Genomic DNA, 57,330 nt, shown 5'->3' on the forward strand with positions numbered 1-57,330 from the left:
GGAGGCGGCAGTTTCTTCCGCCGGTGCCGAGGCGCGTCAGGGGAGTGCCGGAGTGCGCATCACCCCAGTCCGCCGGAGGACATCGCCACCAGTGCCTGCACGCAGTCCTCTTCGGACCACTCCTGGTGGGTGGTGTGCTGTTCGATGCTCAACGTCACCGCCGCCGAGAGCAGGGAGGTCGCCATGATCTCCAGCCGGGCCGACGACGACGGCGCCTCCGCGAACTCTTCGGCCACCTTCGCCGCGTCGAGGCGGGCCAGCCGGTCGGTCAGCAGACCCACGATGGCCTCCTTCTCGGCGCGCAGCTGCTGGGACTCGTCATCGCGGCGTCGGGCCAACGCATAGGCCACCAGTCCGGTGAAGGACGGGTACTCGCGGAGGAACGCGAAGGCCGCACGGATCTGCGCGGTGAGGCTGGCCCGGACGGCAACCAACCCCTCGCCGTCGTCGAGCTCATCCATGATGCGTTGCAGCTCTTCGGCCCCGTGCACCAGCATCTGGCGCACTAGGTTCTCCTTGGAGCCGAACTGGTAGTACACCGAGCCCTTGGCCACACCGGCGATCGCGGCCAACTCGTCCACCGAATGCTCCTGCACGCTGCGGTGATCGTCCAGGGACATCAGCGCCTGCAACAGACGCACCCGGGCCGAACCGCGGCGCACCCTCCCGGTGGGGTGCTCCATCGTGTTCGCGCTCATGCCGCCTCCTCAATGGCCGGCTGGAGCCGCTTCAGGCTCCACATCTTCTTCTTCCGGATCGCCAGCACCAGCAGCGTCAGCCCCACCCCGGTGGTGGCCAGCAGCGCAGCCAGCGAGGTGGACAGCGTGGCCAGGTCGGCACCGTAGATCACATGCCGCAGCCCGTCGACCACGTAGCTCATCGGCAGCACCGGGTGCAGCGCCTGCAGCGGCTCCGGCAGAGTCTGCGGCGGGAACGTGCCCCCGGAGGCCACCAGCTGCAGCACCAGCAGCAGGATCATCAGCATCTTGCCCGGATTCCCCAGCAGCGCCACCACGCCCTGGACCAGGGCGGAGAACGCCATGGAGGCGGCGAACAGCAGCGCCAGGGCCAGCCACGGATGCGCGGGGGTCAGGCCCAGCCCCAGCACCACCGCGGTGTAGAGCAGCAGGCTCTGCGTCAGCGAGAGCAGCAGGAATGGAATCCAGGACCCCAGGGCGATCGAGGCCGAGGGCGCATTGGAGGCCAGCACCCGCGGCGAGGTGGGCCGCAGCACCTGCAGCATCACCAGCGCACCGATCCACAGCGAGAGCGCCAGGAAGAACGGCGCCATCCCGGCCCCGTAGTTGCCGGCCTCCGCCTGCGCGGTCTGGTTGACCTTCAACGGATTGCCGATCACCTCGCTGATCTCCTGGCGCTCGTCCTCGTCCGGGTTCGGCACCTCGTCGGCCCCGTCGTCGAGCCCCTCGGCCAGCTCCTGGGCGCCGTCGGTCAGCTCCACGGAGCCGTCGGAGGCCTCCGCGAGGCCGTCCCGCAGGGCGATCGCGCCGTCGGAGAGCGCCGTGGCGCCTTCATTGAGCTCACCGGTGCCGGTGATCAGCTGGCCCACACCCTGGTGAGCCTCATCAGCGCCGTCGGAGAGGTCCGAGGCCCCGGAGCTCAGCTGCAGGGCACCATCCCGGGCGGTCCCGACGCCGGCAGAGAGGTCCGGGGTGGAGGCCGACAGCTCGGCGGCGCCGTCAGCCAGCGCCGAGCTGCCGGTCAGCAGCTCCGAGGCCCCGTCGGCGACCTCCCGGGAGCCGGTGGCCAGGGCGTCGATATTCTCCTGCGCCTCACCCAGCTCGCTGCGGGCCTCCTGGGCTCGGGTCAGCAGCTCCGAATCCTCGGCCACTGAGCCCAGCGCCTCGTGCGCCTCCTCCACCTGCTCCTGTTCGATCACGCCTGCGTCCAGCAGATCCTGGACCGCCTGATCCACCCGCCCCTCGGCCGAGGCCTCGAACTCGGAGATGATGTCACTGGCCTCGTGGGAGGCCGCGGACAGCGCCTCGTTGCCGTCGGCCACCTGTTCGGCGCCGTCGTGGAGCGTGCTGATCCCGGTGTTCAGTTCGGAGGCGCCGTCGGAGAGCTGCCCGGCGGCAGTGTCCACCGCGTCCGCGCCCTCCTGCAACTCGGACATGCCGGAATACAGCTCCGAGGCGCCCGTGGACAGCTGCCCGGCGCCGTCGGAGAGCTGCTCGGTGCCCTCGGAGAGCTCGCCCAGGCCCAGGGCGAGTTCGTCCACGCCGTCGTCCAGGTCCCCGGCGCCGTCAGCCAGATCCACCGAGCCGTCATGCAGCTCGCTGATGCCGTCGCGCAGCTCCCCGGCGCCGTCGTGGAGCTGGGTGGCGCCGTCGGCGGCGTCCACCAGCTGGCGGTGGATCTGCCCGAAGCCGGTCAGCATCGCATCAGCGGTCTCCTGTCCGACCTCGCTGGAGACCGACTCATGGATCTCCGAGGCCAGCACCGAGACGATGTTGCTCAGCAGATAGTTGTTCGCCTCATTGGTCGTGATGTCCAGGATCGCCTGATCCGCAGATTCGAAGCTCGACGGCGAGGCCAGCGCCTCCGAGAAGTCCTCCGGAATGATCAGCGCGAACTGGTGCTTCCCCGAGGCGACGCCGGCCTCCGCGGCCTCCCGCGAGTCGACCTCCTCCCAGCCGAAGGAGGCGTCGTCGATCAGCTCCTCGGCGACGTCGTCACCGACCGTGCGATGCTCGCCGTCGAAGTCCGCACCCTCGTCCAGATTCACCAGGGCCGCATCCACGCCTTCGAGGTTGTCGTAGGGGTCCCAGTTGGCGTAGAGGTAGATGCCCGCATAGAGCACCGGCACCAGGGCCAGCCCGAAGATGGTGATCAGCGGGGTGAAGCTGCTGGTCATCCGGGCGAACTCGGAGCGCACCAGGCGCAGGAACGTCATCGCTTGTCCTCCAGCAGGTCGTCCAGGTCGGTGTCGTCGGGTTCTGTGTCGTCGGGTTCTGTGTCGTCGGGTTCTGTGTCGTCGGGTGATGTCTCGTCCGGGGCTGTGTCGTCCAGGGCGATCTCCTCCGCAGCAGTCGCCTCGACGTCATCGTCGGTCGTCTGGGCTGCGGCTGCAGTCTCACCTGCAGCATCTGTGACGCCCGCAGCTTCTGCCTCGGGGTCCTCGGAGTGTTCCGCGCTGAGCATGAACGGCCCCTCGTGGTGCCCGGCGAACCCGCAGGGAATGTCCTCCCGGGCCGGCGCTTCCTCGAGCACCGCCAGCACGGCACGCTCGTGCTCCACGCTGCACCGGTCCTCCAGGAAGTCCAGCAGCTGGTCGCGGTCCACCTCGTGACGGTCGGGGGAGTCCACGACGGCGAAGCGCACCTGCGGGTCGGAGAACGCCAGTTCCAGCAGCAGCCCGACGCGCTCCAGGGGCTCCAGCGTGTCGATCCGAGCCCCGGCGAGATCATCGGCGTCGTGCTCGGCCAGCCAGGCGCGGACCCCGATGCGGCGGGCCTGCTTGCCCACGCGGCTGCGCAGCGGGCGCAGTGCGAGGAACTCGGAGACCACGTTCTTCACCGTCATGTGGTGCTCGGGGGCCGTGATGGTGGGCGCGTCCACCAGGGCCGTGCGCAGCCGCAGCGGACGCAGCTCGGCGACCCCGTCGATGCGGACCTCGCCCGCATCCGGCGCCATGCGGCCCGAGGCGATCAGTGCCAGGGCGGTGCGCATCATGGCGGTGGGCGCCTGCAGGACGGCGAGCCCGCCGTCGGGAACGGAGAAGGAGGTCGGCTCGACCAGGCGGCCATGATGACCGTCGAAGGCGACGTCGTGGAGTTCCAGCATGTACCCCAGCATACTCTTAAACTGACTGGTCAGTATAAAAATGTGAGGAACGGGTCATCGCCCCAGGGCCCGCGGAGAGGGCGGCCCCGGTCCACGGCAGCGTGGCCGCCGGGCGAACGTCAGACGCCCGCCCCTCGCGTGACGGCGTTCATAGCCATCAGCGGTGCACAGTCCTAGACTCGGCCCGAGGCGGCCCCCGCCGAGGATCCGGCGAGCCGAGGCCGCGATCCGTCACGGAAAGGGGAACTTCCCATGCCGACAGCCGCACGCCACATCGTCGACACTCTGCACGCCAGCGGGGTCCAGAGGGTCTACGGGATCCCGGGAGACTCGCTCAACGGCTTCACCGACGCGCTGCGCGCCTCTGGAACCATCGACTGGGTCCAGGTCCGGCATGAGGAGGCCGCCGCCTTCGCAGCCAGCGCGGAGTCGCAGCTCACGGGGGAGCTGGCGGTGTGCGCCGGCAGCTGCGGCCCGGGCAACCTGCACCTGATCAACGGGCTCTACGACGCCCAGCGCTCGCGCACCCCGGTGCTGGCCATCGCCGCCCACATCCCCAGCGAGGAGATCGGCTCCGGCTACTTCCAGGAGACCCACCCGCAGGAGCTGTTCCGGGAGTGCAGCGTCTACGTCGAACACGTCACCCACGCCGAGCAGATGCCGCGGCTGCTGCGCATCGCCATGCGTGAGGCCCTGGAGAAGCGCGGCGTGGCCGTGCTGGTGATCCCTGGCGACGTCGCCCTGCAGGACATCAAAGCCGAACCCCAGGCCATCCGCGCCGCCAGCTCCCGGACCATCCCCGCCGAGGGCGACCTCGCCGCCGCGGCCGAGGCGCTCAACGGCTGCGAGCGGGTCACCATCCTCGCTGGCGCGGGCACCTCCGGCGCCCACGAGGAGCTGCTGCAGATCGCCGAGCGGCTGCAGGCCCCCATCGTCCACGCGCTGCGCGGCAAGGAGCACGTGGAGTATGACAACCCCTACGACGTCGGCATGACCGGCCTGCTCGGCTTCTCCTCCGGATATCACGCCATGGAGGCCGCCGAGACCCTGCTGGTGCTCGGCTCGGACCTGCCGTATCAGCAGTTCTACCCGCAGGACGCCACCGTGGTGCAGGTGGACGTGCGCGGCGAGCAGATCGGCCGACGCACCCCGGTCGACGTCGGCCTGGTCGGCGGGGTCAAGGAGACCGTGCAGGCGCTGCTGCCCCGCCTGGACACCCACCGGGGTTCCAAGCATCTGGACTCCGCCACCAAGCACTACCGGCGCACCCGCAAGGATCTGGACTCGCTGGCCACGCCGTCCAAACGGACCATCCATCCCCAGTACCTGGCTCGGCTGGTGGACCAGGCCGCCGCGGACGATGCCGTGTTCCTGCCTGATGTCGGCTCCCCGGTGGTGTGGGCCTCCCGCTACCTGACCATGAACGGACGACGCCGGCTGATCGGCTCGTTCAGCCACGGCTCCATGGCCAACGCGCTGAGCCAGGGCATCGGGGCCTCTGCGGTCGACCCGGACCGTCAGGTGGTGGCGCTGGCCGGCGACGGTGGGCTCACCATGCTGATGGGGGAGCTGCTCACATTGACCCAGGCTCAGCTGCCGGTGAAGACCGTGGTGTTCAACAACTCCTCCCTGAACTTCGTGGAGGTGGAGATGAAGGCCGCCGGTTTCGTGAACTACGGCACCGGGCTGACCAACCCGAACTTCGCCGACGTCGCCGAGGCCATGGGCATCCGCGGCATCCGGGTGGAGTCCTCGGAGCAGCTGCCCGCCGCGGTGGAGGAGTTCTTCGCCCACGACGGCCCCGCCCTGCTGGACGTGGTCACCGAGCGGCAGGAGCTGTCCATGCCCCCGGCGATCACCGCGGAGCAGGCCAAGGGTTTCACGCTCTACGCCATCCGCACGGTGCTCTCCGGGCGCGGGGACGAGCTGGTGGACCTCGGCCGGGCCAACTGGAGGCAGCTGTTCTGACTCTGACGGCAGGCAGGCGGCGGACAGGCGGCGGGCGACGGTCCTTCGGGCGGGTCCGGCCTCTTCGGTAGTGTCGTGACATGGGACAACTGCTCGATGACCTCGCCGCCGCCCGGGCCGCCTGGACCGGCCCGCAGCTCACAGACTGGTACGCCGAGGAGGTGCTGATCGACCAGCTGCGCACCGCCTTGGAGCCCGATGCCGAGCGTCTGGAGAACTCTGAGTTCGGCGCGGAGGTCCGCGACCTCGTGCAGGCAGACGAGTCCGCCTCCGCCGAGGACGTCCACGTCGACGTCGAGGATCCGCTGCTCTGGGCGGATCGGCGGATCACCCACGACGACGGCGGCTGGTCCGTGATCGGCATCAGGTTCCGTGGCCGAGACCTCACCTGCCCGTTCGTGGATGTGATCGCCTCCACTCTGAGCCCCACCCCGCAGAACGTCCTGACCATCGCCGCCGACGCGGTGGAGGATCTGGCCGCCTTCCGCCCGCTGACGGCACGGGTGACGGTGGGGGAGCTCGAATGGCTGCGCACCGGGATCGACGAGCTGCCGGATTCGGGTCCGGTCTCAGTGGACCACCATGTGGTGGCCGGGCTCGTCCGGGACATCAACCACCGCACCCGGGTAGCCTCGCACCGGCGCATCTCTTTGGAGCAGATGGACGTGACCTTGGCAGCGGCCAGGGTCGAGGAGATCTACGCGGCCCATCCCGACAGCGGCCGGTGGGCCACCGCGGCCAGCGCAGAGGAACTGGCCGAGGCGGCCGAAGACGGCGCCCTGTTCGAGATCTTCGCCAACAGCGAGCCCGCCGGAGTCGTCTCCGCGCCCCGCGACGATGACTTCGGACTCACCGGGCACATGGTCCAAGAGATCTGCCTGGACGAGCAGCACCGTGGCCGCGGCTACGGCCCGGCGGTGCTGCAACGCCTCTGTGAGGTCCTTCCGACGCCAGGTCCGGGCACGGTGCTGTGGGGCACGATCCACCCGGAGAACCAGCCCTCCCTGCGCAACGCCTACGCGGTCGGCCGGGTCACGGTGGGTGGGCAGCTGTGGGTCGCGCCCAAGGGTCACCCGGGAATGCCAGCGCCGCTGACCCGGCCATGGTAGGCATGTGCCCGTGAGTCGCGCCCCCGGAGAGCCAGATCCCTGCCTGCCTGGAGCCGCCCCGATGGCGGTTGACATACCGACGACATCCTTCCGATCGACAGGAGCCCTGCATGCCCCGAACCTCCACTGCCGCGGCCGAACGTCAGGCCCTGGTCCGCGCCCTGCGGGAGAAGGGGCCGACCGCCGACACCCTCTGCGAGGGCTGGACCACCCACGACCTCGCCGTGCATGTGGCGGCCCGTGACGCGCGGCCCCACCTGGTGTTCGGCCAGGAGCTGCCGGTGGTCGGGGCCAAAGCCCTGGAGCAGTACCACCAGTTCGAGCAGATGAGCTTCGAGCAGCTGCTGGACCGCATCGCGGACGGCGTGCCCTCCTGGCATCCGGCACGGACGCGGGCGGTGGACGACGCGGTCAACACGGTGGAGTTCTTCGTCCACACCGAGGACGTGCTGCGCGCCGACGTCCGGGTGGCCTCCGAGATCACGCCGGGTGAGACCGGGGACGGCGGCACCGCTGACGTCGAACCTGGTGAGAGCGACGCCGCCTCCGACGACGCCGGTTCAGCCGGTGCGGGCACCGCGCTGCAGCCACGCCGTCGCCGGGTCCCTGAGGAGGTCCAGCGGCGCCTGTGGCGGCAGGCCTCCCGGACCCTGTTCCTGGCCGCCGCGCGGAAGCACCGACGGCGGATCACATTCATCAGCCCCGGTCACGGATCGGTCACCCACGGTTCCTCCAAAGACCCGATGATCTCCTTGGAAGGCGCCCCGGGCGAGCTGATCCTCTGGGCCTTCGGCCGGGAGGATGCCGCTGACGTCGCGCTGCGTCGGCACTGAAACCCGGCGCGAGAGCTGACCCCCGGCGTTGCCCCGGCGACCCCGTCAGCCGCGCATGCCCAGGGCGAAGGGGAGGACCAGCTCGGCCCCGGCTCCGCGCAGCTCCCGGGCCGCCACGGTGAGCGTCCACCGGGAGACCACCTCATCGTCCACCAGGAGCACCGCGGAGCCCTGCACCTGAGAAGACATCTCTTCCGGCACCCGGAACCGGCCCAGCAGTCCTGAGAGCCGGAACGCACTGTTGGCCTCCGGGGAGCTGGACGGGCCGCCGTCGACCGGTTCCAAGGACCCCGCGTAGGGGAGCCGTCCCACCTGGGCCACGCCCCGGGCCAGCGAGTCCACCAGACGCGGATGCCGCCGGGACGGCACGGACACCACCACGTCTGGCCGGCGCGCCCAGTCCCATTCGGAGAGCACCCTCACCACCGCACCGGCCAGCCGGTCCGGGACCTCGGCGTCCTCGCCCTGGACGGCCTCCCGGACCGCCGGGCCCCAGCCCAGATCGGACAGCCGGGCCAGCGCCCGGCCCTCCTCGGCCACCTCGCCGGGGCCTAGCCTCCCCTTCAGCGAAATGCCCAGCGCCGCCAGTCCGGTGGGCCACTGCTTCCGCGGAGCGATCTGAACTCCCACCCGGTCCATCGAGGCCCGCGCCTCGGAGACGGTGCGCTGGTCCAGGGCGGTCGGATACCAGGGGCCCGCGCACGTGTCGCAGCGCCCGCACGGCACGGCCGCGGCGTCGTCGAGCGCGGCGGCCAGGAACACCATCCGGCACTGCCCGGCCGGCAGCCGCTCATAGTCCAGCATCGCCTGCTGCTCGGACCGGCGCAGCCGCAGTATCGTGTCATAACGCTCGGCGTCGTACCGCCACCCCGCACCGGTGGTCACCCAGCCGCCGCGCACCCGGTGCACCGCGCCGTCGACCTCCAACACCTTCAGCAGCAGCTCCAGCGGGGAGCGGCGGATCTCCACCATCGCCTCCAACCGACCTACGGAGAGCGGCTCGTCCGGGTGCTCGGCCAGAGCGGCCAGCACCGCATCCGCCCGCTCCTGCGTCGGCATGGAGGCCTGCGCGAAATGCTCCCAGATCCGCACATCCTCCCGGCCGGGCAGCAGCAGCACATCCGCGTTGTCCACGGCACGGCCCGCACGGCCGATCTGCTGGTAGTAGGACACCGGCGACGACGGCGCCCCCAGGTGCACCACGAAGCCCAGGTCCGGCTTGTCGAAGCCCATCCCCAGCGCCGAGGTGGCGATCAGCGCCTTCACCTGGTTCTCCTTCAGCGCGGCCTCCAGCTGCTGGCGCTCGTCCGGATCCGTCTGCCCCGTGTAGGCGGCCACCTCATGGCCGTGCTCCCGCAGGTGCCGCGTGAGGTCCTGGGCCTGGGAGACGGTGAGCGCATAGACGATCCCGCTGCCGGTCAGCGAGCCCAGGTGCTGGGTCAGCCAGGCGATCCGCTGCTCCGAGTCCTGCAGCATCAGCACCCCCAGCCGCAACGAATCCCGGCTCAGGCCCCCGCGCAGCACCATGACCTCCTTGCCGCTGGCGTCCCCGGCCGGGCTGAGCTGGGCAGCGACGTCGTCCACCACCCGGGAGTTCGCCGTCGCCGTGGTGGCCAGCACCGGCACCGCCGCCGGCAGATTGCGCACGATCTCCCCGATCCGCCGATAGTCCGGACGGAAGTCATGCCCCCAGTCGGAGATGCAGTGCGCCTCATCGATCACCAGCATCCCCAGCCGCTCCAGCAGCCCTGGCAGCACCTCATCCCGGAACCGCGGATTCGCCAGCCGCTCCGGGGAGATCAGCAGCACGTCCAACGCATCGCCGGCCAGGGCCTCCAGCACCGAGTCCCACTCGTGGGCGTTGGCGGAGTTCACCGCCTGGGCCCGCACTCCGGCCCGCGTCGCCGCGGCGATCTGATCCCGCATCAGGGCGATCAGCGGGGAGACGATCAGGCTCACCCCGCGGCCCCGGCGGCGCAGCAGATGGGCGGCCAGGAAGTACACCGCGGACTTGCCCCAGCCGGTCTTCTGCACCACCAGCACCCGACGCCGCTGCTCCACCAGGGCGGCGATGGCCTCCAGCTGGCCGGCGCGGAAATCCGAATCCCGGCCCGTCAGGGCAACCAGGCGCTCGCGGGCCTCGGCGTGGAAGGCCGGGTCCACTGAGACGCCGGACGGGGCCGGACCGACGCCGTCGTCGGAGTGGACAGGGGACATGGCGGGGTTTGTGCTCTGCGTGTTGCTCACGCCGTTCACTCTGCCACAGGGGCCTGACACGCTCCCGGAGGGCCGAAACCCCGGCAACCGGGTGTGGGACTCTGCCGCCGTCGGGGCATCCCGAGGAAGGGGCGGGCAGTGGTAGATTCACCAAGACGGGGAGCCGCAGCGTCCCGCCGGTGCGCAGGCGGCACGTTCCAGTCCAGGGAGGCACGATGCCGCGCGTCGAGCAGGAGACCTACCTTCCCTTCGCCCGCGACGACGTCTTCGCCTGGTACACCCGCCCCGGCGCACTGACCCGCCTGGTGCCGCCCTTCGCCGGCGAGGTCCTGGAAGAGCCCGTCGACGGGCCGGTCGACGGGGCCACCTCCCGACTGAGCCTCACCCTCCCCACGCTGCTGGGCACCGGCGCGGACGCCGCCGCCGGGATGCTCGGCACCGTGCTGCCCGGAAGCATCCCGAGCCGGGTGACCTGGGTGTCCCGCCATGAGGACTTCCGCCCGGGCCACGGCTTCACCGACGTGATGGTCTCCGGGCCGATGCGCAGCTGGCGGCACGAGCGCGAGTTCCACGACGACGGCCCCGGCACGGTCCTCCACGAGACCATCACCTACGAGATGCCCGCCGCCCCACGGCTGCCCGGGCCTGTGCGCCGTCGTATCCACCGGGTGTTCGAGGCCGAGCTGCGCCGCATCATCGACCATCGTGCGCACCAGACCGTCCAAGACCTGGCCTTCCACCAGAGCACCGGCCACCTGGCCTCCCAGCAGCGCGAGCGTCGCTCCCATCTGGACTGTGACACCGAAGACGCCACCCCGGGTCCCCAGGTGGTCGCCGTCTCCGGCGCCTCCGGAATGATCGGCACCCAGGTGTGCGCGCTGCTCGGCGGAGCAGGGCTGGAGGTGCGTCGGCTCGTGCGCGGGGCCGGGACCGACCCCGAGGACCCCGCCGAGATCCGCTGGGACCCCGACACCGGGCTGCTGGACGAGGAGGCGCTGGCCGACGTCGACGTCGTCATCCACCTGGCCGGCCATCCGCTGGCCGCCCGCTTCACCGAGGAGCACAAGCGCAAGGTCCGGGCCTCCCGGGTGGACGGCACCACGCTGATCGCCGATGCGCTGGCCCGACTGGAGACCGCCCAGCCGCGCGGCAGGGCGCTGATCAGCAGCTCGGCGATCGGCTGGTACGGGGCCACCCCGGATGACAGGACCCAGCAGGCCGAGATGCTCACCGAGGACCTGCGCTGCGGCACCGACTTCCTGGCCGAGGCTTGCCGGGCCTGGGAGGAGTCCGCCCGGCGCGCGGAGAGCTCCGGGGTGCGGGTGGTCACCGTGCGCACCGGCATCGTGCAGTCGCCCTCCGGGGGAGCACTGCAGCAGATGCTGCCGCTGTACGCCGCCGGCCTCGGCGGCCCGTTGGGGACCACGCAGTGGCAGAGCTGGATCAGTCTGGACGACGTCGCCGCGCTCATCGTCCACCTTGCGCTGACCCCGGCCGCCCGCGGACCGGTCAACGCCGTCGCTCCGGAACCCGTGAGGGCCCGCGAGTACGCCCGGACCCTGGGTGCGGTGCTGCGCCGACCCTCCGTGGTGCCGGTGCCCGGGTTCGGGCCGAAGCTGCTGCTCGGCGCCCAGGGCGCCCGCGAGCTGGTCATGGCCGATCAGCGCGTCAGTGCGGAGAAGGCGCTGGAGCTCGGCTACGCGTTCCGTCACCACACCCTTGCTGAAGCGCTGCGCCACGTGCTCGGACGCTGACCCACTGACCACCCACAGACACCAGACAGACACCAGACACACAGACAGGACCCCTCGATGACCGACCCCCGCACCGCACTCGCCGCCCGCGCCCAGACCCTGCTCGACCTCCACCACCAGCATGCTCCGGTGGTGCTGCCCACGGCCTGGGACGTCTGGTCCGCGCGGCAGATCGCCGAGGCCGGATTCGCCGCCCTGACCGTCGGCAGCCACCCGCTCGCCGACTCCCTGGGAGCGGGCGACGGGGAGCAGATGAGCCTGGCCCAGGCGCTGGCGGCGATCGCCCGCATCACCGGCGCCGTGGACCTCCCCGTCTCCGCCGACCTGGAGTCCGGCTACGACACCCCCGCCGGTGAGCTGGTGGAGCGCACCCTGGAGGCCGGTGTGGCGGGCATCAACATCGAAGACACCGTGCACTCCCGCGGAGCCATGCGCTCGGCCGAAGAGCATGCCGACTACATCGCCGCCATCCGGCAGGCCGCGGACGCCGCCGGGGTGCACCTGGTCATCAACGCCCGCACCGACGTCTACAAGCACGCCGGGGACTTCGCCGACCCGCTCGCGGAGACCCTGCACCGGCTGGCCCTGCTGGAGCAGGCCGGTGCCGACAGCCTCTACCCGGTGGGCCTGCCGAGTGAGGACGTGCTCACCGCGATCCTGGAGGCGGTGGACACCCCGGTCAACGTCACCGCCCACCCGCAGCGCGGCGCCATTCCGGACGGGCTCGGTCTGGAACGGCTCACCGCGCTGGGCGTCTCCCGGGTCAGCTTCGGTCCGTTGCTGCAGGTCGTCCTCGGGGAACACGCCCAGCAGCTGCTCGCCGGCTGGGGCGGGCGCCCAGAGAACGACTGAGTACAGGGCAGGACTGAGCCCAGGACTGCACCGGCGGCCGGCGCGTCATCCTGGCGCGGTGGACGCGGGCGCCGTCGTCGTGAGTGCCGTCGTCACGGGCGCCTGCGTTACCCTGGCACCTTGCCGGGCGAGCTCGCCCGGCGCTGCCGTGCCGACGACCCACCAGGAGCACTCCCACCCCATGCGCGTGACCATCGAACCCCGGACCGAAGGCATCCTGAACTCCGACGCCGGCTCCACCGTCCGCCGCACCGTGCTGCCCTCCGGCGTGCGGGTGCTCACCGAGGAGATGCCCGGACAGCGGTCGGTGACCATCGGCTTCTGGATCGCCGTGGGCTCTCGGGATGAGGCCGGGCACCAGCACGGCTCCACCCACTTCCTGGAGCACCTGCTGTTCAAGGGCACCCCGAGCCGGTCCGCCCTGGACATCGCCGCCGCCTTCGATGCGGTGGGCGGTGAATCCAACGCGATGACCGGCAAGGAGTCGACCTGCTACTACGCGCGGATCCTGGATGCGGACCTGCCCATGGCGGTCGAGGTGCTCACCGACATGGTCACCTCCGCCTCCCTGGACCCCCAGGAGATGGAGACCGAGCGTGGGGTGATCCTCGAGGAGCTGGCCATGGCCGAGGACGACCCCGACGACGTCGTCCACGAACGGTTCGCCGCCCAGGTGATGGACGGACACGAGCTGGGACGGCCCATCGGCGGCACGCCGGAGGACATCCGGGCCGCCACCCGAGAGGACGTCCACGCGCACTTCACCCGCTGGTACCGGCCCGATGAGCTGGTCATCACCGCCGCCGGCGGACTCGACCATGACGAGCTCTGCCGCATGGTCGACGCCGCCCTGGACGCCTCCGCTTGGGACACCACCATCAGCAGGGACCCTGCGCCCCGCCGGGTGGGGCAGGACGTGGAGATCCCGGTCCGCGCCGGCATCGAGGACCACGTCAAGCCGGTGGAGCAGGCGCAGGTGATCCTCGGCGGGCGGGGCCTCTCCGCCTCCGACGACGACCGCTTCGCCCTCTCCGTCATGCACGCGATCCTCGGCGGCGGCATGTCATCCCGGCTGTTCCAGGAGATCCGCGAACGCCGCGGCCTGGCCTACTCCACCTACTCCTTCTCCGCGGCCTACACCGACGCCGGCTGCTACGGGCTCTACGCAGGCTGCCTGCCGGAGAAGGTGGACAGCGTCATCGACGTCATGGCCGCCGAGCTGGAGCGCATCGCCACTGAACCGGTCACCGAGGAGGAGCTGAACCGCGCCAAGGGGCAGCTGCGCGGCGGCACCGTGCTCGGCATGGAGGAGACCTCCTCCCGGATGTCCCGGCTGGGCCGGGCCGAACTGGTCCGTGGCGAGTTCGTGGACGTCTCCCACACGTTGGCCCAGTTGGAGGCCGTCAGCGCCGAAGATGTGCGTCAGGTGGCGGCTCGGCTGGCCGGCTCGCCGCGGGCCACCACCGTGGTGCGGCCCTGACGTGACCGCTGAGGCGGTGACGTGCCGCGGGTCCGCTCCTACACTGGAGAGTCCCTGCAGCCGAGCACCGGAGAGGAGCGCAGATGACGGCGGACCGCCGCGGCGAGGAGACCCTCATCAGTGACGTCGGACTCTCCGGGCGGCAACAGCTGATCGCCGGCCTGGCCGCCGTCGCAGTGGCGTTGCCGGCCCTGGCCTGGGGGTGGTCCACGGGCAGCGCGCTGCCCATTCTGGCCGGGATTCTGCTGGGCTGCCTGATCTTCGCCTGGTCCACTGCGCTGCGCGTGCGGCTGAGTGTGACGTCTTCGGGCCTGCGCCTGCGTGCCGGCGTCTGGTTCTCTGAGACCATCGGCTGGGACGCCGTCCGGCAGATCCGCACCGGCGGCCGCACGCGACTCACCGCGCCGCTGGGCCGGAGACGCAACGCCGGCGAGGCTCAGTATGTGGTCGGTGGCCCCACCCTGCGCGTGGTCACCGATGACGGTGCCGCGGTGATCAGCGTGGAGGACCCGCGCGCCGCGATGCATGCGCTCAGCGCCCACTGGCCCGGAGAGCACACCTTGCGCACCGTTTCCCCCGAGCCGAGGAGAGCCCCATGAACCTCAAGCACAGCCTGACCCCCGATGAGACCGCCCCTCGCGCTCGGGCGGGCGAGGGTCGCGCGCGCCGTGGCCCTTCTGCGGCGGTGTGGGTATTGCCCGCCCTGGCCGCCCTGCTGCTGACCGGATGCGGCGGGGCAGGGGAGGACACTGATGATGACGCGCCGGAGGAGCCCGACTCCGACATCGCCCAGACCGATCTCGACGAGCCGACCGACGACGGCCAGGCCTCGGGCGACGACGGTGATGCTGACGACGGCGAGACCACCCTGCCGGAGCCCGAGGCACAGCAGGTGGAGGAAGCCCCCGAGCTGGTCGGCGAGGTGCAGGCCACCTGGGAGGACTACGAGGAGATCTCCGAGACCGAGCTGGAGGTCATGTTCTACTCCGGCAATCTGAGCTGCTACGGGGTCCGCTCCGTGGTGGAGGAGGACGCTGAGGAGGTCCGCATCGCCACGATCTCCGGCCGACTGCCCGAGGCGGAGGACCAGCCCTGCACGCAGGAGGCCGTCTACGTCTCTGTGGTGGTGGAGCTGGAGGAGCCGCTCGGTGACCGGGATGTGGTCGAGCTGCAGGACGTCGAGCTCCACTGATCGGGCTCGTGGGGCATCCGGGGGTCAGAAACCCGTACGCCGCGAAGCCCTGAGACGTGTCAGGCTCCCGGAGATGTGCGGGGAACTGACTCCTGGACGGGCACACTCCTCGAGAGCGACTCAGCCGCCGGCGAACGGCGGCAGCACGTCGAGCTGATCGCCGGGGGCGAGCTCCCGATCGTTCGACGGTGCTCGGACTCCGTTGACCAGGAAGGAACAGCGCCGCAGCACGCGCCCGAGCTGCTCGCCATCACCTGAGGACGCGCTGGCGGGCAGCCGATCGAGCACCGTCCCCAGCGCAGCGGGCTGTTCCAGGGGCAGATGAAGCGTCTCGGCGCCGGCGGCCTCGGCGGCCGCGGCGAAGAGGCGCACCGTCAGCGTCGAGGCGGTGCGTTCTCCGGCGGTGCTCTCTTCGGCGCTGTCCACACGGGCGCGGCTCACCGGTGGGGTGCTGGTCATCGGGTCATCCTCCGATCGCGGACATCGAACGGTCCGGGCGGGTGAAGCTGTCCAGGTCGAAGCCGGGGCGGTCGGTGCCGTGCGCGGCTGGCTTGAGCCACATGGCCTCCGCCCAGCGCCGGGCGACGTCCCCATCACCGGCCTCGGGGTCGCGCAGCAGAGGGGCGAGGTCGAACTCCTCCCGGGAGAACAGGCAACTCATCACCTTGCCCTCGGCGGTGATGCGGGTGCGTCGGCAGTCGGCGCAGAACGGCTCGGTCACCGAGGCGATCACCCCCACTCGCCCGAGGACGGTCCCGTCGAGGTCGAGCACGTCGAAGCGTTCGGCCGGAGCGCCGTTCCGGGGCAGGGCGTCGGCTCGCAGCTGGAACCTCTCGGAGAGCAGCGCGCGGGTCTCGGCGGCGGAGACGGTGCCCTCCCTACGCCAGTTCTGGTCGCCGTCGAGCGGCATCTGCTCGATGAAGCGCATCTCGAAGCCCTGCTCGAGGGCCCAGGCCAGCAGGTCAGGGGCTTCGTGGTCGTTGATCCCGCGCATCAGCACCGCATTGATCTTCAACGGGGTCAGCCCGGCCGCCGCGGCCCCCTCGACGCCGACCAGGACCTTGTCCAGCGAGTCCCGCCGAGTCAGCTGGGCGAAGGTCTCGGGATGCAGGGAGTCCAGGGAGACGTTGACCCGGTCCAGTCCGGCCCGGGCCAGCTCCTCGGCCTTGCGCTCCAGGCCGATCGCGTTGGTGGTCATGGCGATGGGCAGCTGCGGGTGGTCGGCACGGATCCCGGCGATGATGTCGACCAGATCGGCCCGAACCAGGGGCTCCCCACCGGTGAGCCGCAGCTCCCGCACTCCGAGGGTGTCCACCCCGATGCGCACCAGGCGACGGATCTCCTCGGCGGTGAGGAGCTGATCGCGGGAGAGCCAGGGGAGTCCCTCGGCGGGCATGCAGTAGGTGCAGCGCAGATTGCACTTGTCGATCAGCGAGATCCGCAGATCAGTGGCGCGCCGTCCGAAGCTGTCCATGAGGCCGCGCGCAGGGTCAGCGGCCTCCGCGCCGGGCAGCGGTTCGCCGCGCCGAGACGGCAGACTCGGCATCCCCAGAGACACCGGCGCCGGAGCGGCCAGGGCAGGCACGGATCCGCCGTCGTCGGGCATCACGGCGGGGCCCAGCGCATCGGCGGCGTCGGGGGCGTCGGCGGCCAGTTCCTCCATGCCCTCCATGCTACGGGTCACAGTGTGTCGTACGCATTGCGGGATCCGCCCCGAGGCAGCCCGGGGAGCGGCGGCTGACGGCGAGACGTCCCCGCCATCGCGGGGAGACACCCGTGTCATCGCGGGGCACTAGACTCGCAGGCATGGCGCCCGCCCCCGCATCCTCCTCACCGTCACCCTCCTCACCCAGGCCCTCGTCACGGCCCACCACCGGGTCGGCGACCACCTGTGAGCACGCCTCCGTCAGCGAGCATGTGGGCCGGCTGCGCACCGTGCTGTCCGCCGCCCTGCAGGACCCGGCGCGACACGGCGGGGAGTCCCTCCGCGTCACCGAACCCGGTCTGGTGGGCCGAGTCGCGGCTGCCGATGTCATCGCCGAGGCCCCGCTGCCGGGCTTCGACAACTCGCAGATGGACGGCTTCGCCGCGCGCTCCGCGGACCTCACCCCGGGCGAGGAACGGTCGCTGCCCCTGGCCGGCGTCGTCCCAGCCGGATCCGCCGCGCCGTCGCTGCCCGAGGGCGCGACGGCGGCGGTGATGACCGGCGCGCCGCTCCCGGAGGGCGCCGACGTCGTCATCCCCGTGGAGCTCACCACCGCGGGCAGCTTCCAGGATCTGTTGCCGCAGTCAGACCCCGGAGCCTCCGGTCCGCCCAGCGGCTGGACTGCGAGGTCGGTGACGTTCACCGAGCTGACCGCCGAGGATCTCAGCCCGGGACGCTTCATCCGTCCCGCCGGATCGGACCTCGAAGCCGGCGAGACGGTGCTGCGCGCCGGTGAGGTCCTCACACCGGCCCGGCTCGGGCTGCTGGCCGCCCTGGGGCGGGCGACGGTGTCCGTCCGTCCCCGGACGCGCGCCCTCGTGCTCGCCACCGGGGACGAGGTCCGCCGACCGGGCAGCACGCTGCGACCGGGCCAGCTGCATGATGCCAACACCCCGCTGCTGATGGCCGGATTGGAGAGCCTGGGAGTGGAGGCCCATGCGGCCTCGGCGGCCTCCGACGACGTCGCCACGTTCACCGATGTGGTCGAGGAGCTGATCAGTCAGTACGACCCCCAGCTGCTGGTCACCGCCGGCGGCATCAGCGCCGGCGCCTTCGAGGTGGTCCGCCAGTCCCTGGCCGACCGTGGCATCGAGTTCGGCTCCATCCGCCAGCAGCCCGGCGGCCCCCAAGGATGGGGGCTGATCCCCGCCGACGGGCGGCGACCCGCCGTCGCCGTGGTCTGCCTGCCCGGCAACCCGGTCAGCTGCGCGGTCAGCCTCGAGACCCTGCTCCGGCCGGCGCTCGCCAGCCTCGACGCCTCGTGTCCGCCGCCGCACAGGATCGCCGTCACCCTGGCGGAGGCGGTGGAGTCCCGTCCCGGGGTGACCCAGTACCGCCGCGCCGAGTTCTCACCCGCCTCCACCGACGACGCCGCCCAGCTGCCGACGGTGCGCCTGGTGGGCGGGCCGAGCTCGCATCTGCTGGGGCATCTGGCACGCGCCGACGTGCTGGTGGAGCTCACCGAAGACGACACCCAAGTGCCGGCAGGAGCCGAACGCCACGCCCTGCTGCTCACCGGAAGGAGACTCCCATGAGCCAGCCTGAGAGCTCGTCCGCCGAGCCGTCCAGCACCGGACTGACCCATGTCCGCGAGGACGGCAGCGCCCACATGGTGGACGTCTCGGACAAGGACGTCACCGCCCGCACGGCGCGGGCCCAGGCGATCCTGCGCACCCGCGCAGAGGTGACCGCCCAGCTCGCCGACGGGGCGCTGCCCAAGGGGGATGCCTTGGCCACCGCCCGCATTGCCGGGATCATGGGAGCCAAGCGCACCCACGAGCTGGTGCCGCTGTGCCATCCGCTGCCGCTGAGCAAGGTCACCGTGGACCTCGACGTCGATCAGCCCGAACCCGGAGCCGTGCTGATCACCGCCGAGGTGCGCACCACCTCACGCACCGGGGTGGAGATGGAGGCGCTCACCGCCGTGTCTGTGGCAGTGCTGACCCTCTACGACATGATCAAGGCGGTGGACCGCGCCGCTGTGATCACCGACCAGCAGGTGATTCACAAATCCGGTGGACGACATGGAGAATGGACCAGACATGACTGACCATGAGCACCTCTCAGCGGCCACTCCCGCCGAGGACGACCGCAGCCGCGAACGGATCATCGCCCCCGTGATCGTCTCCACCCGCGCCGCCCAGGGAGTGCGGGAGGACCACAGCGCGCCGATCATCGCCGAGTTCGCCGACTCCATCGGCTTCGGCTGTCGGCCGCCCGTGATCATCCCCGACGGCGAGGGGGTGCTCGCCGCGCTCTCCGAGCTGCTCGTCCAGGTGGCCCCGGCGGTCATCATCACCTCCGGCGGCACCGGGCTGACCTCTGACGATCTCACCCCCGAATACACGCTGCCGCTGCTGGACAAGGAGATCCCCGGGATCATGGAGGCGGTGCGCGCCCATGGGCGGGCGCACAATCCGCTGGCGTCGCTGAGCAGGGGAGTGGCCGGCGTCGCGGAGGGCACCGTGGTGGTCAATCTGCCCGGATCGCCCAAGGCCGTCCGAGAGGGCATGCAGGTGCTGGTGGACATCCTCCCGCATCTGTGCGATCAGGTCGCCGACCTGCGTCAGCACGACGAATGGGGAACTGACGGTGACCGCTGAGCCGCGCACCCCGCTGAGCCGCGAGGGCGCCCCGCAGGACGCCGAGGCGCTGCCCGCCGAGGAGCGGGTGGTCTGCGCCGCCCTGAGCGCGCAGCCGCTGGACCCGCGTCAGGCTCACGACGAGGTCTGGGCCGCCACGGCGGGGGCGGTGGTGGACTTCTCCGGCATCGTGCGTGACCACGACGGCGGCCGCTCGGTGGACCGGCTGTCCTACACCGCCCACCCCAGTGCGGACGCGGTGCTGACCCGGGTTGCCCGGGACGTGGCCGCCGCGCATCCGAGCGTGCGGATCTGGGCCGCCCACCGGATCGGCGACCTGCGCATCGGCGACCACGCCCTCGTGGCCGCCGTCGCCTCTGCCCACCGTGCGGAGGCCTTCGCCGCCTGCGCGGAGCTGGTCGAGCAGATCAAAGCAGAGGTGCCGATCTGGAAGGAACAGTTCTTCGCCGACGGTGAGAAGGAATGGGTGGGGATCGCCTGAACCTCCGGGTGTGACGAGGTCCGGGTGTGACGAGCGGCCGCGGCCGTCGGACCGGATCCGATACTGTTGCGGTGGACAACCAAGGTCGTCCCGCCCGGGCTCCGCGCAGGAGCCGACAGGGCGGCCCCTGACGCCGAAAGGACCTGCTCGCCGATGAGCACCACGTTCACCCACGCCACGGCCGACACCACCCGCCCCACTCTGGAGGGGCGCTTCGGCATGTCGGCCTCCACCCACTGGCTCGCCACCGCCGCCGCCCAGGCCGTGCTGGAGCGCGGTGGCAACGCCTTCGACGCCGCCACTGCGGGCGCCTTCGTGCTGCACGTCGTCGAACCGCACCTCAACGGTCCGGGCGGGGACATGACCGGAGTCTTCGCCACGGCGGAGGAGCCGTCATCTCCGAGGATCCTCATGGGCCAGGGGCCGGCCCCTGCGGCGGCCACCATCGAGCACTACCGCGGGCTCGGTCTGGAGACCGTCCCGGGAGCCGGAGCCCTGGCCGCGGCCGTGCCCGGAGCCGTGGATGCATGGCTGGTGCTGCTCCGCGACCACGGCACCTGGGAGCTGTCCGAGGTCCTGGAGTTCGCGATCGACCTGGCCGAGCATGGCGCGCCGGTGCTGGACCGCATCGCCGCGACCATCCGCAGCGTGGCCGGCCTGTTCACCCAGCACTGGCCGACCTCGGCCGCCCTGTGGATGCCCGACGGAATCGTGCCCGCCGCCGGGACCCTGATGCGCAACCCGGAGTACGCCGGGGTGCTGCGGGGGCTGATCGCCGCCGGCGCCGACACCGGCGACCGCGCCGCCCAGATCGACGCCGCCCGCGCCGAATGGAAGACCGGACGGGTCGCGCAGAAGGCCGCAGCGTTCGCCGCCTCGCCGCACCGGCATTCCGACGGGGGAGAGCACGCCGGGGTCATCACGGCCGAGGACTTCGCCGCCTTCGACGCCGGCTACGAGGCACCGGCCACCGTGGAGTTCCGCGGGCACACGATCGCCAAGACCCCGGCGTGGGGGCAGGGGCCGGTGCTCCTGCAGGCGCTGAAGATCCTCGAGGCCTACGACGACACAGAGCTGGACCCCGGCACCGAGCGTGGAGCTCACCTCGTCCTGGAGGCACTCAAGCTCGCCCTGGCCGACCGGGACGCCCACTACGGACACGACGACGTGGACCTGGACCACCTGCTCTCGGCCGAGCATGCGGCCGCTCGGCGGGCGCTGATCGGCGAGACCGCCGCCGTCGACTTCCGTCCCGGAGACCTGCCCGGACGTGAGACCGTCCTGCCGCCCCTGCGCGAGGCCGGCGACGCCGAAGGGCCGGCCGGCGTCGGCGAGCCCACCGTCAGCCGGGCGGGAGAACAGACGGTCGGCGCCGATGGGGCGAGCCGCGGCGACACCTGCCACATCGATGTGGTGGACCGCTGGGGCAACATGATCTCGGCGACCCCCTCCGGCGGCTGGCTGCAGTCCTCCCCGGCGATCCCCGGGCTGGGATTCTGCCTGGGCACCCGGCTGCAGATGACGTGGTTGGACGAGCGTTCGCCGTCTCGCCTCGAGCCGGGGCGGCGCCCCCGCACCACGCTGTCGCCGACGTTGGTCCTCACCGACGGACAGCCGGTCATGGCCATGGGCACACCCGGAGGGGACCAGCAGGACCAGTGGCAGCTGCCCCTGCTGCTGCGGCTGCTCATCGGCGGGCACACGCCTCAGCAGGCCATCGACGCGCCCAGCCTGCACACCACCTCCGCACCGGGGTCCTTCTGGCCGCGCACCTGGGAGCCGGGAGGCGCCGTCGTGGAAGACCGGCTCGGCGAGGAGGTCATCCGCGGACTGGAGCGACGCGGCCACAGGGTGACTCGCGCCGGCGAGTGGTCGCTGGGGAGGCTTTCCGTGGTCACCCGGGATCCGCAGACAGGCCGACTGGCGGCCGCGGCGAACCCGCGCGGCGCGCAGGGCTACGCGGCGGGTCGCTGACGGGTCTGGTGAGCGGAACGGACCAGCGCCTCAGCCCAGCATCAGCAGCGGCCAGGCGGTGAGTCGGGCGGTGGTCCAGAGCAGCACGATGCCTGCGCAGGCCGCGGCGAGCACCACCCAGGTGCGGACCCGGGCCGGCGTGGGCGGCAGCACGGGGACGGGGCGCGGCAGCCCCGCCTCGATCAGCACCGCACCGGTGGCGGCCCGATCGAGGTAGGTGACATGCTCCGCCCACCAGGGACGGTGGGGGTGCTTGGGGACATAGCGCACGCACACCACGGGTAGTTCGAGAGCGCCGGCTCCGGGGGAGGCGGACTCGTCCTGCTCCCTGGCGGCCTCCAGCCGGGCGGGGAACACCGTGCCCCAGGAGACGGGGTCCAGCAGGGACTTCACGTGCCAGATCCGACTCTGCGGGACCTGCCCGACGTCGTCCGGTCGCCGGCGCACCCAACGCACCACACTCGCTGTGATCAGCACGTACAGCAGCGCGACGACGAGCGCCACCACGTCCCCGCCGCGAGAGATCACCAGGTGGACCAGCGCCGGCCAGGCCAGGACCGCGGGCCACACCAGCAGGGTCGGCCAGCCGGAGGCGGCGACGATGCGTACGGTGTTGAGCTGGTGCTCCCCGGAGCCGAGCCATACGCACCCGGCCGCCGTCGTCTGCAGTGCCACTCGCCTGCTGAGCTCCGCGCCTTGGGAATGTCCCACCAGGACCACACGATCGGCGCGGGCCGAGGCTTCCTCCACGATGCGCCGCAGTCGGGGCAGCACAGTCTCGTCCAGGGCCGCCGACCGGTACAGCCAGGCGTCGCCGATGACCTCGACCATCAGCGGGCGGAGACGACGCCGCCACGCCGGGATGAGCCCGGCCAGGGGCAGCAGCACCAGCAGGACCAGCGCCGCCGGCGGAACTGCGGCCAGCATGGCCGCTGAGGTCACCAGGGCGCCCACCCGGCGGCCCGCGGTGCGCAGCGGTCCCGCCACCGTCTGGGGCCGGGCGCCGTCGCCCGCCTCCCTCCAACGGTCGCCGCACCAGCCGCCGACGCCGCTGATCAGGGCGAAGGGTGCGACCTCCAGCAGCCACATCAGCACCGCCCAGAAATGTGGGGCTCGCGTCCCAGAGGCCCACCAGCCGTCGTGGAACTCGGCGATGAACGGCTCGCGTCCGGGAAGCTCCACGCGTGCCCGGTGGCTCAGCTCTGCTGGAGCGGCGGCGTCCACGGGCAGGTCGGTGAGGGTCCCACCGGCGGCCTCGACGCCGCGGCGCGCAGAGTCGTGGGTCTGGGCGGCCAGATGACCGGACTCGTGGACCCCGATGCCGTGGACGCAGACGTAGGCGGTGGTGCTGGTCACCGGGCGAGCCTCAGCTGCGGGACTCGGACCGCTGCATCCGGATGGCCCGTCGCATCATCTTTCGTGCCCGGCTGCGATCCGAGGCGACGTCATAGGCCACCGAGAGCCGGAACCAGCTGCGCCAGTCCTCGGGGTTCGCCTCAGCCTCGGCGGCATAGCGGCCGAACTGCTCGTCGGCCTGCTGGCGGTTCGGCCGGCCACCGGGCGAGCGCTCCACCCTGTCCTCCGGCAGGCCGCCCTCCGCGTCGAGGATGCGCCCCAGCCGCTCGGAGCCGAGGCCGAAGAGCAGCTCACGGACCAGCACCCAGGCGCCCAGGGCGATGACCAGCACCGCGCCGACGCCGATGAGCTGCGCGGCGGTCTCCTCCGCGGTGAGCAGCCGCCAGGCGTTGTACCCGGCCGCGCCGAGGAAGATGATCAGCAGCAGGATGACCAGCGAGGTCCAGATCTTCGCCTTCACCGCGACCTACAGCGCCAGGTCCAGGTAGCTGTCCAGGCCGTGGGTGAGCCCTGGTCGGGAGGCGACGGTGCGCAGCCCCAGCAGCACGCCCGGCATGAAGGACGCCCGGTCGAAGGAGTCGTGGCGGAATGTCAGCTGTTCCCCGGCGGAGCCGAGCAGCACCTCCTGGTGGGCCACCAGCCCGCGCAGCCGCACCGCATGGACATGGATGTCCTCCACCACGGCGCCGCGGGCGCCGTCGGGGTCCTTGACCGTGGCATCGGGGGAAGGTGCGACGCCGGCGTCGCGGCGGGCCTGCCCCATCAGTTCCGCGGTGCGCACCGCCGTGCCGGAGGGGGCGTCCACCTTGTCCGGGTGGTGCAGCTCGATGATCTCCGCCGACTCGAAGTACCGGGCCGCCTTGGCGGCGAATGCGGTGGCCAGCACCGAGCCCAGGGCGAAGTTCGGGGCGATGAGCACCCCGGTCTCCGGGCGCTGGGCGAGCAGCTCCTCCAGGCGGGACAGGCGCGGGGCGTCCCAGCCGGTGGCGCCCACCACGGCGTGGATGCCGTGCTCGACGGCGAAGCGGACGTTGTCCTCGGTGGCATCGGGGACGCTGAGGTCCACGACATGGGTCGCACCGGCCTCGCGGATCTCCTCCAGTGCGTCGCCCCGGCCCAGCTGGGCGACCAGCTCCATGTCATCGGCTCCGTCGACCGCCTTCACCGCTTCGGTGCCCATGCGCCCTCGGGCACCGAGCACGGCTACACGCATCTCAGTTCGGCTCATGGACACCAGCGTATCGTCCACCAGCGACGTCGACGGCATGCGATGACGAGCCGTCCGGCGGCGGGTCTCAGGACACCCGTGCGCCTCACGCGGGGCGGGGCCCTGCCGCCGCGGCTCCGGCCGCATGCGTGACCGCTTCCAAGGGGCCGCGCCGTCCCAGCGCGTGCTTCAGCAGCCCGCCGGCCAGGGCCAGGACCGTGAGCAGGACCATGATCACAGGCCCGCTGACCTCCGGGGAGTTCAGGGGGCCGTCGTCGTCCCGCCACAGGTGCAGCACCGCCAGGTGCCCCACATACAGAGTCAGAGGCATCGCGCCGGCGCCCACCACGGGGGCGGCCAGAGCGCCGAGCCGATCCGTGACCAGCAGGCAGACGCCCAGCACCGCCAGGGAGGTGCCTACGGTGTGGAGCACGTCCAGGGAGCTGCCCGAATGCGGCGTGGCCAGCAGGTGCCAGCGGGGATCCTCGATGAGGGGCAGCAGCGTGCCGGTGAGCAGCTCGCTGCGCACCACCGGCTCCGGCATGCCGGTGGCCGCGGAGAGGTCCGGCACGATGTCGCTGACCGCCAGCGTCACCCGTCCCACCAGGTAGGTGCAGGCGGCCAGCAGCGCGCCGACGACGGCGATCCGCACCGCCACCGCCGTCTCGGTGAGCCGCAGGCGGCCGATCGCCAGGCCCGTGAACAGGTAGGCCGGCCAGATGATGAGCGGATAGTAGCCCGACACCGCCAGATCCATCGCCAGCAGACCCGGCTGCGCCAGATCGCTGAACTCGGGGGAGTGCCACAGCCGCCAGGACTCCGCGAAATGGTCCAGCTCGGCGCTCAGCGCGAGGTAGACCAGCCGGTACGCCACCGGCGCCAGCACCACCCATATGGCGGCCAGCATCAGCAGCGGACGGGCCTGCAGCGCGAGGAACGGCAGCGCCAGGAGGAACAGCAGCCCGTAGTGGACCAGGATGATCGCCACCGAGGTCTCCAACATCGCCACAGCCAGACCGATCACCAGGATCAGCACGGCCCGGACCGCCACCGCCTTCCGGTTCCAGGTCATGCGTTCCCGCGTGCCCGGTCCCGCGGCTCCGCCGCAGAGCAGCGCCAGCCCGACCCCGGCCAGCAGGGCGAACAGGGCGGAGGGCCTGCCCGTGAACAGCCACCCCGCGACGGTCGGGTCACCGGTGAACTCATCGGTGGTGGAGAGCACGTGGACGGCCATCATGCCCAGCAGGGCCAGACATCGGGCCGCGTCGACCCCGGAGATGCGGGAGGGGGAGCGGAGGGCGCGGCGGCGACGCGGGGCCGGGCCGGCGGTGCTGGGGCTGTCCACAGACGGTAGGCTACGTGCTATGGCGAGCGACAACGAGCTGACACACGAGTTCGACCTTCACCTCACCGAGGGCGAGGTCAAGCACCCGGATCAGACCGATCCGCACTTCGGGCATCTCATCACCGCGATGGTCACCCCGTTCACTTCGGATGACCGCGTCGACTACGAGGCATTCGAGGCGCTCGCCGTCAAGCTGGTGGAGGAGGGCAACGACTCGCTCGTGGTCTCCGGAACCACCGGGGAGACCTCTACGCTGGAGGACCATGAGAAGGAAGGTCTGGTCCGGGCGGCGAAGTCCGCCGTCGGGGACCGTGCCAAGGTCATCGCCGGCACCAGCACCAACCACACCTCGCATGACCTGGAGATGGCCCGGCGTGCCGAGCGGGCCGGGGCCGACGGCCAGCTCGTGGTCACCCCGTACTACAACAAGCCCAGCCAGGACGGCGTGCTCGCCCACTACGAGGCCGTCGCCAATGCCGCCGACCTGCCGCTGATGATCTACGACATCCCGGGCCGCTCCGGCATCGCCATCGAGACCGAGACGATCCTCAAGCTCGCCGAGCACCCGCACATCATGTCGCTCAAGGACGCGAAGAACGACATCACCGCGACCACCGAGGTGCTCACCAAGACCGAGCTGGAGGTCTACTCGGGCGACGACCAGAACGTCCTGGCCTGGATGGCCATGGGAGCGGTCGGCGTCGTCTCGGTGACCTCGCACGTGGCCAGCCCGCACTTCCGCCGGATGATCGACGCGGTGCTGAACTACGACCTCAAGGAGGCCCGCATCGTCCACGGCGAGCTGGGCCCGGTCATCCGCGCCATGATGACTCGTGTCCAAGGTGCGGTCTCCTCGAAGCTGGTCCTGGACTGGCTCGGCTTCCCCATCGCCCCCGACGTGCGGCTTCCGCTCGTACAGGCCAATGAGACCGAGAAGGAGCTGGTCCTGGCCGACCTCCGTGAGGCCGGCTGGAACCTCTGACCCACTCTCGCCACCGGGGCTGGACTGAGGGCCTGCCTAGGTGAGGAGCACCAGGAGCACGTAGGCTCGAAGGCACGCATATCGCAGACCTGACACCCGACCCAGGAGGTCCATCACCTTGGCAGCACAGCGTCTGATCACCCCGCCGAAGCTCAAGAAGGGCACGATGCGCATCGTGCCTCTCGGTGGTCTTGGAGAGGTCGGGCGCAACATGGCGGTGTTCGAGCTCGACGGCAAGATCCTCATCGTCGACTGCGGCGTCCTCTTCCCGGAGGAGGAGCAGCCCGGCGTGGACCTCATCCTGCCGGACTTCAGCTACATCGAGGACCGCCTGGACGACGTCGTCGGGCTGGTGCTCACCCACGGGCACGAGGACCATATCGGTGCGGTGCCCTACCTGCTGCGCAGGAAGCCGGACATCCCGCTGATCGGCTCCACTCTCACGCTGGCGCTGATCGAGGCGAAGCTCGCCGAGCATCGCATCAAGCCCTACACCCTGGCGGTGAAGGAGGGCGACGTCGAAGAGTTGGCGCCCTTCGAATGCGAGTTCGTCGCGGTCAACCACTCGATTCCGGACGCTCTGGCGGTGCACATCCGCACCGAGGCCGGCTCCGTGCTGCACACCGGTGACTTCAAGATGGACCAGCTGCCTCTGGACGGGCGCATCACCGACCTGCGGCACTTCGCCAAGCTCGGCGAAGAGGGCGTGGACCTGTTCATGACCGACTCGACCAACGCCGACGTCCCGGGGTTCACCACTCCGGAGAAGGAGATCGGTCCGACCCTGGACCAGCTCTTCGGCACCTCCAGCCGGCGGATCATCGTCGCCTCCTTCTCCTCCCATGTCCACCGCGTCCAACAGGTGCTCGACGCCGCCCACGCGCACAACCGCAAGGTGGCCTTCGTGGGGCGTTCGATGGTGCGCAACATGGGCATCGCCGCCAAGCTGGGCTACCTGGACGTGCCGGAGGGCATCCTGGTGGATATGAAGAAGGTGGACAGCTACCCCGACTCCGAGGTGGTCCTGATGTCCACAGGCTCGCAGGGCGAACCGATGGCGGCGCTCTCGCGCATGGCCAACGGCGACCACCAGATCCAGGTGGGGGAGGGCGACACCGTCATCCTCGCCTCCTCGCTGATCCCCGGCAACGAGAACGCGGTCTTCCGGGTCATCAACGGGCTGCTCAAGCTCGGCGCCGAAGTGGTGCACAAGGGCACCGCCAAGGTGCACGTCTCCGGCCACGCGTCGGCCGGTGAGCTGCTCTACTGCTACAACATCGTCCGGCCGAAGAACGTCATGCCGGTGCACGGCGAGACCCGGCACCTGATCGCCAACGGTCGCCTCGCGGAGTCGACCGGGATCGACCCCGAGCGGATCCTGCAGTGCGAGGACGGCACCGTCGTGGATCTGCGCGACGGCGTCGCCCGCATCACCGGGCAGATCGAATGCGGCTACGTCTACGTGGACGGCTCCTCCATCGGGGAGATCACCGACGCCGACCTGAAGGACCGCCGAACCCTCGGTGAAGAGGGATTCATCTCGGTGATCACGGTGGTGAACCGTCAGACCGGTCAGATCGTCTCCGGCCCGGACATCCACGCCCGCGGCGTGGCCGAGGAGGAGAAGGTCTTCAAGGACATCAAGGAGAAGATCGCCCGGGCGCTGACCGAGGCCATCCAGGACAACAAGGAGCACACCACCCATCAGCTCCAGCAGATCGTCCGGCGCACCATCGGCTCCTGGGTCAACCGGAAGCTGCGTCGCAAGCCGATGATCGTCCCGGTGGTCGTGGAGACCTGATCCCGACAGCGGCCGGCCGCCGGGTCGACGTCGGGTCTCCCGCTGTGGTCCCTGGGCAGGCCGATCTGGGCCCAAAGGTGTGGCCATCACCGTGATCCCGGCGCTTCCGGGGTAAGTTGGCGGGTATGGCGACACGTACTTCCCCCTCGCGCGCCGCCAGCACGGACGGACGCAAGAAGACATCCGGCACCGGCGCTGGCAGCCGCGCGAAGACGTCGAAGAAGAGCACCACGGCCCAGGACCCGGAGCGGGGCAACCTCGTGGCCTCCGCGCTGCGCGGCCTCTGGATGGCGTTCGCCACCCCGGTCGGCTCGGCGATCCGCGGCATCGGGCGCCAGGTGAAGATCCATCCGGAGGACCGACGCGACGGCGCGGCGCTGGTGTTCATCCTGCTGGCCCTCGTGACGGCCGTCGTGGACTGGTGGGGCGTGCGGCAGCACGACCACTGGACCATCGACATCGTCCACAACGGCACCGCCGGCACCTTCGGCTGGGCCTCGGCTCTGCTGCCGGTGGTGCTGCTCATCACCGCGGTCCGCTACATCCGTCACCCCCAGGAGCATGAGGGCAACAGCCGCGTCGCCATCGGGCTGACCCTGATCCTGTGTTCCTCTGCCGGGCTGGCGCACCTGGCCCACGGCATGCCGGCCCTCAACGCCGCCTTCGAGAACATGCTCGCCTCGGGCGGCATCATCGGATACCTGGTGACCGTGCCCCTGGCCACCCTCATCACGTCCTACCCCGTGTGGGGGATCCTTACTCTGACACTTCTGGCGGGCATCCTGGTGCTCACCGACACTCCGCTGCGACGCATCCCCCAGCGGGTCGCCGTCGCGAAGGCCTATGTGGTGGGGGAGAAGCCCGAGCCCCTGCCGGAGACCAAGCCGCTGGAGGAGGGCACCGCGGCCCCCGCGGCCGCGGAGAAGCCCGCTCGGAAGCCTCGGCGGTCCCGAGCTCAGCATGCCGCACCTGCCGACGCCGGCGCTGAGGACGTCTTCGAGGACAGCCCGGAGCCCGGGAAGAAGGGCCTGCTCGCCAAGATCCTCGGGTCCAAGGCGGAACCGGAGGAACCGACGCAGGAGTTCGGCTCAGCGGACCACGACCAGGCCGCACTCGCCGGCGAGGGCGCCTATGACAGCCCCGTGCTTGAGGAGGGGACGGAGGCCTCCGCACCGACGGTCCCACCCGGAGTGCGCCGCCCCACAGCCCAGGAACTGGCCATCCAGCGCGCCCGGGAGAAGGCCGCCGAGTCCGGCCAAGTGCCGGGCGCGACCAGCGCCGCGGACGTCGCCGGGAGCGCAGGAAGCGCTCACGCGGGCGCATTCGAAGGGATTCCTGCCCAGCCGGACCCCCAACCGTCGACACAGCCGGCCGCGACTGCCCGGCCCGCCGTCGTGCCCTCCGCCCCTGCGGAGACCCCCGCCCCGGTCAGTGACCTTCCGGTCCGCTCGGAGCAGCTGGAGCTCGCCGGTGATGTCACCTACACCCTGCCCGATCAGGGCATGCTGCCGTCCGGTCCGCCGCCGAAGGAGCACACCAGCGCCAATGACGAGATCGTCGACGCGCTGAACCAGACGTTCTCCCAGTTCAAGGTGGACGCCCAGGTCACCGGGTTCTCCCGGGGACCGACGGTGACCCGCTACGAGGTGGAGCTGACACCGGGCACCAAGGTGGAGAAGGTCACCTCCCTGGAGAAGAACATCTCCCTGGCGGTGGCCTCCAACGAGGTTCGCATCCTCAGCCCCATCCCGGGCAAGTCGGCGATCGGCATCGAGATCCCGAACAAGGACAAGGAGGTCGTCGCCCTCGGCGACGTCCTGCGCTCCAACGCCGCGCGCAAGACCGAGCACCCCATGATCATGGGCGTGGGCAAGGACATCGAGGGCGGCTATGTGGTGGCCAACCTCGCGAAGATGCCGCACCTGCTGGTCGCCGGTGCCACCGGGGCCGGAAAGTCGGCGTTCGTGAACTCCATGGTGACCTCCGTGCTCATGCGTGCCACTCCGGACGAGGTCCGGATGGTCATGGTGGACCCGAAGCGCGTGGAGCTCACCGCCTACGAGGGTGTGCCGCACCTGGTCACCCCCATCATCACGGATCCGAAGAAGGCCGCCGAGGCCCTGCAGTGGGTCGTCAAGGAGATGGACAACCGCTACGACGACCTCGCCCACTTCGGGTACAAGCACGTCGACGACTTCAACAAGGCGGTGCGCAACGGGAAGATCCAGCTGCCGCCGGACTCTAAGCGGGATCTGCGCCCCTACCCGTATCTGTTGGTGATCGTCGACGAGCTCGCCGACCTGATGATGGTCGCCCCGCGCGATGTCGAGGACTCGATCGTGCGCATCACCCAGCTGGCGCGTGCCGCCGGCATCCACCTGGTGCTGGCCACCCAGCGGCCTTCGGTCAACGTGGTGACCGGACTCATCAAGGCCAATGTGCCGTCCCGCATGGCCTTCGCCACCTCCTCGGCCACGGACTCCCGCGTGGTGCTGGACTCGGTGGGAGCGGAGAAGCTGCTCGGCCAGGGTGACGCCCTGTTCCTGCCGATGGGCATGAACAAGCCGATGCGTGTGCAGGGTGCCTGGGTCAACGAGTCCGAGGTCCATGGGGTGGTCGAGCATGTGAAGTCGCAGCTGAAGGCGCAGTACCGCGAGGACGCGGTCGCCGCGATGGAGCCCAAGAAGCGGGAGATCGACGCCGACATCGGTGACGACCTCGACCTGCTGCTGCAGGCCACCGAGCTCGTGGTCACCACGCAGTTCGGCTCCACCTCGATGCTGCAGCGCAAGCTGCGCGTCGGATTCGCCAAGGCCGGACGCCTGATGGACCTCATGGAGTCCCGCGGGGTGGTCGGTCCCTCCGAAGGGTCGAAGGCTCGGGACGTGCTCGTCTCGCCGGAGGAGCTTCCCGGCGTACTGGCCACCATCCGCGGCGAGGACCCGCCCACGGCGGCACCCTCGGAGGATGCGCCGGGCGCCTATGAGGGTGCCCCGGTGGATCTGGATCCCGCATCCGGTGTGCCGACGGGAGCTCCTGCCCCGACCGGGCCCACCGAGGCGGCTCCTCAGGCGGAGCATCACGGCGGCGGGGGGCACTCGGACGCGGTGCCGGCCCGCCAGCCACGGGGCCAGGGGGCGCCGCCGTCGGGCGGTGCGACCATGTCCGGCATGAGTTCCGCGGACCTGATCGCTCGCGACCTGGCCGAGCGCACTGCTGCTCTGCCGGAGGCGAGGGACTATCATGACGGACACGACTCCACCGCCTCGGAGGACGCCTGGCAGCTCACCGGTCGATGAGCTGCTCAGACCGAGCCCCGGGCCGCGCCCTGACCCGCCGAGAAGAGGAGCCTCGTGAGCCCGTCCACCCCTGAACCGGCGAACGCCGCACAGCCTCCGCTGCTGAACATCGCCAATGTGCTCACCATGCTGCGCATCGCGTTGGTGCCGCTGTTCGTCTGGTTCCTGCTGCTGGATGCCGACGGCGGTGCCGCCGGCGGGATCGAGGCCACCAACGGGGGGTGGCGATGGGCCGCCGCCGGAGTGTTCGCCGTCGCGATGATCACGGACAAGATCGACGGCGACCTCGCCCGGGCGCGCAACCTGGTCACCGACTTCGGCAAGATCGCCGACCCGATCGCGGACAAGCTGCTCATCGGCGCGGGGCTGGTGATGCTCTCGATCCTCAGTGAGCTGCCCTGGTGGGTGACGATCGTGATTCTGGCCCGGGAGCTGGGCGTCACCGTGCTGCGCATGGTGGTCATCCGCTACGGTGTGATGCCGGCGTCCCGGGGTGGGAAGCTCAAGACGGTCCTGCAGTCGGCCGGTCTGCAGCTGATGCTGCTGCCGCTGGTGGTGATCGCCGGCTGGCTCTCCGACGTCGCGTTCTGGATCATGATGGCCGCGCTGGTCGTCACCGTGGTGACCGGCATCGACTATGTGTTCTCGGCCATCAGGCTGCGCCGTGAAACCCGCTGATCCGCACAGGAGGCGTGACCATGGCAATAGGAGCTGAGCGCGGCCCCGGTGGCCCGGGGACTCGAGGCCCGGACCGCGCGCAGGAACCGGCACCGGTCCGAGAGCATCGGCCGGATCCCGCCGTGGCCCATGAACGGTGGGCCGATGACGGCCGGAGGGTCTCGGGTGGAGCGCGGCAGATCGCCGGAGAGGCGGAGCGGCGCACGGACCCGGTGGAGATCATCCAGCGCTGCGCGCATCGTGGTCTGACCGTGGCCACGGCTGAGTCGCTGACCGCCGGGTCGCTCGCGGCGCGCCTGGCCGATGTGCCCGGCGCCTCCGCCGCGCTGGTCGGCGGAGTCGTCGCCTACTGCAATCCGGTGAAGCACCAGCTGCTCGGCGTCGACGAGGATGTGCTCGAAGAGCGCGGCGCGGTCGATCCTGCCGTGGCCGCTGCGATGGCCCGAGGTGCGGCCGGGGCCACAGGGGCCGCGCTGGGCGTCTCGACGACCGGCGTCGCCGGGCCCGAGCCTCATGAGGGCAAGGACGTCGGCACCGTGTATGTGGGGCTGGCCTGCAGGAAGGGCGACGCTGAGCGGCTCGGGCTCCGCCTTCCGGAGTCCTGTGAACCCGACGAGGGCGGCTCCTCGGCTGCCGACGCACCTGGTGTGGAGGAGTCCTGGATCGCCGGCTCCCTGCTGCTAGATCTCGACGGCGACCGGGCGGCCATCCGGGATGCGAGCGTCGAGGGGGCGCTGAAACTGGTGGAGGAGCTTCTGCTCTCCGAGCCGCCCGGATTCGGCGATCCCCGCTAGAGTGGGGAACAAAACCGGGCCCGGCCGAGTTGTCGTCCGGTGAAGCGTCTGCATCGCACCGTTCCTGGTGAGGTCCAGCACCTGACCGAGGAGCAGACGCAGTGAGGGCCATCGGAGTCCACGAAGGAGAAAGCCCATGGTGAGACAGCCAGTCACCGTCAACGGCGTCACCCGTTGGAAAGACCTGGACGTCGACGCCGCCCCGGCCGCTGAGTCCAAGGAGGCCAAGGCTGTGGTCCTGCGTCAGGAGATCGGCGATGTCCTGCGCAGCATCCGCCAGGCCGAGGGCCGCACGCTGCGCGATGTCTCGCACGGCGCGCGGGTCTCGCTGGGCTACCTGTCCGAGGTCGAGCGCGGCCAGAAGGAGGCGTCGTCTGAGCTGTTGGCGTCGATCTGCGCCGCCTTGGACGTGCCGCTGTCGGCGATGCTTGGTCAGGTGGCCGAGCGGGTCGCCGTCGCGGAAGGGCTGCACGTGCCGGACACCGTGCCCACCGAGTTCCAGCGGGAGTTCGGTCACGGGGTGGTGCCCGACGGCATCCCCGAGGAGTTCACCCACGAGGAGTTCGCCCGCACCTGCGGCTGAGCCTCCCTTGACAGCCGAGAGGGCCGCCCCGCTCCGGGGCGGCCCTCTCGTGTCTTCTCGCGCGCCCGGGTCCGTGATCCGGCTCTCCACCCCTTAGACTGAGGCGCATGGATACGCCCGACCGCGCTGCCCTGGTCCGAGAGCTGGAGCGGGAGTTCAACCGGCTCTTCGTACGACGCCGGTTCAACGCCCTGCAGCTGGCCCGACGGATCGACCCGGAGATCGAGCCCGCCTCCTACTCCGTGCTGGCCACTCTGCAGAACGAGGGCCCGGCCCGGATGACGTCGATCGCACGGTATCTGGGGATCGGCAAGCCGACGCTGTCCCGCCAGCTGACGACGCTGGTGTCCCGCGGATGGGTGAGCAAGGAGACGGATCCCGCCGACGGCCGAGCTCAGACCATCACGCTCACCTCCGAGGGCCGCCGCCGCCTCGAGGCCGCCCAGCAGGAGCGCGCCGAGCGTTATCTGACGATGCTCCAGTCCTGGAGCGAGGACGAGATCGAGACGCTGTATTCCCTGGTGGCCAAGCTCAACCGCACCTATGCGGAGCTGGATCCCACTGGTGCCGGTGCATCCGCCGCCGCCAGTGCTGAGGAGTCGGAGGGCGACGACGTCGCGTCTCCCGCCTCCCCGGACTGATCGGATCCGGACTGCACTGATCCCGACTGCACTGTTCTGGATCGCACTGTTCCGGATTGCACTGTGCGGGGCTGTGCTGTGCCGAGCCGCGGCCCCGCGGCTGCCGGGCTGGAGACGGGTGACGCCCGTTCGACATGACATGATCTGGCCGGCCACTGTGCCGACGGAGAGGACGCGCCCATGCGGCTGAGCAGATTCTGGTTCCTCATGGAGGAGGAGTTCGGCTCCGGCTATGCCCATGTGCTGGCCGGTTCGCTGGTGCTCAGCGACTATCAGAAGACGGCGCTGCAGGCCCTCGACGCCGGCGTCAGCCCGCGTGACGTGTGGGAAGCGGTCTGCGATCAGCAGGACGTGCCCGCCTCACGGCGCCTGGGCCGGGACCTTCCGCCCAAGCGCTGAGCGTGGAGCGGTCCCGAGGGTGACCGCGCGGCGGCCTCCGGACGAGCTCGCAGCGAGGACCGACACGCGCGCCGGGTTCGAAGCTGTGTTCGATGCAGTGCGGTAGTGTTCTCCACAGAAGGTGCTGCAGACGACGAGCGCCACGCCCGGCCGTCCACAGGATGGCTTGACCGTCTCGGATGTGTCAGAGGTGGTGCGTAGTGTCAGAGAAGTCAGCACCGCACAGGTGCGAGTCCATCAGCACAGACGACGTCACAGAGGTGAACCATGGCAGTCAGCCCCGACCGGGAGAAGGCTCTCGAAGCCGCCCTGGCCCAGATCGACAAGCAGTACGGCAAGGGCTCGGTGATGCGCCTGGGGGACGAGACCCGGGCGCCGATCGAGACCATCTCCACCTCCTCCATCTCGATGGATGCCGCGCTCGGCATCGGGGGCTTCCCTCGCGGTCGTGTCGTGGAGATCTACGGTCCGGAATCCTCCGGAAAGACCACGGTCGCACTCCACGCGGTGGCCAATGCGCAGAAGAACGGCGGCATCGCGGCGTTCATCGACGCGGAGCATGCGCTGGACCCGACCTACGCGGCCAAGCTCGGAGTGGACACGGACGCGCTGCTGGTCTCCCAGCCGGACACCGGCGAGCAGGCGCTGGAGATCATGGACATGCTGGTCTCCTCCGGATCCCTGGACATCGTCGTCATCGACTCGGTGGCGGCGCTGGTGCCGCGCGCTGAGATCGAGGGTGAGATGGGGGACAGCCACGTCGGGCTCCAGGCCCGTCTGATGTCGCAGGCGCTGCGCAAGATCACCGGACGCCTGGCCCAGACGAAGACGACCGCGATCTTCATCAACCAGCTGCGTGAGAAGGTCGGAGTCTTCTTCGGCTCCCCGGAGACCACCTCAGGAGGCAAGGCGCTGAAGTTCTACGCCTCGGTCCGGGTGGACGTGCGCCGCATCGAGACCCTCAAAGAGGGCACCAATGCGGTGGGCAACCGGACGCGCGCCAAGATCGTGAAGAACAAGATGGCCCCGCCCTTCAAGCAGGCCGAGTTCGACATCCTCTACGGCGAGGGGATCTCTCGCGAAGGAGGCCTGATCGACGTCGGCGTGGAGAACGGACTGGTCAAGAAGTCCGGAGCCTGGTTCACCTACGACGGCGACCAGCTCGGTCAGGGCAAGGAGAAGGCGCGGCAGTTCCTCAAGGACAATCCGGATCTTGCCGATGAGATCGAGCGACGCATCAAGCAGAAGCTCGGCATCATCGCCCCGGACGCCGACGAGGACGGGCCGGCCCTGAAGGCCGTCGACGGTCCCGCCTGATCCTGGCCGATGAACGCCAGCCCGGACCCTGTCAGCCCACACCCTGCGAGCCCAGACCCCGCGAGCCCGGACCCGACCCGTGCCTCCCGTGAGGACACCATCGCGTCACTGCGGAAGGAGCTGACGCGCCTCGAGACGGGGGAGACGACCTCGACCCTCTTTCAGGAGGGGCCTGGCGACGCCCCCGTCTCGTCCGCGGACGTGTCCTCCGATGCTCCCGTCGCGCCGCGATGGCCCGATCAGGCGAGTTCGGCTCAGGCGGGTACGGCGGAGCCGACCCCGCCGGCAGCGTCATCCCCACCGGCGGAGACAACTCCGTCAGCAGAGACAACCCCGTCAGCAGAGCCCGTAGGCGCGATCGGCGGCGATGGTCCCAGAGACGATGACCACGAGCGGGCACGCGCTGTGGTGCTGCGCAAGCTCACCGGCTCGGCCAAGAGCCGCCACCAGCTCTCGGAGACTCTGCGAGAGAAGGGATTCTCCGAGAGCGTCATCGGGGCGGTCCTGGACCGTCTCGAGGAGGTCCAGCTCATCGACGACGCCGCATTCGCACGCATGTGGGTGCGGACCAGGCATGAGACGCGCGGCCTCGGTCGTGCCGCCCTGCGGCGTGAGCTGAAGGATCGCGGCATCGCGGAGGCACTCGCCGAAGAGGCCCTCGAGCAGCTCAGTGTCGCGGACGAGGATGCGATGGCCCGGGAGCTGATCGGCAAGAGGCTGCGCGGGGTCGCTCTGCCTGCCGGCCATGACGCCGCCGCCCGGAAGGAGCGGGACCGTCAGACTCGTCGCCTCGTCTCGATGCTGGCTCGCCGAGGACACAGCCCCGGGGCGGCCTTCCAGCTGGTGCGTGAGGCACTGGAGGACCACACTGCCGAGGGGATGCCCTGAAGGCGGCGCTCGTGTCTCGAGGGGCAGTGGCTGAGCCGCAGCACCGACGTCTGGCCGCAGCAGATTGCCTGGACGCGTAGAATTGACCGGCACCGCGGCTCAAGACCGCGCCCGAGTCCGAGACCGCCCCCGTGAGATCTGCGAGCGTGACCATGACCGAGACGACGTTGGACCGCACCGACCCCGCCCACCCGGCACGAGGCTCCGCAACGGCTTCTGCTGTGGATGCGGGCCTGGACCTGGCATCCCCGAGTCGCACCTATGAGGTCCGCACGTTCGGCTGCCAGATGAACGTCCATGACTCTGAGCGCATCTCCGGGCTGCTGGAAGATGCCGGCTACGTGGCGGCGGAAGAGGGCGCCACCCCGGATCTGGTGGTCTTCAACACCTGTGCCGTGCGGGAGAACGCGGACAACAAACTCTATGGACACCTCGGCATGCTGCGCGGCACCAAGCGGGAGCACGCGGGCATGCAGATCGCCGTCGGCGGCTGTCTGGCGCAGAAGGACCAGAACACGGTGTTGGAGAAGGCGCCCTGGGTGGACGTCGTCTTCGGCACCCACAACATCGGCTCGCTGCCCACTCTGCTGGAGCGTTCGCGCCACAATCAGGACGCCGAGATCGAGATCCTCGAGTCGTTGGAGACCTTCCCCTCCACGTTGCCCACCAAGAGGGACGCCGTCTACTCCGGCTGGGCGTCGATCTCCGTGGGATGCAACAACACGTGCACGTTCTGCATCGTTCCCTCGCTGCGGGGGAAGGAACGTGACCGGCGCCCTGGCGACATCCTCGCCGAAGTCCAGGCGCTCGTCGCCGACGGCGCTGTGGAGGTCACCCTGCTGGGGCAGAACGTCAACACCTACGGAGTCGAGTTCGGAGACCGTGGGGCCTTTGCGAAGCTTCTGCGTGCCTGCGGTGACATCGACGGCCTGGAGCGGGTCCGGTTCACCAGCCCGCACCCGGCCTCCTTCACCGACGACGTCATCGAGGCCATGGCCGAGACTCCCAATGTGATGCCGCAGCTCCACATGCCCCTGCAGTCCGGTTCCGACACCGTGCTGAAGGCCATGCGACGGTCCTACCGCTCGAAGAAGTTCCTGGGCATCCTCGACAAGGTGCGGGAGCGCATGCCCCATGCCTCGGTCACCACCGACATCATCGTGGGCTTCCCCGGGGAGACCGAGAAGGACTTCGAGGACACGCTGCGGGTGGTCGAGGCCTCTCGCTTCTCCTCGGCGTTCACCTTCCAGTACTCGCCGCGGCCGGGCACGCCGGCGGCGACCATGGAGGACCAGATCCCCAAGGCGGTCGTCCAGGAACGCTTCGAGCGACTCGTGGAGCTGCAGAATCGGATCACCGCGGAGGAGAACCAGCGCCAGATCGGCACCACGCAGGAGCTGCTGGTCACCGCCGACGCCGGGACCAAGGGGTCGGAGACCGGCCGCCTCTCGGGCCGCGCAGCGGACAACCGGCTGGTGCACTTCTCGGTCCCCGCAGGTGCCGAGTCGCCCCGCCCAGGGGACTTCGTCTCCGTGACGATCACCGACGCCGGATCCCACCACCTGCTCGCCGATCCCGCCTCCGCCCAGGAGTACCATCTGCGCCGGTCCCGGGCCGGCGACGCGTGGGATCGTGCGCAGGCAGAATCCTGCGGAGTCGGCACCACCCAGGTCGGAGGCGCCCAGCCCGGGCCTGTCTCCCTGGGCATGCCGACGCTGCGCTCGGACGGCTGAGCCGGTGGCGAGTTCCTCCCGTCCGCCGTTGATCGCTGTCGTTGGGGCGACCGCCACCGGGAAGTCCGCCCTCGGCGTGGAGCTCGCCCGTCGGCTCGACGGTGAGGTCATCAACGCCGACTCGATGCAGCTCTACCGCGGCATGGACATCGGCACCGCCAAGGTGACGGCGGACCAGCGGCGCGGAGTCCCCCACCACCTGCTCGACGTCCTCGACGTCACCGAGGAGGCCTCCGTGGCCGTCTATCGGGACCGGGCGCGGGAACTGGTCCGTGAGACCCGGTCGCGCGGCCGCACACCCATCCTCGTCGGGGGCTCCGGGCTCTACGTGCGCGCCGTCGTCGACGCCATCGAGTTTCCGCCCACCGAGCCGGGAGTGCGCAGCCGGCTCGCCCAATGGCTGGAGGACGAGGGTGCGGGCGCGCTGCGGGAGGAGCTGCGCCGGGCAGACCCGGAGTCGGCCGCCGTCATCAAGGACGACCGTCGGCTGGTGCGCGCGTTGGAGGTCGTCTCCATCACCGGGCGGACCTTCTCCTCCTTCATGCCGCGACGGATCCACGAGCCCACGGTGGAGCCGGTGGTCCAGCTGGGCCTCAGCCTTCCCCGGGAGACCTTGCAGTCCCGCATCGCCGCCCGCGTCGAGGAGATGGCCGCCCACGGTCTCCTCGAGGAGGTCCGGGCGCTGGAGGATCGAGGCCTCCGCGAGGGCCGCACCGCCTCGCGGGCCATCGGCTACCAGCAGTTCCTCGACGTGCTCGACGGCAGGATCAGCCAGGAGGAGGCGGTGGAGGACACCACCGTGGCCACCCGTCGTTTCGCCAAACGTCAGGACACCTGGTTCCGCGCCGATCCACGGATCCGCTGGCTTCCCGTGGACCTGGAGGCCGACGACGTCGCCGGATCCCTCGCCGACCAGGCTGAGCCCGCGCTGCGGGAAGGACCGGAGTCCTCCTGACGTTGTAGCCTGCAGCGCAGTTGTAGCCTGCATCGCACCCGCCGCATCTCACCCCCCCCCACCCCTTCAGGAAGGCAGCCCCTGTGGCCCACCACCTCTCCGCCCTCGACGCGCTGCGTGGCGCCCCCTTCACCAAGGCCCACGCCACAGGCAACGACTTCGTGATGTTCGCGGACCCCGACGGCACGCGGCACATCACACCCGAGGTGGTGAAGGCCCTGTGCGACCGGCACCTGGGCGTCGGCGGCGACGGGCTCATCCGCGCCGTCCCGGTCCGGCACGTCGCGGAGGCGCGCGACATCGCTGCCGCTGATGAAGACCTCTCGGCGCATGGCGGCGAGGACCTGTGGTTCATGGACTACTGGAATGCCGACGGCACAGTGGCCGAGATGTGCGGCAACGGTGTGCGGGCGTTCGCTCATTTCCTGGTCTCCGAGGACCTCGTCCAGCTCGAGGAGGAGGAGCAGCTGCCGGTGGTGACGCGGGCCGGAGCGCGGACCGTACGACGTGTCCCGGAGGGCTATGCCATCGGCATGGGCATCTGGTCCTTCCTGGATCCCGAACTCGCCAGCTCCAACGCCTCCGACTCGTTGGTCATCGCCCAGGGGCTCACCGACCCTCGGCCCGCGCTGAGCATCTCGATGGGCAACCCGCACACGGTCGTCGCACTGTCCGCGGAGCAGGCGCTCGAGGACCTGGACCTGAACCAGGCGCCCCAGGTGGACCCGGTGCCGCCGGACGGGACCAATGTGGAGTTCGTCGTGCCGGCCGATCCTCTCGTCGTCGACGGCGAGGGGCAGGTCCGTCTGCGCGTCCACGAGCGCGGCGTGGGTGAGACGCTGTCCTGCGGCACCGGTGCATGTGCGGCGGCCGCCGCCGTGCGGGTCTGGGCGGCCGAGGACGGCGTCGACACCTGGACCGTCCAGGTCCCCGGAGGGCGGCTGCGTGTGCGCTTCCTCTCCCGTGCCGACGGGGCGGAGGACGTGGAGCTCTCGGGCCCGGCAGAGAACGTCTACCGCGGCACCATCATCTGATCGTGCGGACTCGGGACGCGGGGGAGCGGGAAGGATGAGCGCTCACGGGAAGGCTCAGCCGCCGGTCCGCGTCACCCGCAGGAGGCGGAACCCCTTGTCCGTCTCTGGCCGGTCCGCGTCGAAGTCGTCGCCCACGGCGGCCAGCATCGAACGGATCCAGGTCAGCAGCGAATCGGCGCCGAGGTTCTTCTGCACGACCAGCCAGGCTTCGGCATCATCGGCCAGCCGGGGAAGCCACAGCTCCAGCAGTTCGTGCAGCACGGCCTTGCCCACCCTGATCGGGGGATTGGACCAGATGGTGTCGAACCGGACGCCCGCGGGCACCTGGTCAGGGGAGAGGACCTCCACGTTGTCCAGCCCGAGCCGCCGCGCGTTCTCCGCGCACAGCTCACGGGCCCGCTCGTTGACGTCCACAGCCCAGACGGCCGCCTCCGGCGAGCGGAGCGCCATCGTCAGGGCGATCGGCCCCCACCCGCAGCCGATGTCCAGCAGATGCCCTGCGGGAGCAGGGTCCGGGACGTGCTTGAGCAGTACGGCGGTGCCCTTGTCGATGCCCTCGGGAGAGAAGATGCCGCCGGCGGTGACCACCGAGACGGCACGGCCTGCCAGATCGACGTCGATCTCGCGCCGCTTCAGGGGGCCCGAGGGTGCGGAGGAGAAGTAGTGCTGTGAGCTCACCCGTCGATGCTATCTCCTGCACGGTCCAGGATTCGCTGTCCACCGTCAGAACCCGTAGAATGGAGCACCATGTGGATTATCTACCTCTGATGCTCCCGTGAGAGGCGGCCTGGCCGCCCACGGTCGAGCACGCGGACGACCCGGCACTCTGCGCTGACGCGGACAGTCGGCCCAGCCCGCGACCATCCGCCAGCATGATCATCCGCCCGGCCCCTCGGCGAGCTCCGTCGCGACGGCCCGGGACCACCACCTCTCGAATCCGCGCCCCACCAGCCGTCCCCGTGGTCGGCCCGCCGCAGGCGAACCCGCCGGGCGGCCCGGTCCGGGCGACCCTTCCACTGAGACGCCTCCACGACGACGGCTGCCCTGCGAAGCGACCAGGGCCTCGTCGTCCACAGATGGCACTGGTCGCTAGTGCCCCTGCACGGCCGCGCCGTAGGATGGAAGGACCCTCTGACGAGGGTGCGCCGGAGCCGAGATCCGGCATCGCGGGATCCGCCGCTGACCGGCGATCCCCTTGAGGAGACTATGACGAACACGCACCATGACAGCATCACACCCAGCACGGGCGACGAGGACCTGCAGCCCCAGGACCAGGCGGGCTCCGGCTCGGCGGCCGAGAGCGGGGACCAGGCATCCGTGGACGCCACCATCGAACGGATCCTGGCCGCCGACCAGGCACGCGCCGAGACGGTCGCCCGCTCGGGGCGGACCCGCTTCGTCGCCGACCCTGGGCATCGACGCGAGGACCAGGATGCGGAGCGGCGCCGCCGCTCCGTGCTGGAGGAACAGGCCCGTGAGCTCTCCGATCTGAGGACCGAGCACACCGAGGCCGACGGCGACCAGTTCGACCTGCTCGAGCGCCGGTCGCTGCGCCGCGTCGAGGGTCTCTCGACGGAGCTCGAAGACGTCACTGAGGTCGAGTATCGCCAGCTGCGCCTCGAACGCGTCGTGCTGGCAGGACTGTGGACTGAGGGCCCCATCGCCGAGGCGGAACACTCGCTGCGGGAGCTCGCCGCACTGGCGGAGACCGCCGGTTCCACCGTCCTGGACGGCTTCGTCCAGCGCCGCTCCACCCCGGACCCGGGGACATTCTTCGGCTCCGGCAAGGCAGAGGAGATCCGTCAGGCCGTCGCCGAACTGGGCGCGGACACCGTCGTCGTCGACTCCGAGCTCGCCCCCTCGCAGCGTCGTGGCCTCGAGGACATCGTCAAGGTCAAGGTCATCGACCGCACCGGCCTGATCCTGGACATCTTCGCCCAGCATGCCAAGTCTCGGGAGGGCAAGGCGCAGGTGGAGCTCGCCCAGCTGGAATACCTCCTGCCGCGTCTCCGCGGCTGGGGCGAGTCGATGTCCCGGCAGGCCGGTGGTCAGGTCGGCGGCGCCGGGGCCGGCATGGGCTCTCGCGGACCCGGTGAGACCAAGATCGAGCTGGACCGGCGCCGCATCAACACGCGCATGGCCAAGCTGCGCAAACAGATCGCTGGCATGAAGCCGGCCCGTGAGGCGAAGCGCGCCAATCGGAAGCGGCATGCCGTGCCGTCGGTGGCGATCGCCGGCTACACCAACGCCGGCAAGTCGTCCCTGCTGAACCGGCTCACCGATGCCGGCGTGATGGTGGAGAACGCCCTGTTCGCCACCCTGGACCCCACCACCCGCAAGGCCGTGACGCCGGACGGCATCGGCTACACGCTCTCGGACACGGTCGGGTTCGTGCGTCAGCTGCCCACTCAGCTGGTGGAGGCGTTCCGCTCCACGCTGGAGGAGGTCGCCGACGCCGACCTGATCCTCCACGTGGTCGATGCCTCGCATCCTGAGCCGGAGAGCCAGATTAGCGCGGTGCGCACCGTGCTTGCCGAGGTGGACGCTCACGAGGTCCCCGAGATCATCGTGCTGAACAAGGTAGACATGGCTGACGACGTCGTCGTCGACCGCATCCGACGGCGCGAGCCGCGGACCGTGCTGGTCTCGGCCCACACGGGTCAGGGCATCGATGAGCTGCGGCAGCTGATCAGCGAGTCGATCCCGCGGCCGGACGTGTCCCTGGAACTGCTGGTGCCGTATGCAGCAGGAGACGTGGTCTCTCGACTGCATGAGGCGGATGCGGAGATTCTGAGCACCGAGTACCTGGCTGAGGGCACGCGCATGAGCGTGAAGGTGCGCCCGAGCCTCGCCGCGGAGCTGCAGGAGCATGTCATCGGCGGTGCCTCCGCGGCGACCGACGAGCCGGGCGCCGCGTGAGTCCGGAGGCGCCGACGACACAGTCCACCGGGCACCTGCGCTCCACGGAGCTGCTGGATCATGTGGTCTCCGCGATGGGCGGCGTGCACCGCGAAGGGCAGATGGACATGGCGCGGCACGTGAGCCACGCCCTGCGCCGGCGTCGTCACCTGCTCGTGCAGGCGGGCACCGGGACCGGCAAGTCGCTGGCCTACCTGGTGCCCGCTGTGGTGCACGCGTTGGAGGCGGACCGTCCGGTGCTGATCTCCACCGCGACGTTGGCGCTGCAGGCACAGATCATGGGCCGTGATCTGCCCCGACTGTTGGACCATCTGGGGGAGGAGCTGGAGGAGGAGGTCTCCATCGCCCTGGTCAAGGGACGGGCGAACTACCTGTGCCGGCACAAGCTGGACGGCGGGTTCCCCGACCAGGACGACGAGCAGGCGCTCTTCTCCTTCGGCGACGAGCCTGCCGTGGACTCCGTGCCGGAGCCGGGTTCACGGCTGGGGCGTGAGATCGTGCGGCTGCGCGAATGGGCCGAAGAGACCTCCACGGGAGACCGAGACGACCTGCCTGAGGGCGTCTCGGACAAGGCGTGGCGTCAGGTCTCCGTCAATGCCGTCGACTGCATCGGTCCGCGGAAGTGCCCCATGGCGGCTGAGTGCTTCTCCGAGCTTGCGCGGGAGCAGGCTCAGGAGGCCGACATCGTGGTCACCAACCACGCCATGCTGGCCATCGACGCCTTCGAGGGGCTGCAGGTGCTGCCCGAGCACGACGCGGTGATCATCGATGAGGCCCATGAGCTGGCTGATCGCGTCACCTCGGCGGTCACAGCACAGCTCTCCGTCCAGATGATCCAGACGGCCGCGGCCACGCTGCGGCGTCACACCGCGCTCAGCGGCGAGGACCTGCAGGCGGCGGCCATCGCCGTCGACGCTGCCTTCCACGGCAAGGAGTCGGGGCTGCTGGCACGCGGCCTGGACGCCCAGCAGAGCCAGGCGTTGGAGATCACCCGCAACGCCGCCCGCACCGCGCTGTCTGACAGCAAGCCGTCCGGCGAGGCCGAGGCCGACACCGGACGCTCCACCGCACGGGCACGGGTCCAGGCGGTGCAGGAGACCGCTGAGCGCATGCTGAACTCCCGGGAGACGCCGGACGTCATCTGGCTGACCCGCCCGGGCAGCTTCAGCCCGGGCGTGGGATACCGCGAGGCAGACATCACGGAGCCGCCGATCCTGAACGTCGCACCGACGTCGGTGGCGGGTCGCCTGCGGGAGGGCCTCTTCGGAGAGCGCACGGTGGTGCTCACCTCCGCCACGCTGACCATCGGCGACAGCTTCGACCCGGTGGCGGGGTCACTCGGGCTGGGCGGGGAGAATGCCCCCGCCTGGGACGCCATCGACGTCGGCAGCCCTTTCGACTACCCGAAGCAGGGCGTGCTCTATGTGGCCAAGGACCTCCCCGCGCCGTCCTTGAAGACCGCTGATCGGCAGCGGGACGAGCTCGCCGGGCTCATCGAGGCGTCACGGGGCGCGACGCTGGCCCTGTTCTCCTCGCGCCGCGCCGCTGAAGAGGCCGCCGAGGAGCTGCGGGAACGCCTGGAGGTGCCGATTCTGTGTCAGGGTGACGCCACCATGTCGGCCCTGGTCCGCCAGTTCGCCGAGGATGAAGAGTCCTGTCTGTTCGGGACGATGAGCCTCTGGCAGGGGGTGGACGTCCCGGGCCGATCGTGCCGACTGGTGGCGATCGACCGCATCCCGTTCCCCCGACCCGACGATCCGCTGATGAGCGCCCGCACCCAGGAAGTGGCGCGCAACGGTGGAAACGGCTTCATGCAGGTCGCGGCCACGCACGCCGCCACCCGGCTGGCTCAGGGGGCTGGGCGACTGATCCGCAGCGCCGAGGACCGGGGCGTGCTGGCGATCCTGGACTCTCGCCTGGCCACCGCACGGTACGGCGGCTTCCTGAAGAAGTCCATGCCGGAGTTCTGGCCCACTGTCGACGGAGACGTCGCGCGAGGGGCACTGCGGCGGCTCGCCGGCCAGGGGCTCGATCCGAGCGCCTGACTGGCGTCCTCGTGCGCAGAAGGACACAGAAGGAGGGGCGCCGACCGTACGGTCGGCGCCCCTCCTTCTGTGCGGGCCTGCCGGATGGTCTCCGGGCGGCGCTGGGGGCCGTGAGGGTGCCTGGTCTCGAGGCTGCGTGGCTCAGAGGCTCCGCAGTACGGTGACGACCTTGCCCATAATGGTGGCCTGATCCCCGAGGATCGGCTCATAGCTGCGGTTCTGCGGGAGCAGCCACTGATGCCCGTCGCGCCGCCGGAGAGTCTTCACGGTCGCCTCATCATCGAGCAGGGCGGCGACGATGTCTCCGTTCTCGGCCGTGTGCTGGCGACGCACCACCACCCAGTCGTCCTCGAAGATGCCGGCCTCGATCATCGAGTCGCCGCGTACCTGGAGCATGAACAGCTCACCTTCGCCGGTGAGCTGGCGAGGCAGCGGCATGACGTCCTCGACCTGCTGCTCGGCCAGGATGGGACCACCTGCAGCGATGCGACCGACCACCGGAATGTCGGTCGTCCGGCTGTCCGTCTGCTCGCGGTAGGCGTCGAGATCGACGACCGCACCGTCATCGGAGGCCTGACGTGCCGGGGAAGAGCTCGGGGGAGGGAACGCCGGCTCGTCCGGGACGTCCGCAGCGATGAGGCGGCCTGAGGAATCACGGATGACTTCCATGGCGCGCGGCTTGCCGGGCACCCGACGCAGGTAGCCCATCTGCTGCAGGCGGGCGAGCTGATGCGTCACAGAGGACAGCGAGGCGAGCCCGCAGGCGTCGCCGATCTCACGCATCGACGGGGGGTATCCACGCTCTGCGAGGGCCTCCTGGATGACGTCGACGATGCCGCGCTGCCGGTCGGTGAGCCGGGGCGCGGCGTCCCCCGGTGTCTCCGTCGGCTGGGAATCCTCGGCTGGTCGCTTGTCCACGGCCATCTCTCACGCCTCTCTCCGCAGGGTCTGGTCCCGTCGTCCGCTCGTCATGTCAGAGGGTCCTGGTGGAATCTCCTGCATGGACATCCGGTCGAACATCGCATCCGAAACTCGGTTCGAACATGTGTCTCAGGCTACGGGATCCGGACGGCCGAGACCAGCATATTCGAACGCATGTCTGGTGCCCGGTCGAACATCTGTGCTAGAAATAGAACACATCTTCGAATCCATGCCGAGACGAGATCCCGCACGAGAGAGGTCCTTCCCCATGCGTCACTCGCACACCTCCTTCACCACCTCCGCGGCCGGACAGGCCTACGTCGCCTCTTCCGCCGGTGCACCAGGACGTCTCAACCTCACCCGGCGAGGCCGCCTGGTGATCCTCGGGGTCCCCGCGCTGACGCTGCTCGTCGCCGCCTTGGTGGGCGTGGCGCTCTTGGTGGGCAGCTTCGTCAACATGGCGCAGGCCACCAGCCATGGGGCGCCGGGAGTCGCCGCTGTCGAAGTCACGGTGGCACCCGGGGACACCCTCTGGAGCGTGGCCTCGGGCCTGGGTACCGGGGAGGACACCCAGGTGCTGATCACGCAGATCGCTGAGCTCAATGATCTGACCAGCTCCGAGATCCATCCCGGGCAGACGCTGTACGTTCCGGTGGCGGACTGAGGTCGCGCCCGGTGGACGCGTTCTGCTCCGGCGGAGATCACTCGCGGCTCCGTGGGCGATCAGAGCCGAGCGGGACGGAGCAGGTCGGAGCAGGTCGGAGCAGGACAGTGCGGGTCGGAGCAGGACAGAGATGACGCGGTGGGACGGGAGCGCCGTGACGGCGCCGCAGCGCCACGGCTCCGATGAGTAGGATGGACGCGTGATTCCTCCTCAGAACGGCGTCGGCGGATCCACGTCGACGGCCGGCCTCAGCAGATCAGAGCGCCTGGCGCGCCTGCCGCTCCGCGAGGAGCTGCGCGGCCAGGAGCCCTACGGCGCGCCGCAGCTGCCGGTGTGGGCCATGCTCAACGTCAACGAGACCACCTATGACGTCCCCGCTGATGTCGTGGACGCCATCACCAAGGAAGTCAGGCATGCGGCTCAGACGCTGAATCGATACCCGGATCGGGAGTTCACCCGTCTGCGGGAGAAGCTCGCCGAGTACCTGGCCCATGGGCTGACCGCCGAGCACATCTGGGCGGCCAACGGCTCCAATGAGATCATGCAGCACATCCTGCAGGCCTTCGCCGGTCCGGGTCGCTCCGTGATGGCCTTCCCTCCCACCTATTCGATGTACCCCCTCTATGCGCGAGGCACCTACAGCCGGTACATCGCAGGGACCCGGGGCGAGGACTTCACCCAGGGCGCGGAGGACGTGGCCCGGCAGATCCGAGAGCACCGGCCTGACGTGGTCATCCTCTGCTCGCCGAACAATCCCACGGGCACGGCGCTGGGGCTCGACGTCGTCGAGGCGGCCTACGATGCCGCCGTCGAGGGTGGCACCATGGTGGTCGTCGACGAGGCCTACGGTGAGTTCCGGCAGAGCGGCACTCCGTCCGCGCTGGAGCTCCTGCCCGGGCGTGAACGGCTCATCGTCTCCCGCACCATGTCCAAGGCCTTCGCCCTGGCCGGCGGGAGGCTGGGTTACCTGGCCGCGGCCGAGGAGGTCACCGACGCGCTGCGGCTGGTGCGCCTGCCCTACCACCTGTCGGCGATCACCCAGGCCGCGGCCGAGGCGGCCCTGGATCACAGCGAGGCGCTGATGGCCAATGTGGAGCGGATCAAGACTCAGCGTGACCGCATCGTCGACACGTTGACGCGGTACGGGCTCAGCCCCGCCCCGTCAGACGCGAACTTCGTGTTCTTCGGCGGGCTCGAGGACGAGAAGGCCGCGTGGCAGCATCTGCTGGACGACGGCATCCTCATCCGCGATGTCGGCATCCCCGGCCACCTGCGGGTCACCGCGGGCACCGAGGCGGAGACCACCGCCTTCCTGGAGTCCCTGGCTCGGCATCTCGGCCGCTGAGACTCCGCCCGAGGCCGCTGAACGCCGTGAAGGCCGGTGCGTAGACTGGTCCACGGCGTCATCAGACCCTTCACCCCGTACCCACGAGCAGGAGCCATGGGAGCAGAACTGATCTCGGGCCGCGCGGCCCAGATGGAACGAGTCACTTCCGAGTCCAGCGTGCGCGTGCGCATGGACCTCGATGGAACAGGCACCTCGGAGATCTCCACCACGGTGCCGTTCTTCGACCACATGCTCACCGCTCTGGCGAAGCATTCGCTGATCGATCTGACGGTCGAGTCGACCGGGGACACCCACATCGATGTGCATCACACGGTGGAGGACACCTCGATCGTCCTCGGCGAGGTGCTGCGTACCGCGCTGGGTGACAAGGCCGGCATCCGCCGTTTCGGAGAGGCGACCGTCCCGCTCGACGAGGCCCTGGCGCACGCCGTCGTCGACGTCTCCGGACGTCCCTACCTCGTGCACTCCGGCGAGCCGGAGGGGCAGCAGTATCACCTGATCGGCGGTCACTTCACCGGCTCCATGACGCGCCACGTCTTCGAGGCCATCACCTATCACGCCGGCATCTGCCTGCACATGCGTGTGTTGGCGGGCCGCGACCCGCACCACATCGTCGAGGCCCAGTTCAAAGCCTTCGCCCGTGCGCTGCGCGCCGCCGTCGAATCGGACCCGCGGGTGGAGGGCATCCCCTCCACGAAGGGAGCGCTCTGATGGCCAAGCCCGACGTCGTCGTCCTTGACTACGGCTCCGGCAACGTCCACTCGGCCGTCCGCGCCCTGGAGCGTGCCGGTGCCCAGGTGACTCTGACCCGCGAGACGGTCCGGATCCAGGAGGCCGCCGGCCTGGTGGTTCCCGGGGTCGGAGCCTTCGCCGCTGTGATGGACGCGCTGACGGCGATCGACGGGCCACGCTGGATCGGACGCCGCATCGCCGGAGGCCGACCCGTGCTGGGCATCTGCGTGGGGCACCAGATCCTCTTCGAACGTGGAGTGGAGCACGGCATCGCGGCCGACGGCATGGGGGAGTGGCCTGGTGAGGTGACCGCTCTGCCGGACGACGTCGTGGTGCCGCACATGGGGTGGAACACGGTCCGGGCCCCCGAGGGCACCGTGCTGTTCGACGGCATCGAGGATGAGCGGTTCTACTTCGTGCACTCCTACGCGGTGCAGTCCTGGGACTTCGACCAGACCGTCGAGTCGATGGCTGCGCCGAAGGTGACCTGGTCCCACCACGGCGCGGACTTCATCGCCGCGGTGGAGAACGGCCCCCTGTCGGCCACGCAGTTCCACCCGGAGAAGTCCGGCGACGCCGGCATGCAGCTGCTGAAGAACTGGATCGACAGCCTCTGAGAGCCCGGGCCGGCCGCCATGGCCCCGATCCGCTGACCACCGACCCGACCCTGTCCCAGGAAGAGAGACCCGACCCCATGGCTGAGAACGCCCCCGAGATCGCCACCGTGCCCGCCCTGGAGCTGCTGCCCGCCGTCGACGTCGCCGACGGTCAGGCCGTTCGTCTGGTGCAGGGCGAGGCCGGCTCCGAGACCAGCTACGGCGACCCGCTGGACGCGGCGCTGACCTGGCAGCAGGACGGCGCCGAGTGGATCCACCTGGTGGACCTCGACGCCGCCTTCGGTCGCGGCCACAACCGCGAGGTCCTGGCCCGAGTGGTCCGCGAGCTGGACATCAAGATCGAGCTCTCCGGCGGTATTCGGGACGATGACTCTCTCGACCGCGCTCTGGAGTTCGGGGCGACCCGCGTGAACCTGGGCACCGCCGCACTGGAGGATCCGGAGTGGACCGCCCGGGCGATCGAACGCCACGGAGAGGCCATCGCGGTGGGGCTCGACGTCCGGGGGGAGACGCTCGCGGCCCGCGGCTGGACCAAGGAGGGCGGCAACCTCTGGGAGGTCCTGGAACGACTGGAGGATGCCGGGTGTCCGCGCTACGTGGTCACCGACGTGACCAAGGACGGGACCCTCCGTGGACCGAACACCGCGCTGCTGGCCGAGGTCTGCCGCCGCACCGCCAAGCCCGTGGTGGCCTCCGGCGGGATCTCGTCGCTGGAGGACGTCTCCGCCCTGGCGCAGATGGTCTCCCACGGCGTGGAGGGTGCCATCATGGGCAAGGCCCTCTATGCCGGAAAGTTCACCTTCCCGGAGGCACTGAAGGCGGCCGCCGCGTCGGCATGAGTCACCACGGCGACCACCACGGCGCAGATGCCGCCGACCGTCGGGAGCTTCCGGCCCACATCGCGAACCTGCTGCAGCGGCAGGCCCGCTCGGCGGACGGACGAGCCGCGGACTCGGCGGGCGTCCCCTGGGAGGGGCGGGACCTCTCCGGCGGGGGAAACCCGCTGCACACCTTCGACGGAGACGACGGGCTGATCGCCCCGCAGATCCAGGAGGCCCAGGACCGTCTGCTGGCCGGAGACCTCGATGAGGCAGGCTTCGTCGAGTCCCTGCAGGGTCAGCGCCTCTTCGTGCCGGTGATCGCCACCGTGGCCGAGCACGGTCATGCCCCCTCGGGCGGACCGGCCGGGGACAAGGAGGCGGACATCGCCCTGGTCACGATCACCTCGGCGTCGGGGCGTCCCACCATGCCGGTGTTCAGCTCAGTGGAGTCGATGACCGCCTGGCACGCCGAAGCGCGCCCGGTGGCCGCCGAAGCGGAGCGCGTCATGCTGGCCGCGCTGGCTGAGGGAGCCGAGCTCGTCGTCCTGGATCCAGGGGCGGAGCTCACCTTCGTGGTGCGCAGCCCGGCCGTGGCGGCCTTGGCTCAGGGCCGGCTGTGGACGCCGTCCTACCGCGACCCGCAGGTGGCTGATGCCTTGCAGGACGTGGTGGACCAGTGCCTGGGCGTGGTGCGGCTGGTCGTGGCGCCGGGGAAGGGTGTGGCCACCGCGACGGCCTCCGGAGCGCCCGTGGCCGGCGGCGGCAGCGGGCCCGAGCTGAGCATCGGTGTGGTGCTGGAGCCGGGTGTGGACGCCGTTGATGCCCGCCTGGCGCTGGCCAGCGTGCAGGCCTGCCTGCACGCTGTTCCGGCGCTGCGGGAGAAGGCCGATTCGGTCGAGGTGGTCCTGGCGCGCGACGTCGGGTGATTCACAGACGTCGGCGCTGGGGCGACGGGACGTCTGGCGTCCGGCGCACGGCGCTGCCGCAGGAGTTCAGGCCAGCTCGGTGTCCTGGGCGGTCTGCAGCAGTTTCATGCAGGTGCGCTGCAGGGCGAGGGCCTCGTCGTTGTCGAGCGTCTCATGGAAGATCTGCCGGATGTGCCGGGCGTGGACCTGTGAAGCGTCCCGGAAGACCCGCCGTCCCTCGTCGGTGAGCTGGGCCTTCATGCCGCGCCGATCGCTGGGGTCGGCGCATCGAGTGATGAGCCCCCGGGTCTGCAGCGACTTCGCCTGGTAGGACAGGCGTGACGGCGAGAAGATCATCCGCTCGGCGAGTTCCCCCATGCGCAGCTGGTTGCCCTCCGCCTCGGCGAGGACCAGCAGCAGGTTGTAGTCCGAGAGCCGAAGACCGGTGGCGGCGTGGAGGCCCTTCTCCATCGTCTTGCTGACGATCGCGGAGGTCTCCAGGAACGTGCGCCACGCCTTCGCCTTGGGCGACGTGCCGGTGAGGTCCCGTGCCGGAGGGGCGGCGTCCTGAGGTTCCTGGGCGTCTTCGCCAGCGACGGCGTCCACGCGGCCACCTCCTGCGTCCCCTGATCGTGCGACTGATTCGAGCTCGTCCAGTCTACGGCACCGGGGACTCAGGCGGGTCGGTTCAGTCGTCCACCTGGACCAGGTCGCCGGTGACGACGTCCACAGCGATCTCCTGGCCGTTGTCGAGTTCGATCTCCCAGACGACGGTGCCCGACTCGGAGTCGAGCTGCGCCTCGTCGACGAAGGCGCCGGAGGGGTCGCCGACCCGGTCTTCGACGATCCGGAAAGCCTCGGCGATATCGATCTCGGTCGAGTCGATCTCTCGCAGGTCGTCGCTGTCCGGGGCGTCGTCGTCCTCGGTGTAGACGATCTCCAGACTGGACTTGTCGGTGTGCACCTCTCGCTCGATGCCGTCCACGAGCACGTGCCACTCATAGCGGCCGTCATCGGACTCCACCTCGAAGACCACACCCTCCGGGTACTCGGCCTGGACCGTCTCCAGACCCCCGTACAGCGGGTGATCGTCGGAGTCCGCGGGCGAGGTCTCCGCGGCGGCGTCCGTCGCGGTGTCATCGCTCGGGTCCGTGCCTTCACCCTCGGCTGAGGCGTCGTCCTCCGGGCGTGAAGTCTCGGAGCCGCCTGTATCGGCCGAGCCGTCCTCCGACGCGGCCGCGTCGTCGTGAGCCGCGTCGTCGGCGCTGATCGTCACCGCGGTGCTGGGCTCCCCGTCAGCGGAGGTGTCGAGCGTGTCATCAAGGCCGCAGGAGGTCAGTGCCAGGGAAGCCAGAGCTGTGACCGACAGGGCGGTGGCGGTGGGGCGGGACAGGGTTCGGGTCATGGTGTTCTCCTTCAAGGAGCCGGCCCGCGCGGTGCTCGGGGCCGACAGGATGTTGTCGTGCTGCATGACCATCATTCTCAGAACCCCAGATGAGAAGGCCATGAGAGATCGGTGAGATCTCGATGAGAACCGACTCGTGGAGAGCCGAGCCGGCGGCGCGGCAGGCGGCGACGCGGCAGCCGGCGACGCGGCAGCCGGCGACGCCGTAGCCGGAGGATCCTCAGTCGGACTCGTCATCGTCGAGCGTGTCAGGATCCCCGCCGATGTTGTTGTCCTCCACCGGGTTGTCCCCGACCGGCACGATGGCGCTGTTGCGGGCGTCGATGATCACCGTGTTCTCCGAGGCGGCGCCCTCGATGGTGACGTTCCACACCAGCAGGTCATCGTCGCGGGTCTCCAGCTCGGCGGCAAGGATCACCCCGGTGGACTCCGTCTGGGCGATCTGCAGGGCGCGCAGCAGCGGGACCTGGACCTCTTCCGCCGCCTCCTGCATCCAGTCCTCGGCCTCACCGGAGTCCCGGCTGTCCACCTCGGAGGCGCCCTCCTGGTCGACCACGACGGTCTGCAGGTCCTGGCCGTCCACCAGCAGCTGTACCTCCATCCCGGCTTCCTCGTCGGTCTCCTTGTCGAAACCGACGGCCATGCCGCCGTCTTCGCCGAGCGCCGTATTGACCGCCCGCAGCGCGACATCGGTGGACAGGTCGACGTCGTCGGCGTCGTAAGGGTTCTCCGCCGACGGTTCGTTCGACGGTGTGGGCGCCTCGCCCTCGGTGTCCTCGGGTGCGGCGGCGTCCTCGTCGATGGGGGAGCCGCACCCGGCCAGAAGACTCGCCGAGACGGCGATCGCGACCAGTGCTGCAGAGCTGCGGGAAGAACTGAACATGACTCCATCCTTATCGTGGAGACCTCCATGGTCCCTGGATGTTCCCTCCAGGAGCAGAGCTGCGCCGACGATCATCCGGGGAGGGCCCACTGGATCATGCGGGGCCCCTCCGCTCCCAGCTGCACCGCCCGTCCGGGGATGGGCCGATCCAGCACCGGCACGCTCGTGGCGAAGAAGTCTCCCTGAGACCGATGCGTCGGGCTGAGCAGGATGTTCCCGGGGGCCGACCGGGCATGATGCGACCACGGTATCTGCGAGTACAGAGACCCGCTCGGCTGTGCGGCGCCGACCACCTGGATCCCGGACTGGATCCAGCGATCGACGCTGCGATGCCGCTGAACATCGAGCTGGTCTGCATCGTCCAGCAGCACGGTCGTGGTCTCCGGCTCCTCAGTCCAGGTTCCTTGCGGAGAGAGCAGCGTCGCGTCCGGCAGCACCTGGCGCAGGACCTCCAGGCACGTCGACCGACCGGTGCCCGGGGCTCCGAGGATCAGCGTGGCGGGACCCCGCCTCCAGAGGACCGGGGCCTGGGTGAACTGAGCGACGCCGATCACCGGATCCCCGGGTGCGTCGGGAGACCGGTGCTCCTGAGCTGAGGACAGCAGATCGTGGAGGCGGACCTTCTGGGGCAGCGGCCGGACAGAGACGCTCGGCGTGTCGACGGCGCCAGGGGCCCCCTCATCGGCGGGATCCGTCTCCGCAGAGATGGGTGAGGACGCCAACTGGACCTCCACGCCGGGGGAAGGGTGCCCGGGACTGATCAGCACCCCGCGGCCGGGGAGAGGGTCCACCGGACGCAGACGGGGCCAGAGCATCTGGGTGTCCTGCGAGACGCCGTGCGGCAGGTAGATCCGGCGGGGCAGCCGTGAGCCCACCCGTCCGCTCGCCAGCTCGCGCCCCCCGGAGAGCAGCACGGAGATCCCGACGTCGGCACCGTCGCTGATCAGCGTCCCCAGCAGGTGTTCCAGCATGCCCCCGCTGGGGCCCTGAAGGGACTGATGCCACTGAGGGTAGCCGCTGACCAGCACGACGATCTCGGGGACCTCGGTGGTGCGGAGGGACGGGTCGGTGCGCCGGGAGGTGAGCTCGTCGACCAGCAGCTGCAGCAGGTGGACGACCTCCGGCATGTCCTCGTCCGTCAGCAGGCTCGCCACGCGGGCGTCCGCGGCGAAGGTCTGCAGCGAGCGGTCGCCGTCAAGGAGGTGGACCTGCCACGCCGGGGCGTCGGCCGTCGACGGTGGCCGCAGCAGCTGCGCGGCCAGGGCCGCCACGGCCTCCCGCCCACCGGAGCCGCCTTCGCCGATGAGGCCCAGACTGCCGTCCTGCCGGGGGGACCACAGCAGCGGGACCTGATCCTGCTCGGCCGGAAGGTCCAGTCTCCCCAGGGCAGGCGGCCCCGAACGGCCGCCACGGGCGGCGTCGGCGTCGATGGTCTCCGGCAGAGGCGGCAGCAGGGGAGTGTGCCGGCGGGTCAGCCCTCCGGCGTCCACGGCCCGGCCCAGGGCGGCGACGACGTCAAAGGTGGAGGCCCCAGTGGCCGACACCGTCCGGGACAGCGGCCGGTGGTCTGCCGGTCGGAGGGCCACTGGGGCTTCGGCGGTGGAGAGCAGCCCGGTCTGGAAGACCACGGACTCGTCTCCGGGCCGGCGCAGGATCCCCCGGCCGGGGAGGTTCCGGGGGATCCTGCCTGCCTCCACCGTCCCGACGAGGTCCCGTGATTCGTCCTCGCTGCGCAGCCTCAGGGTGACGATGCTGCCGATGTTTGCCCGGATGTCTGCGGTGACGACTCCCTGAGGGCGTTGGGTGGACAGCACCAGGTGCAGGCCCAGGGAGCGGCCGAGCGTGGCCAGGCGCATGAGCTCGTCCATCGTCTCGGGCAGTTCGTGGGAGAAGATCCGGAACTCGTCGATGACCACCAGGATCCTCGCCAACGGGTCATCCGGCCGCAGCCGCCGGTACTCGGGATAGTCTCCGGCCCCGGCGTCGAGAAAGAGCCTCTCCCGACGCACCAGCTCGGAACGGATGCCTTCCAACGTGCGCTCCGCCTGCGCCTGTGAGAGATCGGTGATCAGGGCCAGCGAGTGCTCCAGCTCGGTCAGATGCTGGAAGGTCGCGCCACCTTTGAAGTCGAAGAGCACCAAGGACAGCTCTGTGGGACTGTACCGGGCGGCCCAGCCGAGCAGCAGAGCCTTGAGCAGCTCGGACTTCCCCGACCCCGAGGTCCCTGCCAGCAGGATGTGGGGACCGTCCTCCACCAGATCCAGGTGCTCCTCACCAGTGGCGCTGCGTCCCAGGACCGACGTCAGGGAGGTCGAGGCGCTGCGGGACATCAGGTCGGCGGGAAGCGGCATCTCGAGCCGCTCCGGGACCTGCCCGGTGCCCTCGATGGGGCCGCCTCGAGGCAGCGCCAGACGCAGCAGCTGGTCCAGGGTCTGGCGGGAGACCCCGTCGGCCACCAGGTCGTGGGCTCCGGCGGTCAGCGTCGGGTCAGCGTCATCCGTGGACCGGTCTGAGGGTTCGTCGGCGGCGGAGGCCGGCGCGGCGCCGGCGACTCGACGCAGGTTCCGGGTGGTCAGGTCGATCTCCCAGCCGGGGACCTCCCCGGCCGGGTACGGTCCCGGAGGCTCGTCGACGTGGACCACGCACCAGCCGTCGAGGAGAGCCGCGTCGATGAGCTCCGTGGGCACGGGAACGTCCACGAGCAGCACTGCAGGGCCACCGACTGTGGGCAGGTCCGCGACGTCGGCCTGCTCGCCGGGAGTCAGACCCACTCCGTGGTCGTCGAGGAGGACACGAGGCCACTGCGACGGCTCCGCGAGGAGGTGGATCTCGGGTCTGTGCGGACGAGGGCGGATGACCAGCTGGGCCAGGAACCAGCGCAGGAGACGACGAGTCAGTCGCCTCGGACCGGCCAGGTGGACCACCTCTCCAGGGCGCAGTGGGGCTCCCACCCCGCTGTGCACCGACACGGCGTCGACCCGTCGTGTCGAGGCTGGGGTGTCGACGGCGGGGCGCGTGATGCCGTGCCCCAGACGGACCACCGGGACACGACGGGCCGCTGCCGAGTCCTGGGCCCGGGCCGCAGC

General features: G+C 70.4%; 50 protein-coding genes (1 of these 50 cut by a window edge). 34 read left to right on the plus strand and 16 right to left on the minus strand.

Annotation, left to right across the window (positions count from 1 at the left end; all coding sequences use genetic code 11):
- Positions 1-59: 59 nt before the first annotated feature.
- Genes ABD658_RS00505 through ABD658_RS00515 form a run of 3 tightly spaced genes read right to left on the minus strand, consistent with a single transcriptional unit; the run spans position 60 to position 3,804 of the window.
- The gene (locus tag ABD658_RS00505) at positions 60-698 is read right to left on the minus strand and encodes a TetR/AcrR family transcriptional regulator (RefSeq protein WP_344683621.1); all 639 of its coding nucleotides are present in this window, start codon (positions 696-698) and stop codon (positions 60-62) included.
- Complete coding sequence (locus ABD658_RS00510) at positions 695-2,914, minus strand: YhgE/Pip family protein (RefSeq protein ID WP_344683618.1); 2,220 nt, start codon at positions 2,912-2,914, stop codon at positions 695-697. The genes ABD658_RS00505 and ABD658_RS00510 overlap by 4 nt, the downstream gene beginning before the upstream one ends.
- Positions 2,911-3,804 (minus strand): P-loop NTPase family protein, encoded by an 894-nt coding sequence (locus ABD658_RS00515; RefSeq protein ID WP_344683616.1) that lies wholly within the window; start codon positions 3,802-3,804, stop codon positions 2,911-2,913. Before ABD658_RS00515 ends, ABD658_RS00510 begins: the two co-directional genes overlap by 4 nt.
- Before the next feature lie 252 nt (positions 3,805-4,056).
- On the opposite strand from ABD658_RS00515, the gene poxB reads away from it, so the two are divergent.
- The 3 genes from poxB to ABD658_RS00530 all read left to right on the plus strand — a co-directional run bounded on the left by poxB (position 4,057) and on the right by ABD658_RS00530 (position 7,714).
- Positions 4,057-5,772: a ubiquinone-dependent pyruvate dehydrogenase gene (poxB, locus tag ABD658_RS00520; RefSeq protein ID WP_344683615.1), complete on the plus strand. Its 1,716-nt coding sequence runs from the start codon at positions 4,057-4,059 to the stop codon at positions 5,770-5,772.
- An 80-nt stretch (positions 5,773-5,852) separates the two neighbouring features.
- Positions 5,853-6,881 carry a GNAT family N-acetyltransferase gene (locus ABD658_RS00525; protein ID WP_344683614.1) on the plus strand — a complete coding sequence of 343 codons (1,029 nt, stop codon included), beginning with the start codon at positions 5,853-5,855 and terminating at the stop codon, positions 6,879-6,881.
- 110 nt (positions 6,882-6,991) lie between these two features.
- Positions 6,992-7,714 (plus strand): TIGR03085 family metal-binding protein, encoded by a 723-nt coding sequence (locus ABD658_RS00530; protein WP_344683613.1) that lies wholly within the window; start codon positions 6,992-6,994, stop codon positions 7,712-7,714.
- A 45-nt stretch (positions 7,715-7,759) separates the two neighbouring features.
- On the opposite strand, the gene ABD658_RS00535 is transcribed toward ABD658_RS00530, so the two are convergent.
- On the minus strand, positions 7,760-9,931 hold the full coding sequence (locus ABD658_RS00535; protein ID WP_344743648.1) for a RecQ family ATP-dependent DNA helicase: 2,172 nt from the start codon (positions 9,929-9,931) through the stop codon (positions 7,760-7,762).
- A 215-nt stretch (positions 9,932-10,146) separates the two neighbouring features.
- Between ABD658_RS00535 and ABD658_RS00540 the strand changes: the two genes are divergently transcribed.
- The 5 genes from ABD658_RS00540 to ABD658_RS00560 all read left to right on the plus strand — a co-directional run bounded on the left by ABD658_RS00540 (position 10,147) and on the right by ABD658_RS00560 (position 15,209).
- Positions 10,147-11,685 carry a TIGR01777 family oxidoreductase gene (locus ABD658_RS00540; RefSeq protein WP_344683609.1) on the plus strand — a complete coding sequence of 513 codons (1,539 nt, stop codon included), beginning with the start codon at positions 10,147-10,149 and terminating at the stop codon, positions 11,683-11,685.
- Between the two features lie 57 nt (positions 11,686-11,742).
- A complete protein-coding gene (locus ABD658_RS00545) occupies positions 11,743-12,537 on the plus strand; it encodes an isocitrate lyase/PEP mutase family protein (RefSeq protein ID WP_344683607.1) in 795 nt (264 codons plus the stop codon).
- A 181-nt stretch (positions 12,538-12,718) separates the two neighbouring features.
- Positions 12,719-14,017, plus strand: a complete 1,299-nt coding sequence (locus tag ABD658_RS00550) for a M16 family metallopeptidase (protein ID WP_344683606.1) — start codon at positions 12,719-12,721, stop codon at positions 14,015-14,017.
- 83 nt (positions 14,018-14,100) lie between these two features.
- Positions 14,101-14,616 carry a PH domain-containing protein gene (locus tag ABD658_RS00555; protein WP_344683605.1) on the plus strand — a complete coding sequence of 172 codons (516 nt, stop codon included), beginning with the start codon at positions 14,101-14,103 and terminating at the stop codon, positions 14,614-14,616.
- Entirely contained in the window at positions 14,613-15,209 is a 597-nt protein-coding gene (locus tag ABD658_RS00560; protein WP_344683604.1) for a hypothetical protein, read from the plus strand. The genes ABD658_RS00555 and ABD658_RS00560 overlap by 4 nt, the downstream gene beginning before the upstream one ends.
- Positions 15,210-15,329: 120 nt before the next feature.
- Here the strand turns inward: ABD658_RS00560 and ABD658_RS00565 are convergent, their stop codons facing one another.
- On the minus strand, positions 15,330-15,668 hold the full coding sequence (locus ABD658_RS00565; protein ID WP_344683603.1) for a MoaD/ThiS family protein: 339 nt from the start codon (positions 15,666-15,668) through the stop codon (positions 15,330-15,332).
- Between the two features lie 4 nt (positions 15,669-15,672).
- The gene (gene moaA / locus ABD658_RS00570; RefSeq protein WP_425574448.1) at positions 15,673-16,755 is read right to left on the minus strand and encodes a GTP 3',8-cyclase MoaA; all 1,083 of its coding nucleotides are present in this window, start codon (positions 16,753-16,755) and stop codon (positions 15,673-15,675) included.
- 260 nt (positions 16,756-17,015) lie between these two features.
- On the opposite strand from moaA, the gene ABD658_RS00575 reads away from it, so the two are divergent.
- From ABD658_RS00575 to ABD658_RS00595, 5 genes are all read left to right on the plus strand, one after another.
- Positions 17,016-18,449: a molybdopterin molybdotransferase MoeA gene (locus tag ABD658_RS00575; RefSeq protein WP_344683601.1), complete on the plus strand. Its 1,434-nt coding sequence runs from the start codon at positions 17,016-17,018 to the stop codon at positions 18,447-18,449.
- A complete protein-coding gene (moaC, locus tag ABD658_RS00580) occupies positions 18,446-18,964 on the plus strand; it encodes a cyclic pyranopterin monophosphate synthase MoaC (protein ID WP_070158908.1) in 519 nt (172 codons plus the stop codon). The genes ABD658_RS00575 and moaC overlap by 4 nt, the downstream gene beginning before the upstream one ends.
- A complete protein-coding gene (locus ABD658_RS00585) occupies positions 18,957-19,517 on the plus strand; it encodes a MogA/MoaB family molybdenum cofactor biosynthesis protein (RefSeq protein ID WP_344683598.1) in 561 nt (186 codons plus the stop codon). The genes moaC and ABD658_RS00585 overlap by 8 nt, the downstream gene beginning before the upstream one ends.
- Positions 19,518-19,566: 49 nt before the next feature.
- A complete protein-coding gene (locus ABD658_RS00590; RefSeq protein WP_237090143.1) occupies positions 19,567-19,998 on the plus strand; it encodes a molybdenum cofactor biosynthesis protein MoaE in 432 nt (143 codons plus the stop codon).
- Between the two features lie 153 nt (positions 19,999-20,151).
- Positions 20,152-21,972, plus strand: coding sequence for a gamma-glutamyltransferase family protein (locus ABD658_RS00595; RefSeq protein WP_344683594.1), 1,821 nt, complete (start codon positions 20,152-20,154; stop codon positions 21,970-21,972).
- Positions 21,973-22,002: 30 nt separating this feature from the next.
- Here ABD658_RS00595 and ABD658_RS00600 read toward each other — a convergent pair whose 3' ends face one another.
- The 4 genes from ABD658_RS00600 to ABD658_RS00615 form a co-directional block, all read right to left on the minus strand.
- Positions 22,003-23,328 carry a hypothetical protein gene (locus ABD658_RS00600; protein WP_344683592.1) on the minus strand — a complete coding sequence of 442 codons (1,326 nt, stop codon included), beginning with the start codon at positions 23,326-23,328 and terminating at the stop codon, positions 22,003-22,005.
- A 10-nt stretch (positions 23,329-23,338) separates the two neighbouring features.
- On the minus strand, positions 23,339-23,788 hold the full coding sequence (locus ABD658_RS00605; protein ID WP_070159482.1) for a hypothetical protein: 450 nt from the start codon (positions 23,786-23,788) through the stop codon (positions 23,339-23,341).
- A 6-nt stretch (positions 23,789-23,794) separates the two neighbouring features.
- Positions 23,795-24,556 (minus strand): 4-hydroxy-tetrahydrodipicolinate reductase, encoded by a 762-nt coding sequence (gene dapB / locus ABD658_RS00610; RefSeq protein WP_344683589.1) that lies wholly within the window; start codon positions 24,554-24,556, stop codon positions 23,795-23,797.
- An 85-nt stretch (positions 24,557-24,641) separates the two neighbouring features.
- Positions 24,642-25,880: a heparan-alpha-glucosaminide N-acetyltransferase domain-containing protein gene (locus tag ABD658_RS00615; RefSeq protein ID WP_344683587.1), complete on the minus strand. Its 1,239-nt coding sequence runs from the start codon at positions 25,878-25,880 to the stop codon at positions 24,642-24,644.
- Positions 25,881-25,899: 19 nt separating this feature from the next.
- Here ABD658_RS00615 and dapA point away from each other — a divergent pair, with 19 nt between their 5' ends.
- From dapA to dapF, 13 genes are all read left to right on the plus strand, one after another.
- Entirely contained in the window at positions 25,900-26,862 is a 963-nt protein-coding gene (gene dapA / locus ABD658_RS00620) for a 4-hydroxy-tetrahydrodipicolinate synthase (protein ID WP_083277424.1), read from the plus strand.
- 166 nt (positions 26,863-27,028) lie between these two features.
- Positions 27,029-28,663, plus strand: coding sequence for a ribonuclease J (locus tag ABD658_RS00625; protein ID WP_070159488.1), 1,635 nt, complete (start codon positions 27,029-27,031; stop codon positions 28,661-28,663).
- A 125-nt stretch (positions 28,664-28,788) separates the two neighbouring features.
- Complete coding sequence (locus ABD658_RS00630) at positions 28,789-31,962, plus strand: FtsK/SpoIIIE family DNA translocase (protein WP_344683584.1); 3,174 nt, start codon at positions 28,789-28,791, stop codon at positions 31,960-31,962.
- Between the two features lie 54 nt (positions 31,963-32,016).
- On the plus strand, positions 32,017-32,640 hold the full coding sequence (gene pgsA, locus ABD658_RS00635) for a CDP-diacylglycerol--glycerol-3-phosphate 3-phosphatidyltransferase (RefSeq protein ID WP_070159480.1): 624 nt from the start codon (positions 32,017-32,019) through the stop codon (positions 32,638-32,640).
- 20 nt (positions 32,641-32,660) lie between these two features.
- A complete protein-coding gene (locus ABD658_RS00640) occupies positions 32,661-33,434 on the plus strand; it encodes a CinA family protein (RefSeq protein WP_344743592.1) in 774 nt (257 codons plus the stop codon).
- A gap of 136 nt (positions 33,435-33,570) precedes the next feature.
- The gene (locus ABD658_RS00645) at positions 33,571-34,017 is read left to right on the plus strand and encodes a helix-turn-helix domain-containing protein (protein ID WP_070159479.1); all 447 of its coding nucleotides are present in this window, start codon (positions 33,571-33,573) and stop codon (positions 34,015-34,017) included.
- A 107-nt stretch (positions 34,018-34,124) separates the two neighbouring features.
- On the plus strand, positions 34,125-34,658 hold the full coding sequence (locus tag ABD658_RS00650) for a MarR family winged helix-turn-helix transcriptional regulator (RefSeq protein WP_344683578.1): 534 nt from the start codon (positions 34,125-34,127) through the stop codon (positions 34,656-34,658).
- A 180-nt stretch (positions 34,659-34,838) separates the two neighbouring features.
- The gene (locus ABD658_RS00655; protein WP_070159475.1) at positions 34,839-35,057 is read left to right on the plus strand and encodes a DUF3046 domain-containing protein; all 219 of its coding nucleotides are present in this window, start codon (positions 34,839-34,841) and stop codon (positions 35,055-35,057) included.
- Between the two features lie 267 nt (positions 35,058-35,324).
- Entirely contained in the window at positions 35,325-36,374 is a 1,050-nt protein-coding gene (gene recA, locus ABD658_RS00660) for a recombinase RecA (RefSeq protein ID WP_070159473.1), read from the plus strand.
- Between the two features lie 405 nt (positions 36,375-36,779).
- Positions 36,780-37,262 carry a regulatory protein RecX gene (locus tag ABD658_RS00665; protein ID WP_344683574.1) on the plus strand — a complete coding sequence of 161 codons (483 nt, stop codon included), beginning with the start codon at positions 36,780-36,782 and terminating at the stop codon, positions 37,260-37,262.
- A gap of 152 nt (positions 37,263-37,414) precedes the next feature.
- A complete protein-coding gene (miaB, locus tag ABD658_RS00670) occupies positions 37,415-38,995 on the plus strand; it encodes a tRNA (N6-isopentenyl adenosine(37)-C2)-methylthiotransferase MiaB (protein ID WP_344743652.1) in 1,581 nt (526 codons plus the stop codon).
- Between the two features lie 28 nt (positions 38,996-39,023).
- Positions 39,024-39,950 carry a tRNA (adenosine(37)-N6)-dimethylallyltransferase MiaA gene (gene miaA / locus ABD658_RS00675; protein ID WP_344683570.1) on the plus strand — a complete coding sequence of 309 codons (927 nt, stop codon included), beginning with the start codon at positions 39,024-39,026 and terminating at the stop codon, positions 39,948-39,950.
- A gap of 83 nt (positions 39,951-40,033) precedes the next feature.
- Positions 40,034-40,984 carry a diaminopimelate epimerase gene (dapF, locus tag ABD658_RS00680; RefSeq protein ID WP_311023797.1) on the plus strand — a complete coding sequence of 317 codons (951 nt, stop codon included), beginning with the start codon at positions 40,034-40,036 and terminating at the stop codon, positions 40,982-40,984.
- A 54-nt stretch (positions 40,985-41,038) separates the two neighbouring features.
- Here the strand turns inward: dapF and ABD658_RS00685 are convergent, their stop codons facing one another.
- Positions 41,039-41,662 carry a class I SAM-dependent methyltransferase gene (locus ABD658_RS00685; protein ID WP_311023799.1) on the minus strand — a complete coding sequence of 208 codons (624 nt, stop codon included), beginning with the start codon at positions 41,660-41,662 and terminating at the stop codon, positions 41,039-41,041.
- 528 nt (positions 41,663-42,190) lie between these two features.
- Here ABD658_RS00685 and hflX point away from each other — a divergent pair.
- Together hflX and ABD658_RS00695 are read left to right on the plus strand one after the other, a co-directional pair.
- A complete protein-coding gene (hflX, locus tag ABD658_RS00690; protein ID WP_344683566.1) occupies positions 42,191-43,903 on the plus strand; it encodes a GTPase HflX in 1,713 nt (570 codons plus the stop codon).
- Positions 43,900-45,948 carry an ATP-dependent DNA helicase gene (locus tag ABD658_RS00695; RefSeq protein WP_070159466.1) on the plus strand — a complete coding sequence of 683 codons (2,049 nt, stop codon included), beginning with the start codon at positions 43,900-43,902 and terminating at the stop codon, positions 45,946-45,948. Before hflX ends, ABD658_RS00695 begins: the two co-directional genes overlap by 4 nt.
- A gap of 141 nt (positions 45,949-46,089) precedes the next feature.
- Here the strand turns inward: ABD658_RS00695 and lexA are convergent, their stop codons facing one another.
- A complete protein-coding gene (lexA, locus tag ABD658_RS00700) occupies positions 46,090-46,782 on the minus strand; it encodes a transcriptional repressor LexA (RefSeq protein WP_396954333.1) in 693 nt (230 codons plus the stop codon).
- Between the two features lie 355 nt (positions 46,783-47,137).
- On the opposite strand from lexA, the gene ABD658_RS00705 reads away from it, so the two are divergent.
- The 6 genes from ABD658_RS00705 to ABD658_RS00730 all read left to right on the plus strand — a co-directional run bounded on the left by ABD658_RS00705 (position 47,138) and on the right by ABD658_RS00730 (position 51,977).
- Positions 47,138-47,533, plus strand: coding sequence for a LysM peptidoglycan-binding domain-containing protein (locus tag ABD658_RS00705; RefSeq protein ID WP_170922561.1), 396 nt, complete (start codon positions 47,138-47,140; stop codon positions 47,531-47,533).
- A 199-nt stretch (positions 47,534-47,732) separates the two neighbouring features.
- Entirely contained in the window at positions 47,733-48,878 is a 1,146-nt protein-coding gene (locus tag ABD658_RS00710; RefSeq protein WP_425574445.1) for a histidinol-phosphate transaminase, read from the plus strand.
- Between the two features lie 96 nt (positions 48,879-48,974).
- Positions 48,975-49,592, plus strand: coding sequence for an imidazoleglycerol-phosphate dehydratase HisB (gene hisB / locus ABD658_RS00715; RefSeq protein ID WP_344683562.1), 618 nt, complete (start codon positions 48,975-48,977; stop codon positions 49,590-49,592).
- The gene (hisH, locus tag ABD658_RS00720) at positions 49,592-50,230 is read left to right on the plus strand and encodes an imidazole glycerol phosphate synthase subunit HisH (protein WP_311023804.1); all 639 of its coding nucleotides are present in this window, start codon (positions 49,592-49,594) and stop codon (positions 50,228-50,230) included. Before hisB ends, hisH begins: the two co-directional genes overlap by 1 nt.
- Positions 50,231-50,307: 77 nt before the next feature.
- Positions 50,308-51,069 (plus strand): bifunctional 1-(5-phosphoribosyl)-5-((5-phosphoribosylamino)methylideneamino)imidazole-4-carboxamide isomerase/phosphoribosylanthranilate isomerase PriA, encoded by a 762-nt coding sequence (gene priA / locus ABD658_RS00725; RefSeq protein WP_344683559.1) that lies wholly within the window; start codon positions 50,308-50,310, stop codon positions 51,067-51,069.
- A complete protein-coding gene (locus tag ABD658_RS00730) occupies positions 51,066-51,977 on the plus strand; it encodes an SseB family protein (protein WP_344683557.1) in 912 nt (303 codons plus the stop codon). Before priA ends, ABD658_RS00730 begins: the two co-directional genes overlap by 4 nt.
- Before the next feature lie 66 nt (positions 51,978-52,043).
- On the opposite strand, the gene ABD658_RS00735 is transcribed toward ABD658_RS00730, so the two are convergent.
- The 4 genes from ABD658_RS00735 to ABD658_RS00750 all read right to left on the minus strand — a co-directional run.
- Positions 52,044-52,562 carry a MarR family winged helix-turn-helix transcriptional regulator gene (locus ABD658_RS00735; RefSeq protein ID WP_344683555.1) on the minus strand — a complete coding sequence of 173 codons (519 nt, stop codon included), beginning with the start codon at positions 52,560-52,562 and terminating at the stop codon, positions 52,044-52,046.
- An 82-nt stretch (positions 52,563-52,644) separates the two neighbouring features.
- Complete coding sequence (locus ABD658_RS00740; RefSeq protein ID WP_344683553.1) at positions 52,645-53,361, minus strand: PepSY domain-containing protein; 717 nt, start codon at positions 53,359-53,361, stop codon at positions 52,645-52,647.
- Between the two features lie 220 nt (positions 53,362-53,581).
- On the minus strand, positions 53,582-54,244 hold the full coding sequence (locus tag ABD658_RS00745; RefSeq protein ID WP_311023811.1) for a PepSY domain-containing protein: 663 nt from the start codon (positions 54,242-54,244) through the stop codon (positions 53,582-53,584).
- A 71-nt stretch (positions 54,245-54,315) separates the two neighbouring features.
- Positions 54,316-57,330, minus strand: partial view of an FtsK/SpoIIIE domain-containing protein gene (locus ABD658_RS00750; protein WP_344743600.1) — the 3' portion only. 993 nt of this gene lie beyond the right edge of the window; only the last 3,015 of its 4,008 coding nucleotides appear in the window; its start codon lies off the right edge, out of view; it ends in the stop codon at positions 54,316-54,318.

This window comes from Nesterenkonia aethiopica, assembly GCF_039534665.1.
GTDB lineage: Bacteria > Actinomycetota > Actinomycetes > Actinomycetales > Micrococcaceae > Nesterenkonia > Nesterenkonia aethiopica.

Excerpts from the sequence above, each read along its gene's own strand:
- ABD658_RS00540 (WP_344683609.1), top strand. The coding sequence starts at position 10,147 with ATGCCGCGCGTCGAGCAGGAGACCTACCTTCCCTTCGCCCGCGACGAC.
- ABD658_RS00730 (WP_344683557.1), top strand. The coding sequence starts at position 51,066 with ATGAGTCACCACGGCGACCACCACGGCGCAGATGCCGCCGACCGTCGG.
- ABD658_RS00550 (WP_344683606.1), top strand. The coding sequence starts at position 12,719 with ATGCGCGTGACCATCGAACCCCGGACCGAAGGCATCCTGAACTCCGAC.
- ABD658_RS00560 (WP_344683604.1), top strand. The coding sequence starts at position 14,613 with ATGAACCTCAAGCACAGCCTGACCCCCGATGAGACCGCCCCTCGCGCT.
- ABD658_RS00535 (WP_344743648.1), bottom strand. The coding sequence starts at position 9,931 with ATGTCCCCTGTCCACTCCGACGACGGCGTCGGTCCGGCCCCGTCCGGC.
- dapA (WP_083277424.1), top strand. The coding sequence starts at position 25,900 with ATGGCGAGCGACAACGAGCTGACACACGAGTTCGACCTTCACCTCACC.
- poxB (WP_344683615.1), top strand. The coding sequence starts at position 4,057 with ATGCCGACAGCCGCACGCCACATCGTCGACACTCTGCACGCCAGCGGG.
- ABD658_RS00645 (WP_070159479.1), top strand. The coding sequence starts at position 33,571 with ATGGTGAGACAGCCAGTCACCGTCAACGGCGTCACCCGTTGGAAAGAC.
- hisH (WP_311023804.1), top strand. The coding sequence starts at position 49,592 with ATGGCCAAGCCCGACGTCGTCGTCCTTGACTACGGCTCCGGCAACGTC.
- ABD658_RS00525 (WP_344683614.1), top strand. The coding sequence starts at position 5,853 with ATGGGACAACTGCTCGATGACCTCGCCGCCGCCCGGGCCGCCTGGACC.
- ABD658_RS00510 (WP_344683618.1), bottom strand. The coding sequence starts at position 2,914 with ATGACGTTCCTGCGCCTGGTGCGCTCCGAGTTCGCCCGGATGACCAGC.
- moaC (WP_070158908.1), top strand. The coding sequence starts at position 18,446 with ATGAGCCAGCCTGAGAGCTCGTCCGCCGAGCCGTCCAGCACCGGACTG.
- miaB (WP_344743652.1), top strand. The coding sequence starts at position 37,415 with ATGACCGAGACGACGTTGGACCGCACCGACCCCGCCCACCCGGCACGA.
- ABD658_RS00745 (WP_311023811.1), bottom strand. The coding sequence starts at position 54,244 with ATGTTCAGTTCTTCCCGCAGCTCTGCAGCACTGGTCGCGATCGCCGTC.
- moaA (WP_425574448.1), bottom strand. The coding sequence starts at position 16,755 with ATGCCGAGTCTGCCGTCTCGGCGCGGCGAACCGCTGCCCGGCGCGGAG.
- ABD658_RS00545 (WP_344683607.1), top strand. The coding sequence starts at position 11,743 with ATGACCGACCCCCGCACCGCACTCGCCGCCCGCGCCCAGACCCTGCTC.
- ABD658_RS00650 (WP_344683578.1), top strand. The coding sequence starts at position 34,125 with ATGGATACGCCCGACCGCGCTGCCCTGGTCCGAGAGCTGGAGCGGGAG.
- ABD658_RS00505 (WP_344683621.1), bottom strand. The coding sequence starts at position 698 with ATGAGCGCGAACACGATGGAGCACCCCACCGGGAGGGTGCGCCGCGGT.
- ABD658_RS00565 (WP_344683603.1), bottom strand. The coding sequence starts at position 15,668 with ATGACCAGCACCCCACCGGTGAGCCGCGCCCGTGTGGACAGCGCCGAA.
- ABD658_RS00530 (WP_344683613.1), top strand. The coding sequence starts at position 6,992 with ATGCCCCGAACCTCCACTGCCGCGGCCGAACGTCAGGCCCTGGTCCGC.
- priA (WP_344683559.1), top strand. The coding sequence starts at position 50,308 with ATGGCTGAGAACGCCCCCGAGATCGCCACCGTGCCCGCCCTGGAGCTG.
- ABD658_RS00595 (WP_344683594.1), top strand. The coding sequence starts at position 20,152 with ATGAGCACCACGTTCACCCACGCCACGGCCGACACCACCCGCCCCACT.
- dapB (WP_344683589.1), bottom strand. The coding sequence starts at position 24,556 with ATGAGCCGAACTGAGATGCGTGTAGCCGTGCTCGGTGCCCGAGGGCGC.
- ABD658_RS00640 (WP_344743592.1), top strand. The coding sequence starts at position 32,661 with ATGGCAATAGGAGCTGAGCGCGGCCCCGGTGGCCCGGGGACTCGAGGC.
- ABD658_RS00555 (WP_344683605.1), top strand. The coding sequence starts at position 14,101 with ATGACGGCGGACCGCCGCGGCGAGGAGACCCTCATCAGTGACGTCGGA.
- ABD658_RS00575 (WP_344683601.1), top strand. The coding sequence starts at position 17,016 with ATGGCGCCCGCCCCCGCATCCTCCTCACCGTCACCCTCCTCACCCAGG.
- ABD658_RS00515 (WP_344683616.1), bottom strand. The coding sequence starts at position 3,804 with ATGCTGGAACTCCACGACGTCGCCTTCGACGGTCATCATGGCCGCCTG.
- hisB (WP_344683562.1), top strand. The coding sequence starts at position 48,975 with ATGGGAGCAGAACTGATCTCGGGCCGCGCGGCCCAGATGGAACGAGTC.
- ABD658_RS00740 (WP_344683553.1), bottom strand. The coding sequence starts at position 53,361 with ATGACCCGAACCCTGTCCCGCCCCACCGCCACCGCCCTGTCGGTCACA.
- hflX (WP_344683566.1), top strand. The coding sequence starts at position 42,191 with ATGACGAACACGCACCATGACAGCATCACACCCAGCACGGGCGACGAG.
- ABD658_RS00705 (WP_170922561.1), top strand. The coding sequence starts at position 47,138 with ATGCGTCACTCGCACACCTCCTTCACCACCTCCGCGGCCGGACAGGCC.
- ABD658_RS00655 (WP_070159475.1), top strand. The coding sequence starts at position 34,839 with ATGCGGCTGAGCAGATTCTGGTTCCTCATGGAGGAGGAGTTCGGCTCC.
- recA (WP_070159473.1), top strand. The coding sequence starts at position 35,325 with ATGGCAGTCAGCCCCGACCGGGAGAAGGCTCTCGAAGCCGCCCTGGCC.
- ABD658_RS00625 (WP_070159488.1), top strand. The coding sequence starts at position 27,029 with ATGCGCATCGTGCCTCTCGGTGGTCTTGGAGAGGTCGGGCGCAACATG.
- ABD658_RS00630 (WP_344683584.1), top strand. The coding sequence starts at position 28,789 with ATGGCGACACGTACTTCCCCCTCGCGCGCCGCCAGCACGGACGGACGC.
- ABD658_RS00585 (WP_344683598.1), top strand. The coding sequence starts at position 18,957 with ATGACTGACCATGAGCACCTCTCAGCGGCCACTCCCGCCGAGGACGAC.